Here is a 57,671-nt window from a genome sequence, read left to right on the forward strand (position 1 = left end):
TTCTGAGCAAGGTTTATTTGTGGCTGTTTCTTTTTCGAGGTCAATATATCTATAACATAGAATTAGATATTGAGATATTAAGACAGATAGATAAGATGAAAGAGATAAAGCGCTTCATCTATACCTCTAAAAATCTATATCTTTAATCATCTGGTAAGGTATTCAGGTGGCTATAGCGTAGGGGTTCCACCTCTTCCCATTCCGAACAGAGAAGTTAAGCCTTACAGCGCCGATGGTACTGCGTAACAGTGGGAGAGTAGGTCGCCGCCGATTTTTTAAGACAAAGGAGTAGTTGAGCAATCAGCTACTCCTTTTTGTGTTTAAGCCCGTTGGTGCGTATGCAGTGAAACTGCAATTAACCACAAAGGCGCGAAGGGCGCAAAGGGGTTTCGATAATTAACCACAAAGACTCAAAGGGCGCAAAGGGGTTTTAATACTTTCCATTCTGATTTTGGTTTATGGTACTCGCGTTAATTTTGCTTTTTACGGGTCATATTAAAATCTGGGTCTACGCATAAATTTCAGCTAATCTGTAAAGGAAAAATTTCACATCCGTTACACCTCTGAATTGTCTTCTGAAATCCTTTATTTTTGCATTGATTGACTCTGCTGCTGCATTTGTTATGGATTAACCACAATGGCGCTGAGGGCGCAAAGGGGTTTGTGTTTGTATGGTTTTTGGCTGATTGGATAATGAATTTCTTATAAATGTAATACTTTAGCATGACCTTATATGTATTGATGTTCTAACGCAAAATTATTATTGTGAAAGATTTATACCAAGAACGCATTTTTCAAATCGAAACTAAACAGGGTAGATTACGCAAGTTGTTTAATCTCATTTATGCAATTCGCCTTTTTTCTTTTATTGGCTTTGTGGCTTTTTTAGTCTGGTTTTCTGTAAGTCAGGATAATTTTTATTTGGCTTGTGTCTCCTGTTTCTTCCTTTTATTTTTTTTGGTGGCAATCAAAGTGGATACTGTTTTGATTCTGAAGCAAAAGGACTTGAATAGTCGACTTAAGGTTAACTTAAGTGAAGTGCAGTTTTCCACTTTTAGCTTTCAAAGTTTTGGCGAAGGAAGGGAGTTTATTAATCTAAATTCGGCATTGGCAAATGATTTTGATTTGTTTGGAGAATCTTCGCTGTATCAATATTTGAATAGGTCAATTACAAAGTCGGGAAGAGAGAAATTTGCACATAGGCTCTTAACGCAAGGCAATGATATCTCACAGATTGTTCGTTACCAATCGGCAATAGCAGAATTGGCAGAACGGCCTGAACAGCTTGAGGAGTATCAGAGCCTTGGAATAGATATATGCGAAGAGGGAGATGAACAGGAACGTTTATTAAATTGGTTGTCTGAATCGGGTAGTTGTGGCAGATGGACGCACAATTTACTTTATATCTACCCCGTAACATTATTGTTGTTTATTGTAGCCTCAGCGCTTGGTATATTTTCGTCTGCAGTGCTTTTATTTCCTGTTTTTTATTCCTTTTGGGTTACAAGTCGTAAGGTTCGCATCGTCAACAGGGTGCATGATGAATTGGGTAGAAACGCAAAGCTATTTGGTCAATTTGAAAAGATTATCGCTGTTGTTGAGAATGGTGAATTTGAAAGTGAGTTTCTACAGCAAATTACAGAGAAATTTAAAAAGGGGGATAAAGGAGCCGTAAGTTCATTAAATCAATTGTATCGCATTCTGGAGTGGTTCGATTACCGATACAATATGGTTGTGTCAGTATTGCTGAATACTTTGGTATTGTATGACCTTTGGTTGTTAGTGCGATTGGATCGATGGAGAAATGAGAACCGTGAATTTGTTGCCGGCTATTTTAAAGCTCTTTCTGAGTTTGATGCTCTGATAGGATTTTCCCGGTTTGCTATGAACAATAGGGATAATGTTGTGTATCCCGAGGTTGTGGATGAAGATTTTATATTTGAAACCTCACAAATGGGTCATCCACTTATTATACCTGAAAGCAGGGTAAATAACGATATTGTATTCGGAGGAAAACCATGTGTATTGGTGATTACTGGTGCTAATATGGCAGGTAAAAGCACTTTTTTACGCACCATGGTTGTGAATCTGATACTTGCCATGAATGGAGCTCCCGTATGTGCCCGATATTTTCGATTTTCACCATGTGCAATTCTTTCAAGCATCAATATCCGTGATTCGCTTTCTCAAAGAGCGTCCTATTTTTATGCTGAGTTGTTGCGTATACGTGAGATTATTGATTCTGTGGAAAGAATGCCCAGAACATTTGTGGTATTGGATGAGATATTGCGAGGAACCAACACCAAAGACAAACAGACCGGGTCGCTTGGACTACTGGAGAAGTTTATTGGGTTGAATGCTGTTGTGGTTATAGCTACGCACGATTTGGTTATTGGCGAGTTGGAGAATAAGTATCCTGATATTGTATTAAACCGATGTTTTGAGGTTGAATTGGAAGATGACGAACTTGTGTTTGACTACAAATTGAAGCACGGTATCAGCAAAAAAATTAACGCTTCGGTATTGATGCGGAAAATTGGAATAATAGATTAAATCCCGATCTCGACACCTATCTTAAATGACCAATTGTCTATCTCACGCTGATGTTGATATGGCCCGTATCGGTAATGAACGGCTAACCCATATTTCAAAAACATCTGTTTGAGAATGTTACCGATGTAGATTCCCGACTCATAAAAACCTTTATTAAAAGTCTGAACTATTGGTTTGTATTGATTGGATATATCGGCCCAACCTGCTGACGACGAGAGCGTGATTACGGGTTTGAATTTTCCGGCATGATTGATTCGGGTTGGAATCGATGTGCGGATGAATAGCAGTGAAAACGAGCTGGCAGCAAATTCATTGGGGCGCATGGTGGCGAAACTGTATCGCGATTCAAGGCTTAACCCTCTTCTGCTTGTGCCGAAAGTGCTGTAAAGTTGAGTAAGAGTGGGTTCTCCCCATATATTTCCGGACGTAATACGCACACTTGCCGCGATTAAAGGGTTCACTCTAAAGTTATTTTCAAATTGAAACTCTGTAGCAGTATAATTGAATTTTTCTGTTTCGTTACCAATTCCGCTTCGAATGTTTAACCAGAAGGCAGGAAATTCATTCCCAAGGGGAGTCAGCCCAAATCCGGAATGGGCGACTCTTAACAGAGGTTGCCATTTCACGCGCATAGCTGCTTCATGAGTTTGGAAAGGCGTAACCGTTTCGGTTAAAGCATCTGTGAAAAAAGGATAAAGGATTACCGGTGTCACATCATTATAGGCGTAGCTGAATTCGGTTTTCAGTTTTGTGCCCACTCTGCTAGTGAAGTTTCCTCCATACTTTGTAGCCCGATCTACGGTTTGAGTGGCAAAACGCTTAAATCTTTCGTCTGACAATGGTGGAAAACCATCCAGAAATGAAAATCCGCCCGTTTCATAAAGGTCTTTTTCGGCAAAAAACTTTAGAGATTGTTCCATTAATGGCGCCATATTTATTCTGAGGCTACCGCCATAGTTGTCATCTCCCGATTTGGTGCTTCTGCTGTAAAAACCCTCAAGACTTATTTTTTTTGATATTCTATCGCCGGTTTGCAAGCCTATTCCGGGTTTTATACCTTCATAGTGGTTGTAGTCCAGTAGTTTATTGACGTTTAAGTTGAGACTGCCCAATGGGAGATAGCCATTCAGCAGATTTTTTTGAAGGGTGATGAAACGGTCGAATCGGTGTGCTCTACCAAGACTGTCAATCATTCTGTATGTTGCAGAATCACGCGCCGTAAGTGGTTGATAACGCCATTTTTCGATAGAAGGTGTTTCTCTAAAGGCGGTTTCATCAATTAGCTCAATGGCCGAAAAGTCTTTTTCTGATAGTGGTGGATTAAGCTGTACTGCGGTAACCATACTTTTCCCTTCACCGATTATTGGAAATGGAAACGATTGTCCTGTAACGGTTCTGCTCATGCGGAGTCTTGTTTCCAGTTGCTCCGGAAACCAGTGAAGTCCATCGTGTATTGCGTAGTTTTGGCGTATGGAAAGCGATATGGGAGATTGATGGTCGATGGTAGTGGCTGACACAGATTGTATGGCGAAGCTGGGCGTGTGAATGTGCAAAGAGCCTTTCAAGCCTCGCATTGGGGCATTTTTCCTGGGTTCGAATGATATGTAGTAGATTTTTTCTCCATGATTATTGATGATGGAGTCTTCGAGAATAAAAAGATATGTGCGAAGGCCATCGGGAGAAACCGGATTTAGGAACTCACTATCGAGTAAGCGGATGTAATTGTTGTAGAAAGTAAATGGTTGAAGCTGCGTTGGTAGCATAGCAAGCGCAGGTTGCTGAAAGCCGCTCACCCGTCCAGAGATGATGCGTTCGTTGGTTTTATTGGGAGGCAGATGCTTTTTCTCTGACACCGACTCGATGAGCAGAAAATCATTATCCCTGTTAAAATTCCAGAGTTTCTCAAGCGATTTGTCCAAGGTGGTGAGTGTGTCTGGCGTTTCCATCCCAAATGACATCTTATGATAGATGATGCATTTATATGCCGTGTTCTGGTCGGGGTTGTTTTTATACCGGTTGGCAACAGCATTTTGCATTATTGGGATGGCCGGATTTTTACCTGGCAGAATTGTTATCTGTGACAACTCCACCGAAATTGAAACGAGAAACAGTTCTTGATTGTTTTTAAGCGTGTTGGTGGCGAGTGTTTCAGATTTGTAACCAAGACAACTGATACGAATGAACTCTACACCTGCAACGTCTGGTATTAAAAACTGGCCTTGAATATCGCTTATGGTACCTTCTTGTTTCTCACTGAACAGAATGTTTGCAAAAGCCACCGGTTCTCCACTTGTTTTATCTCTCAGCGACAGTGAAAGTGGAAGTGAACCCAGCCAAAAAGGAGAGAGGATGAATATGCCACACAGAGATATCATTTTTTTTACCGACCCTGAATATCGGCACATAAGGTTAATGATAAGGCGATGGATACATGGTATCTCTGTGTGGCGTAATGGAGTCATCTATTTTAATAGGCCGGCTTTAAGAAATTTAATCTCATCTCGCGAGAGGAAACGCCATTTTCCGCGAGGCAGGTTCTTTTTGGTGAGACCTGCAAAATAGACCCTGTCAAGTTTTACCACTTTGTATCCCAGATGTTCAAAGATGCGCCGCACAATGCGGTTGCGACCTGAGTGGAGTTCAATGCCAACCTGACATCGATCTTCAGCATCGGCATAGCTTACATGGTCTGCTTTTATTTGTCCGTCATCAAGCTTTATTCCCTTTTTTATATCTTCCAGATGTGCCTTGGTTACTGCTTTATCGGTATACACATGGTATATTTTTTTGCATTCGGATGATGGGTGTGTTAGTTTCTTTGATAAATCACCATCATTGGTGAGTAATAGCAGTCCTGTGGTATTTCGGTCGAGGCGACCAACAGGATATACCCTTTCATCACATGCATCCTGGATGATATCCATCACTGTGCGTCTTCCTTCCGGATCTGAAGCTGTAGTTACCACATCTTTTGGCTTGTTGATAAGAATGTACACTTTGGCTTCAGGATTCAGGCGTTTGCCTTCGTATCTCACATCATCTCCATGGTTCACACGGGTGCCTAACTCTTTTACAACAGCGCCATTTACTGTAACCAATCCTTTGGCAATTAATTCGTCGGCTTCGCGCCGGCTGCATACGCCACTGTTTGCCACATACCGGTTCAACCGAAGTCCGTCTTCAGCCTTAGGCTCTTCATTTATCACAGGTTTTGGGGCTGGTTTTTTAAATCTTGGAGCTGATTTGCCTTTTTCATTGTCAAAGCGCCTTTTGCTATCTTCTTTTACAACCTGGGGTTTTGAATTGCCTTCTGTGTAATGGTTTCGTTGTTTTTTATTGCGATTTTTTTCCATGTCGTCTATATGTGTAAATGATTATCCCTTACCGACTGCCTCATTTTTTTAGGTAAATGGGATGTGACTGTTCTTTTGCGATTTTTTTTTGAAATCTATCCTGTTTGTTTCCGGTTGCTTTGGTAGAATTAATCAAAACTTCCAGGTCACAAATTTAAGCACTCTCTGCATTAAAAATGACTTTTAAACAAGCTTTAAACGTAGAATAATACTAAATAATTACATTTTTTGTTGGCGTGTTGATAATAATATTTCCATACTATCAGTGTTTTAGCTTGTGTTTGTATGATCTGGATTTAAAATCTTTCGTCAATTTGGATAAAAGGGGCTTTGGTACGCCCGTTCAGCAGATTTTCTTCAGCAAGATTATATAATGGTTCTAAAATGGCTTCGTTCAATTGGTGATACGATGTTTGGCCTGGGTGTGTTGGCTTTGGCATGGTTTATTTTTGGATTGAAGGGTGGCTGGAGCATCGAAAAGTAAACAGACGTCTTTAAATATATTGCAACGCCAATAAAGGAGCATGATGCACTTTGTTGGCGTTGTTTGTTTTTGTTATTGTAAAGAGTTTTAGGCTTGACATTGGTGGTTTTCTCTGGTTTAAATATGGAAGTGCAAAATTTATGGGTTGCCAAAGCTTTTTGATTTATCTTTGTGTGGCTTGTAGAAAAAGTGCCAATCTGCCTTATTGAAAATATTGAAAACACTTATAAATTATCTGTAATGACTTTAATAAAATCTATTTCGGGAATTCGGGGAACCATTGGCGGAAAGCCAGGAGACGGTTTAAGCCCCATTGATGTGGTGCGCTTTTCATCTGCTTATGGGATGTGGTTAAAGCAGCGCTGCGGCAAGCAACAACCAAAGGTGGTGGTAGGTCGCGACGCGCGTATCTCCGGTGAAATGGTGAAAAATCTGGTGATAGGCTCGCTTCAGGGACTTGGTATTGATGTGATGCATCTTGGACTTGCAACCACACCCACCACAGAGCTTGCTGTGGTTCATCATCAGGCAGATGGCGGCATTATTCTCACGGCCAGTCACAATCCCAAACAGTGGAACGCGTTGAAATTACTTAACGAAAAGGGTGAGTTCCTTAGTGCTGCCGATGGTGAGATGATTTTGTCCATTGCCGAAAACGAGTTATTTGAGTTTGCCGAAGTAGATAATTTGGGCAAAATTACTGAGGATTCAAATTTTCTTCAGAAACATGTGGATGACGTGTTGGCATTGGAGTTGGTGGATGTGGAAGCGATTCGCAAGGCGGGTTTTAAAGTAGCTGTTGATTGTGTGAATTCTGTGGGTGGATTGGCAATTCCGGCTATGCTCAGAGCTTTGGGAGTGTCAGACATACTTGAGTTGTATTGTGAACCAAACGGCCAGTTTCCTCACAATCCGGAGCCATTGCCCGAACATCTGAAAGATATTTCTGAGTTGATAAAAAAAGAGAAAGCCGACGTGGGTTTTGTGGTCGACCCCGATGTGGATCGTTTGGCCATCATCAGCGAAGATGGAGCAATGTTTGGCGAAGAGTACACATTGGTAGCGGTGGCCGATTATGTGTTGTCAAAAACTTCCGGTAACACAGTTTCAAATTTAAGCTCTTCAAGGGCTTTGCGCGATGTGACCGCCAAACACGGTGGAACCTACTACGCCGCAGCGGTAGGGGAGGTTAATGTGGTTGAGAAAATGCGCGAGGTAAATGCCGTAATAGGGGGCGAAGGCAACGGAGGTGTGATTTACCCCGCAAGCCATAACGGACGCGATGCGCTTGTGGGTGTTGCTCTGTTTTTAACACATCTTGCCAAATCCGGATTAAAGTGCTCAGAGATGCGGAAGCAATATCCTGCCTACTTTATGTCAAAAAACAAAATTGAACTAACCCCGGATATTGATGTAGATGGCATACTTGTTAAAATTAAAGAACTCTATACTTCGGAAAAGGTGACCGATATTGATGGGGTCAAAATTGATTTCTCTGATAGTTGGGTACATCTTCGCAAATCGAACACTGAGCCAATCATCCGAATATACTCCGAAGCTCCTACAGAGAAAGAAGCGGCTGATTTGGCGGAAGATATGATTCGGGTTATCCGCACGCTTTTCTGATAAAACTGTTTTTATCGATAGGCATTTCTAAAAGAGGGGATTTGATGGTCTTCACCATTTTTCCCTCTTTTTTGCTTTAAAAACACGATAATAGTGGTTGTGGATTAAACTTTCGCTGGTATGTTTTGTCTCAAAGAAAAATCATCATAGAAAAATGCAGAGAATAAAGAATCTGAATCGACTTATTGCAATTGGAGTTGCAGTAGTTGTGGTACTGGGTTTGGGAATTTGGATAATTACCAGCCGCACAATGCTCGGCGAGACCCTTATAAGGATGGAAGTTCAGCGTGGTTCCTTTGTGGCCGAAGTGCATTCAACCGGGCAGTTGCAGGCTGAAAATGCAACATTTATTGAGGTGCCATCAGAGCTTTCGAGCCGACGCATCAATATTTTTGAGATAAAAATTACCGATTTGGTTGAAGAGGGAACCGTGGTGAATGAGGGCGATTTTGTGGCATCGTTGGACTACAGTGCCATTGAGGAGCTGTTAACACAGGGAAAGGAAGAGCTGGAGAAGTCGTTACAGGCACTCGAAGATGCCCGTATCGACACCAATATCAATATGAGTAACTTACGCGATGGATTGCTCAATGCCCGTGTTGCCGTTGAGGAACGAAAGCTTGTACTTGAGCAGTCGATATATGAGTCGCCGGCAGTTAAGCGTCAGGCAGCTCTTGAACTTGAGCGTGCTGAGCAAAATCTGTTGCAATTGTCGCGCAACTATGATTTGCGTGAGCGTCAGGCTGTGCATAGTGTAGAGCGTGCACTGGAAGAGGTTCGCCGAAACAGGGAGCGGGTGTCTGACATTGAGAAGTTATTTCAGGCGTTGGATGTAAAGGCACCAAAACCAGGCATGGTTATTTATAGTTACGACCGTTTTGGAAGTAAAATCAGGGTTGGTAGCAGCGTGAGCCGATGGGCACCCCGAATTGCTGAACTTCCCGATTTGTCATCGATGATTTCCCGTACGTTTATCAATGAGATTGATATCTCACGGATACGAGTGGGACAGAAAGTTAAGATTGGTGTGGACGCATTTCCTGACAAACAGTTTGATGGCGAGGTGATTTCAGTAGCCAATATAGGTCAGACTTTGCCAAATGGCGATACCAAAGTTTTTGAAGTAAACATCAAACTCTTCGGCTCTGATCCTGAGTTGCGGCCAGCAATGACTACAAGCAATGTGATTACCATCGATCGCTTGGATGATGCGTTGTATATCCCACTCGAAACAGTATTTAGAACAGACTCTTCAAGATATGTATTCACATACACAAACCAGTTGGTAAAACAAATTATAGAAACAGATGTTGAAAATGCCAATCATGTGGTTGTCAGTCAGGGTTTAAAAGAAGGCCAGGTGGTTCTGATGAACGCGCCATCCAATGCGGATGAGCTACCACTGCTTGGAGAGGAGATTTATCTGGATATGATTCAAAAGGCTGAAAAAGCGAAAGCAGAACAGGCGAATCAATCTGAACAGGAAGAACGTCCGCGTGTACGACCCGGAGAAGGGCGTCGTCGTCCGGCTGCTGATGGTGAAGGTGGCGAAGGCGGTGGTGAGAATATGCCACGACGAAGACCCCAGCAACAGGGTAACTAAAGGGTAATCCTAGGTGAGAAACTAAGGTGCCTTTGGCACTCTAAAAAATCAATTTCATGAGACGAATTACTGCATTGTTTACACGATATTTTCACGATGTCATTATTGCTGTTGAAGCCATTCTGGCCAATAAAATGAAATCGATGCTCACGGCATTGGGTATCATGTTTGGCGTGGCTGCTGTTATCTCGATGCTTGCAATAGGACGGGGTGCGCAACAGGAAGTGTTGGAGCAGATAAAGCTCGTTGGCGTCAATAACATAATTGTTACGCCAACGGAACTGTCTTTGGGTTCCCCTGATGTGGGTGCATCCGGCTCAAATGTAAGGCGCTTTTCACCCGGACTTACGCTGCTCGATGCCGAGGCCATCGAATCCTCCATCCCCACAGTGTCAAAGGTTAGTCCGGTAATCTCCCTGAATTATCATGCTGTTTTGCAGGGTAGGAGCTATCCCGTTGTACTCGAAGGGGTGTCATCAAACTATTTTGAGTTACTTAATATCAATCTGGTTGGAGGAGAGATTTTTAACCAGCTGCAAAGCGAAGGTGGATTGCCGGTTTGTGTGATTGGTGATAACATTCGCAACCGGTTCTTTAGTACGCAGGATCCCATCGGGCAGTATATAAAGGCCGGAAATACCTGGCTTCAGGTAATAGGTGTGATTGAACGCCGTGACTTTACAGCTTCTGCCTCAGATGAAATGGGTATTAGCAGTACCGACAATAAGATTTTTGTGCCAGTTAAAACCATGTTGCTGCGCTTTAAGGACAAGGCTCGTATCGATCCCGAAGTGTTGGAGAGCATCGCACGCGGAGGTGGCAATGCAACTACTACCAGTGATGAAGCTGTTACTTCGGCTACACATCAGTTGGATAAAATAATTATTCAAGTAGAAGAGACTGAACACTTAAGTGCCACAGCAGATATTATTAAACGCATGTTGCTGCGCCGACATTCCGATATTTACGATTTTGAAGTGACAGTTCCCGAATTGTTGCTCAAGCAGCAACAAAAGACCAACGATATTTTCAACATCGTATTGGGAGCCATTGCCAGCATCTCTCTGATTGTGGGGGGCATAGGGATAATGAATATCATGCTTGCCTCTGTTTGGGAGCGTATTCGCGAAATAGGTACACGTCAGGCCATTGGCGCATCCCGCAAAGATATCATTGTGCAGTTTTTGGCTGAATCTACACTTATCAGTGTTACCGGCGGGATGATAGGCATTGTTTTAGGCGTGATAATGGCACGACTGATAAATGTGATGGCTGATATTCAGACCATTGTTAGTCTGTTTTCTGTGTTGGTTGCATTTGGCGTATCAGCCACAGTGGGCATTGTTTTCGGATACATACCTGCAAAGCGGGCAGCCAATCAGGATCCGGTTGAATCATTGCGACATTGATGTGCCGCGTAAAATGAAGTTTAGATTTTTGGAATCAGAAATTGAATATTAAAGATATATGAGTAGAATAATCCTGTTAACATTTGTGTTGACAATTTTCATTCCTAGAGTAAGTGAGGCTCAGAGAGAACAAGTTGTGGTGGATTTGACGCTTGATCAAGTCATCGACTTGGCCCATCAGCAATCCTTGTATGGTTTCAGAACCAAGAATATGTACTTGTCTAGGTATTGGGAATTCAGAAGTTTTAAGGCCGATAGGTTGCCAAGTTTGGTGTTAAGTGCCACCCCGATAAACTATGACCGCTCGGTGCGTAGCCAGTTTATCTCTGAAGAAGAAGGAGACAGGTTTATTTCCCGCTCTTATTTTACTTCGGATGCGGCTCTCTCTGTACGCCAGAATGTGACAATGACAGGTGGTGTGTTTGATGTCACTACATCTTTAAGCCGGATTCAGAATATGGATACTGAAGCTGTTAATTATGCCTCATATCCTGTGAGCATTGGTTTTACACAGTCGCTCAACGGCTACAACCGTTTCAGATGGGAAGCACGCATTCAGCCATTGAAATTTGAGCAAGCCAAGCTTGAGTATCTGCAATCGTTGGAAACATTATCAATTCAAGCTACGAACCATTTTTTTAACGTAGCAACTGCTGAAATAAACATGACCATTGCCCGAACCAACTATGCCAATGCTGACACATTATACCGTATTGGTAGTGGTCGTTTTGAGATTGGAACGGTCACTCAGGATGAGTTGCTCGATTTGGAATTGGGGCTTTTGAATGCACGATTGGCCGTAAGCCGTGCCGAAATTGACCTGAAGCAGGCTCACGCTTCCTTAAACTCTTTTCTTGTGTTAGGTGATGATGTTCGTATAAATTGTGTCGTGCCAACAGAAATACCAAAAATCTCAATCGATGTGGAGAAGGCTTTGACCATGGCCATCGAAAACAATCCTCAAATACTGGGTTATCAAAGGCAATTGCTTGAGGCTGAGCAGAATGTGGCGCGAACCCGATCCGAGAGCGGATTAAATGCCAACATAAGAGCCAATTTGGGTCTTAATAGAACAGCCGACGATTTGGCGCTTGCCTATCAATCACCTTTTCTTGAGCAGCAACAGATACGAGTAGGAGTAAGTATTCCTATTGTAGATTGGGGACAACGTCGTGGTCGGATTCAAATGGCTCGCTCCAACCAGGATGTAGCCGAGGCAACTGTGAAGCAATCGGTACTTGATTTTGAACAGGATGCTATCATCTCATTCCTCGATTTTAATTTGCAGGAAGACCAGGTAGCCATTGCTGCCAAAGCTGACACAATTGCTCAAATGGGTTACAGAGTTACCATGCAGCGGTTTATGATTGATAAAGTGGATGTGATACGACTTAACTCGGCGCGTAACTCGCTCGATGCAGCCCGCCGAAACTATATCAGTGCATTGCGCCGCTATTGGGTGAGTTATTATGGAATACGACAAATTACATTGTACGATTTTTTATCTGACAGACCGTTGATGGAGAATCTGGACGAGTTACTTCAACGTTAAGGAGAAGGATTATGAAGAAGAATTTATGGCAATTAATAGTACCTCTGGTTCTTGTGGTGGTTACGCTAATCGTTTATGCGATTTCCACCAGAGAAACGGATAAGGAACCAGACATTGTTCGGGTAGAGCGCGGCACTTTCGAGATTGTAGTGTCAGGGATGGGTGAGCTGGAAGCGTTGGAATCCACGCAGATAATGATTCCGGATGTCCTTTCAAATCGTTCTATCAGAATACGTTCCCTGGCAATAACTGACATTGTGCGTGAAGGTACCGTAGTAAAACGTGGTGATTATGTGGCAACCCTTGATCCCGGCGATGTGGAGGAGCAGTTGCGTACAGCTCAGGATAGACTTGAAATGTATCTTAACAACCTGGAACGCGCAAAAATTGATAGTTCACTGGCACTAAGCGATGCCCGTGATCAGATACGGCAAGCGTTAGATTTGATTGAAGATCGCAAAATAAGGGTGGAGCAGTCGGTCTATGAATCGGGCGCAGTGCAGCGTCAAGCTCAGATAAATCTGGAGACAGCACAACGTTCCCATGGGCAAAGAGTGCGTAACTATACCCAAATCAAACGCAGACACGAACTAAGCATTCAGAGAGCGCTCGATAATCTTGAAAACCAAGAGGAAGAGATAGCCATGCTGGAGCAGCTCAGACGCGATTTACGCGTAACAGCTCCCGGACCCGGGTTGGTGGTGTATGCCAGAGGTAACGACGGTCAAAAAATACGAATTGGCTCTCATGTAAGTCGTTGGGCACCATTAATAGCTACATTACCCGATTTATCAACACTGCAATCTGTGGTATATGTTAAAGAAATTGATATTTCTAAGATTAGTGAAGGTTTACCGGTGAGAATCCGTATCGATGCCTTTCCCGAGGAGCAGTTTAGAGGAGTCATTAAGCGGGTAGCCAATGTAGGACAAGAGATGCCGGGTGAGTTTTTTAATGCCTTTAAGGTTGAAATTGAAGTGGATCCGCAAGGTAAAACCCTCCTGCCGGGTATGAGCTCCACTAATCACATTGTGGTTGAGTCGCTGCGGGAGTCCGTAATCATACCACGTTTGGCTGTTTTTAAAAGCGATGAATATGGCATGTATGTATATAAACGCGAAGGATTGTCTGTTGTACGCCAGCAGATTGAAACATCCGGCGAAAATGATTTGAATTACCGTGTGACAGCTGGATTGAAGCCAGGGGATCGGGTTTTTATTCAACCTCCCTCTAAAGCTGACGGCCTGCGCATGGTAAGTCTCTAAGTTTCTGTTTTGTTTTAAGTTGAGAATACCCTGGAGAATAACGTTTCTTCAGGGTATTTTTCTGATTTATGTCAGCTATATTTTCTTTTTGTTGATAGGTGAACCATATTGTCGTTCAGGTGTTTAAAATTTTACTGTTAATTCTTTGTAAAATATGAAGAAATTTTTCTGCAATTCAAGTTACTTATATATATTTGTCGACCTTTAAATTGGTTTGGGATGTCAGTATTTATCCCTATTTTGAAGCAGAATGTATTTATCATGAAAATATAATATATATTAGTTATTTAAAAAATTTGCTGATATGAAAGTAACAGTTGTAGGAGCGGGTAATGTCGGAGCCACATGTGCAGATATTCTTGCTTACCGTGAGATTGCCAATGAGGTAGTGCTTATTGATATTAAAGAGGGTGTAGCTGAAGGCAAGGCTCTTGATATCTGGCAAAAAGCTCCAATCGATTTATATGACACCCGCACGGTTGGTGTTACCAGCGACTATTCCAGAACAGCTGGTTCCGATGTGGTTGTTATCACATCCGGATTGCCACGTAAACCCGGTATGACCCGTGATGACTTAATTGAAACCAACGCTGGAATTGTTAAATCTGTTACTGAGCAAATCGTTGCACAATCTCCCGATGCAATTATTATCGTGGTATCTAACCCGCTCGACGTGATGACTTATCAGGCGCATATTTCCAGCAAATTGCCCAGAACCAAAGTTATGGGTATGGCCGGAATTCTAGATACCGCTCGCTACCGTGCATTTTTGGCTCAGGAACTGAATGTATCTCCAAAGGATATTCAAGCAGTGCTGTTGGGCGGACATGGCGATACAATGGTGCCACTGCCCAGATACACTACCGTTGGTGGCATACCTGTGACCGAGTTGATTGATGCAGACAAGCTTGATGCAATCATCGAACGAACCAAATTTGGAGGTGGAGAGCTCGTGAAACTGATGGGTACCTCAGCCTGGTATGCACCTGGTTCAGCAGCCGCTCAGATGGTTGAAGCCATCGTACGCGACCAACGCAGAGTATTCCCCGTATGTATTCGTTTGGATGGTGAATATGGTATCGAGAATTGCTACCTTGGCGTACCGGTTATCCTTGGTAAAAATGGTGTTGAGAAAGTAATTGAGCTTGCTCTTAACGATGACGAAATGGAACTTTTGCGTACCAGTCGTGATCATGTGATTGATGTTATGAACGTTTTAGATCGTTTGGGTAAATAAATTTTTGCGTTATATTTTCTATTCTCTTAAAGCCCGTTTATTCGGGCTTTTTTGTGTTCGAAAGTGAACAGTTTATTGTTGATAACGGTCATAAATTTGCTTTGGCATCTCTATGTGCCTCGACTTAACTAACTGTAATTAAGCGTAATGAAACGTTTGGCATTATTCCTGTTAAAGTCAGATTGTATTCATCAATCAATAGGAGGAGCAGAAATGAAAACTAACGTAAAACACACAAGCAGAATGATAGCTACCCCATCGTTATTAATGTTGGGTTTGCTACTCATAACTGGATTCACAATTCTTTTTGTATCCGAAAGAGGCCTGCTTTTTAACAACTTGGATTTTGCGCAAAGTAGCAATCATGAGTTAACACTTTCTTCTTGGGCGATTGAGAAGCATTTGGCCGAGACCAACGCCAATATTATAAATGCTACCGCACCTGCAGTAATTGATATTCCTGTTGTCTCAAACGATGTATGGAGTTTTCTTGCAATTGAATCATGGATGTATGAACTTACACCAATATATGTGTTGAACACACCTACAGAATACATCAGCATTGAAGATTGGATGTTCACCACTCAAAGTTGGGCGGCTGATTTAAATTGCTATGCTGGTGATTGTTTTCTGGCTTTGGAAGCCTGGATGTTTCACTCAAGCTGGAATGAATCAGGTCTGGCCGGAAATGTGTATCCAGGTGAAGAGGTGTTACCTTTGGCTGGATGGATGCTTTCAACCGAAACATGGGTAGAAGTTGCTGCTGCTACCGAATTGGCTTATGCCGGTGACGAAGTAATTACTCTTTCAGACTGGATGTTTGCTGATGATAGCAGCAACTTGTATGCAGGAGAAGAAGTGATGCCAATCGAAAACTGGATGCTTTATGCAGATGTCTTGAATCCGGACTTTGCCCAATCTCAACTTGAGTTGTTGCCCGTAGAAGATTGGATGTTGTCTTCCGAAGAATGGCTCGACACCACTGCCTATGCCGCAACCCTTGTTTACCCCGGCGAAGATCTAATAGAACTCGAGGAGTGGATGATTTCAACTGCTAATGCTAACCATGAAATTGCTGTAGTTGCAAGCGGTTCAATAACCTTCGATGCCGACAATGGCATGCTGCCATATTTGCTTTAATTCTCTAAACAATACCACTATGTTACGCGGGATATTATATTTTCTGATTTCATCACTTTTCCTATTCACAGCGTGTCGTCTGGAAACAGGAGCCAACCGTTTTCAGACGCCTGTGGATGGGTCTGGTAAAATGATTGCCGGTTTCTTTAATCAGGTGGAACTAGATGGAAACTTTATTGTTTACATTCAGAATGGTGACAGCGAGCATGTTGTTCTAAATGGTGACCAACAAAGGTTGAATATGATTATTGTAGATATGGATAATCAGGTGCTAAAAATCACCGATTTGGAACAAGAGGTCAGATCAAGTCGTCGTCGATCCCCCATTGTAATAAATATTACAGCCCGGGAAATAAGTAGAATCACTGGCAGGCACGCAATTAAAATGATAACGTCTGATGTATTTCGTTTTGATACGCTCACTTTAAATTTTTCAGGCGCTGCAGACTTAAACCTTAATCTTGATGGCAATTACCTTAAGGGTTTGTTTGAGGGTGCTTCATCGGTCAAAGCTCAGGGGGTTGTTAACTCTTTTTTGGTTGAAATGCCAGGTGCCGGCAAACTGTTGGCTTACGATTTGATTGCACAAAAGGTTGATTTGAACCTGGCAGGTGCCGGCAAAGCTCAGGTTTATGCATCTCAGGAACTGCGGGTAAACATTGCAGGCGCCTGTAGTGTTACTTATAAAGGGAGTCCGGAAAACCTGTTTTCTAATATTTCGGGTATCGGGCGAGTAAAACAAGTTGAACCTTAATTGGGTCATGATTGTTTGTTATATGTTGAAGTGTTTTTCAGGCATTACAATGGTTTCATAACATCCTTTTATAATTTATGAGAGGATATTTTTTTCATAATCTCCATTTGCAGTTAATTTTTGTAAAAAATAGTTTACCATTCGTAAAAATTAACTTGGGAGATTCACTATGTTTTAATAAATTGCACAAAAATAGGTGAGATAGATTGTATGAATAAGTACGTGGATGAGAGGCGTTTTTAAAATATTAGTGCCAATTTTGGCAGTGTGGCTAGTCTGGGGGTGTGAACGTGACTATATGTTTCGCGGTGGTAACGACGGGGTTCGTTTCTCTGTTGACACCGTAATGTTTGATACCATCTTTACATCATTCGGTTCTACTACAAAGCATTTCCGGGTTTATAACCACTATGGAAGTGATATGCTTATTGATGGCATCAGACTGGCAGGTGGTGAAAACTCAAAGTTTCGCATCAATATTAACGGTATTTCTGAGCATACAGTAAATGATGTGCCGCTGCGTTCGGGCGATAGTCTGTTTGTTTTTGTAGAGGTTACCATCGATCCTTCTGAAGTGGATGCACCTTTTGTGGTGACCGACTCTGTGATTTTCTACACCCGAGAACGCATTCAGAGTGTTCAACTGGTGGCCTATGGCCAAAATGTGGTTGTTTTACGTAAACGTAACCTAAAAACCCAGCGCTTCACGGCTGATAGGCCTTACTTAATTTATGACTGGGTTGTTGTTGATTCCCTTGAAACGCTTACGGTTGACCCGGGAGCACGATTGCATTTTTATAAAAATGCCAGTCTCTTTGTTTTTGGTACGCTCAATGTAAAAGGAACCCGCGACGAACCGGTTCTTTTTGCTGGTTCGCGTCTCGAAGAGTGGTATGCCGATAAACCTGGCCAGTGGGGATATATCTATCTCATGCCCGGAAGCACAAATCATGTCATCGATTATGCTATCATCCGAAATGGTACGATGGGACTTGTCGTCGATTCCGTTGGGGTTGATGGCGATCCACCTCTCTACATCTCCAATACAAGAATTGAACACAAGGCACGTCAGGGATTGGTGGCACAAGCCTCTTCAATTGTTGCCAGTAATTCACTGTTTGCCGATTGTGGAAGTGCAGCAGTGGCGCTCACCGTGGGTGGGCATTATGAATTTTACCACAGTACAATTGCCAATTATTATCGCTGGGCCTTTCGTGGCGTGCCGGCTCTTGTTTTGTCAAATTATTATCTGGATAAGGATGGAGCCATCCGTACCAATAATTTAGAGGAGGCTCTGTTTAGCAATTGCATCATCTATGGACTGTCAGACAATGAAATTGGTCTGGATTTTAAATCCAATAGCGATGATTTTGAAAATGAAGTTGTAAGTTATCGTTTCGACCACTCTCTTATTCGTACTACACTCAAAAATGAGCGTTTGAGTGATCCAAAGCATTTCAGGGATGTGATCATAAACCGCGATCCTTCATTTATCTCTCCAGTTAATTCAAATTATCAGCTCGACACACTCTCAGTTGCCAAAGATGCCGGGGATATTAACGCAGCACGCCGTTTTCCTAAGGATTTTAATGGTAACAGCCGTTTGAACGATAAAGGTCCCGACCTAGGATTTATTGAGCGTATTGAACGTCAGTAAGATATTGGTTTTATGTGCAAACGCGCCAATCATTCACACCGGGTTTGTGCCTTCTACCAACTAGCTGTTTTTGGATGCCTGCTTTTTTTCACCTCCATACATCTTCACACATCAGCTCAGACAGGTGCTGCAAAGCGTGATTCAACTGCCGGAATCATGTTTTATAATGTCGAGAATCTTTTTGATGTGGTTGATGATCCTAAAACCAATGACGATGAGTTCACGCCTGACGGAAACCGCAGATGGACCTATAACAGGATGCGCCAGAAGTTTTCAAATCTGAACCGTGTTATCTTAAATGCCGGAGGATGGAACCTCCCGGTAGTTATCGGACTGTGTGAAGTTGAGAATAGCTGGGTTTTGTCAGCATGGCTTCGCGAAACCGGACTCTATAACCTCGGTTACAGGTATGTTCATTTTGACTCGCCCGATTCACGCGGCATCGATGTGGCTATGCTATACCGGCGTGAGCGCTTTAAAGTTTATGCCTCACGACCAGTGGAAGTGAATTTTGGCCCGGGTGAACGTCCCACCCGCGACATCCTATATGTGAAAGGTGTTTTGGATGATGCCGATACGCTCCACGTTTTGGTGAACCATTGGCCATCGCGTCTTGGCGGTGCTGCTGCATCTCAACCTAAACGCCGACATGCCGCTACGGTGGTAAAAAACCTTGCTGATTCCATTCGTAATGTGAATCCTGATGCTTTGTTGATTGTAATGGGTGATTTCAATGAGCCGCCTCGTTCGCCAATATTTTTGAATGATTTAAAAGCAGGTAAGCTGGAGGATGATGTTTGGCTCATAAGTCCGGCGCTCTATTTACCACCGGGCAAAGGCACGCTAAAGCATGGACATGCCTGGGAGGTTTTTGATCAGATTTTGATATCGCGACCTTTTTTTGAGAAGAAGTCACCTGTTCAAATGAACAAACCATCCATGCGGATTGTGGAAATTCCCTTTTTATTTCAGCCCGATGATGTACATGGCGGCACGAAACTATTCAGAAGTTACGAGGGATTTAAGTACACTGGCGGCTACAGCGATCACCTTCCGGTGTGGATTGATTTGATTGTTTGTGAAGTCGAAGAGTAGTTATTCCAAATCTTGTGCGTTTATGAGTTGTCTGCGAACCCATTCAAACAGACATACGCCGGTTGCCTGTGCCACATTTAATGATTTTACAGTCCCTGGAACAGGAATATGAACGCACATGTTGGCAGCATCCAGAAGCGGTTTGGATATACCAACGATCTCATTGCCCACCATCAATGCCATTTTTTGAGGGAGTTTTGATTCGAAAATGTTTTGCGACCCATGCATCGTTTCAAGCGCCACAAGGGTATAGTCTTGTGGAATAAGTTTCAACAGTTCGTGCGTAGAACAAAATTGCCAATCAACCACGTATCCGCTCACCTGTGCCACGCTGTTAATCTTTGATTTACGTGGCAATTCGCCATCGTTTACTGCAAATACTTGTCTACACCCGATGTTTCCAGCCAATCTGAGAATGTGCCCTATGTTTTCAGGCGTTTTTAAGTTGTCGGTAATGATGATTGGTCTCTTATCCAAAGCAATTTTCGGATAATCAAGAGATTGAAAAAAACTTATGGCACCAGTACTTGTCATGCTGATTATTTCTTGGATGCTTCAGTTAATCCCAACTCACGACCTTTTTCCAGCATAAACTGATAAGCTTCGGCATAATCGTTATGGATGATGCCATCGAGAATGGCGTCCTTAATGGCCGTTTTTATGATGCCAACCTGCTGGCAGGGAGCTAAACCAAAGGTTTCCATAATCATCTCACCGGTAACCGGCGGCTGAAAGTTTCTTACCTTATCCTTTTCTTCAATTTCACGCAGTTTGCGACGAACGATTTTAAAATTCCTCAAATGCCTGTCGGCACGCTCCCTGTTTTTAGATGTGATGTCGGCTTCACACAGCGTCATGAGGTTGTCAATGTCATCTCCCGCTTCAAACAAAAGGCGGCGCACGGCCGAATCAGATACTTCGTCCTCAATGAGCGCAATTGGGCGCATGTGCAGATAAACCATTTTCTGCACAAACTTCATTTTCTCGTTGAGGGGTAATTTCAGGCGTTTGAAAATGCGTGGCACCATCTTTTCACCCACATGGTTGTGCGCATGGAAAGTCCACCCATGAACAGGGTCAAATCGTTTGGTCACAGGTTTGGCAATGTCATGCAACAGGGCAGCCCATCTCAGCCAGAGATCATCGGTGTTGGGCGTAATCTGGTCTAGCACTTCCAGCGTATGATAGAAATTGTCCTTGTGCGATTTGCCATTTACAGTATCTATACCCTTCATAGCCTGTAGTTCCGGAAGAATGTCGGTAAGCAGACCTGTTTTGTCCAGCAGTTTGAAGCCTATGGATGGTCTGGCCGACATCATGATTTTGTTCAGCTCCTCGGCCACGCGCTCTCCGGAAACTATCGAAAGGCGCTCCCTGTTTTGTATGATGGCTTTTAGGGTTTCCTCTTCGATATGAAAGTTCAGCTGCGAGGCAAAACGGATGGCACGCAACATACGCAGCGGATCATCTGAAAATGTGATGAGCGGATCAAGCGGTGTGCGTATAATTTGGTTTTCAATATCTAGTAGTCCGTTGAAAGGGTCGATGATACTGCCATAGTTGTGTTTGTTTAGGCTGATGGCAAGGGCATTAATGGTAAAGTCGCGGCGGTTTTGGTCATCTTCGAGTGTGCCATCTTCTACTATGGGTTTTCGGCTGTCTCTGTTGTACGACTCTTTACGCGCCCCTACAAATTCTATTTCTGTATCACGATAGCGAAACATGGCGGTTCCAAACGATTTAAAAACAGAGACTTTTAGATTGCCAAGCCGGGCAGCTACTTTGGTGGCCAGGCCAATACCACTGCCTATTACAACGATGTCGATATCGGTGGTTTTTCGTTTCAGAAAAATATCACGTACAAATCCGCCTATGACATAGGTTTCCAATCCTTCACGGTCAGCTATTTCTGATATGGTTTTGAATACAGGATGTTTCAGATGTTCTTGCATCGTTTCGCTTTTAGCCATTATGTCACTTTAAATTTGATATAACAGCGGCTGATTGAATTATTAGCTGACAAAATTACAATATTTACCCGAATCTGGCATCTGTCAGTACTCTTTCTGTCATAAGGAGGCCTTACTTGCTGTATGGGACATCATTCTATGAATGGGCAGTGGAAAGGTGTCATGCCCTGTCTGTTAATGGTTTGTGTAATGTGTTACTACAGGCTGTTTTTTGGCACAATCATTGTATTTATGTATTTACAAATTTAGATATTTGTATTTTTGAGTTGTATTTTTTATATTTGTACCAGAAATAAATCATTTAAACATTACTATTATGGTTGAGCATTTGACAGCTGAAACTTTCAAGGCAAAAGTTTTTGACTACGTAAACAATAAAGATTGGAAATATAGCGGAGACAGACCCTGTTTAATCGACTTCTATGCCGATTGGTGTGGTCCCTGCAAAATGGTGGCGCCTGTATTGGACGAGCTATCAAAAGAGTATGGAGATAAATTGGATATCTTCAAAGTAGATACTGAGGCTGAGCGCGAATTATCAGCGGTTTTTGGTATCCAGAGTATCCCGTCGTTCCTGTTCGTGCCTATGAATGGGCAGCCACAAATGGCAATGGGGGCATTGCCAAAGGATACTTTCGAGAAAGCTATTAAAGATGTGTTGAGCGTTGAGAAATAAGTTGGCGGTTTAATCAATATTGCTAATTTTGACAGAACTAAAATTAAGCAAACATTTTGGGAAAACTCACGTTTTATATCTAAACAGACATTTTCAAGCAACGATTGAATGTCAAATTTGATGGAATTATGAAGCATTTACTATTTGGACTTCTGGCCCTGTTTTTTTTGGTCCAGTCCACAGCATGCACTGCAGGTAACAAGGAGGGTGAGAGCCGCAATAATCAGCTTTTGGCCAGTGCACAAAATGTACAAGGTGGAAGCAGTGTGATTGAGCTTAACGAGGCGCAGTTTATTGATAGAGTTTTTGATTTCAAAAACAATGAAACCTGGTCTTTTAAAGGCGATCGTCCCGCTATTGTTGATTTTTATGCCGAGTGGTGTGGCCCTTGTAAGCGACTGGCGCCAATCCTCGTGGAACTACAGAAAGAATACGGAGATAAGATTCAGATTTACAAGGTAGATGCTGAGAAGAACCGTGAATTGGCTGCTGCTTTTGGCGTGTCTGCATATCCTACAATGGTATTTATACCGATGGATGCTGATCCTGCTGGTGCGCGTGGTTTACTGCCAAAAGAGGAGCTGGAGAGAATAATTGAGACTTTTCTGAAAGTGAAAAAGTAGTAAAAAGATAGTTTAGTTTAGAGAGGCCGTTCCAATCAGGAGCGGCTTTTCGCGTTTTTAAAGGATAAATTTATTTAAGTAGCATGATGCTTATTTAGATTTTGTCTATATTTGTCGCGACAATTGGGGGTGCCTTTAAGCTGGCTGAGATTAAACCCTTTGAACCTGAGCAGGTAATGCTGTGCAGGAAAATTGAATTTCTCTCCGTTTTTAATCTCCCATTGTCATAATTCGGTTTTTGTATAGTTGTCCGGAGTCTGTTTTGATTCTGAAAGCCTGGTCGTTTTTATGGCTTTGAGTATGGCAACTGTTTGAAACGCAATTTTATTATTATCTACAATGGGGTGCCCTAAATTACGGGCTGAGATCAGACCCTCTGAACCTGGTCGGGTAATGCCGGCAAGGGAAAGTGTAAATCTCCTGTTTTATCCTCATTGCAGTTTTTGTTTAATTCTTAAATTTTAACTGCTTAAAAAATGAAGAAGTTTTTGTTGTTGATGGGTTTTGTTGTTATGGCAAGCTCTTTTTTGATGGCGCAGTACACCGTTCAAGGTTCTGTGACCGATAGCAATGGAGCGGTGTTACCGGGCGCCGTGGTTCGTGTGGCCGATAAGGTGGCTATTGCCAATGCCGATGGCCGGTACGCTGTGGAGGCGTTAGGAAGAGGTAATTATTTGCTAAGGGTTTCTTTCATTGGCTATGAGTTGTTCTCAAAGGAGATTGCTGTGAGTGGTAATCTTGTGGTGGATGTCGTTTTAAATGAGATGTCTATATTGAAGGGGGAGGTTACAGTGGCTGCCATCCGGGCCCGTAAAACCGATCCAGTGGCCTACACTGAAATAACGGCCGAAGAGATTCAGAAAAATAACTTCGGCCAGGATTTGCCATACCTGTTGAGCCTCACGCCCGGAATGGTTGTGAGTTCTGATGCCGGAACAGGTATTGGCTATACCGGTATGCGGCTGCGAGGTACCGATATCACTCGAATCAATGTTACGGTAAACGGTATTCCTTTGAACGATGCCGAGTCGCAGGGTGTTTTTTGGGTGAACATGCCCGACTTTGCCACTTCGGTGAGTCAAGTGCAGATTCAGCGGGGCGTGGGAACATCAACCAACGGGGCGGCATCGTTTGGGGGGTCGGTTAACTTTAGCACGCTCGATGGCCCCGGAACGCAGCAGGTGGTTATTGATAATGGATACGGCTCGTTCAATACCAGGCGCAATTCGGTGCAGGTGCAGTCCGGACTGCTTCACAACAAGTATGCTTTTGATGTGCGTTTGTCAAACATCACCTCCGATGGGTTTGTGGACAGAGCCTTCTCTGACCTTAAATCTTTCTATTTCTCTGCCGGATATTTTGGCGATGCATCCACCTTGCGGTTTGTGACTTTTTCAGGTAAGGAGCGTACCTACCAAGCTTGGAATGGTGTGCCCAAAGTAAAGCTGGATAATGATGTAGCAGGAATGGAGAAACTTGTGGCAATGGATGGATGGTCGGCTCCCGAAGCGGAGAATCTCTACAATTCAAGCCCACGTACGTTTAACCGATATCTTTACGATAACCAGACCGATAACTATCAGCAGGATCACTACCAGCTGCATTTTTCGCATAAGCCCATCTCATTCCTGCTTTTAAATACATCTTTACATTATACGAGAGGAGAGGGGTATTATGAATCCTATAAATACAGGGAGCGTTTCACCAAATACAATTTTCCAATTGATCCTGTTGAAATTGATGGCGTTACTTATAATCGCACAGATGTAATCGCCCGTAAATGGCTCGATAACCATTTCTATGGCGTTACTGCATCGGTGGTTTTACAACAAGGCATCTTGCATCTGGTAGCCGGTGGCGCATGGAACCGTTATGACGGCGACCATTTTGGCAATGTGATTTGGTCGGCCATAAATGCCGGTGTACCTGCCAACTACCGATGGTATCAGAACGATGGAACCAAGGAAGATTTGAATTATTATGGTAAGGCATCTGTTGAACTGGCTCCCGGCTTTACTACCTATGCCGATTTGCAGTTGCGCCATGTCTCTTATGACATCCGTGGCGTACACGATAACCAAAGGGATTTAACACGCTCAACCAGCTATGGATTTTTCAATCCCAAATTTGGACTTAATTATGAAATAGGTCAGGGTAAAAGAGTTTATGCCTCTGTTGCTGTGGCCAACAGGGAGCCCTCGCGCAGCGATTTTCGCGATGCTGATGATGAGGTGGTTCCACAACCCGAAAGACTTATTAATTATGAAGCCGGCATTGATTGGTTTGGTGAAAAGTGGGGAGTGCAGTTAAATGGTTTTTATATGGATTATAAAGATCAGTTGGTACTCACCGGGCGCATCAACAATGTGGGGGCTTATATCATGAACAATGTACCCAAAAGTTACCGTTCAGGGATAGAATTGGCTGGTCAGGCGGCAATTTTGCCACGGTTGATGTGGAGTGGTAACGTGGTTTTGTCAACCAATAAAATCAAGAATTTCTTTGAGTTTGTTGATGATTGGAGTACAGGCGAACAGGTGGTTAATGCACTTGGCACTACTGATATTGCTTTCTCCCCCAACGTGACTGCTGCCAGCCGTTTTGAGCTTCTGCCGATGGATAATTTCACCATTGCGCTTAACAGCCGTTATGTTGGAAAGCAGTATATCGACAATACATCGAGTTCAGACAGGCAACTGAAAAGTTATTTGGTAAACGACCTTGTGTTGCGTTATAAGATTAACAGCAAGCGTATGCCGGTGATTGAGCTCGGAGCCCAGATTAATAACCTGCTCGATGAGAAATACATCTCTAATGCATGGGTTTATAGCTATATTTATGATGGCGACAGGGATGTTCTGGATGGCTATTTCCCCCAGGCCGGACGCCATTTTATGGGGCAGGTAATTCTACGTTTCTAAAATCCTACACTAATAATCAGAAAAAGAGCCGGGTACTAAATGGTATCCGGCTCTTTACAATTTATGATTGTGTGTGTTATTTGCCTTGGGTAACGTTGGCAAATTCCTTCCATAATTTATCTTCCTTTGGATATGGTGCAACAATTTCGACACGTTCCTGTTTTACGGGGTGGATGAAACTGATGCGCCTTGCATGCAATGAAATGCCGCCATCGGGATTTGAGCGGGGAAAGCCGTATTTCAGGTCGCCACGTATGGGGCAGCCTATTTTTGCCAGCTGGGCTCTTATTTGGTGATGACGCCCTGTCTGCAAATCTACTTCCAACATGTGATATCGGGCCGAACTCGATATCAATTTATAAGTAAGAATGGCTTCTTTGGCGCCTGAACGCATCTTTGGGAAGGCATAAGATTTATTTTTTTTGCTATCCTTAAGGATGAAGTGTTTCAGTGTGGCTTCATCTTGCTCAGGTAATTCCTGCACAATGGCCCAATAGGTCTTTTTAACCTCTTTATCCTGAAACATCTTGTTCATACGACTTAAGGCTTTGCTGGTTCGGGCAAACAGAACCACACCTGTCACAGGACGATCCAACCGGTGTACCACACCTAAATAGACGTCACCGGGTTTCTCGTATTTGTTCTTTATATATTCTTTTACCTTGTCAGATAATGGTTCGTCTCCGGTATCATCACCTTGAACCAGGTCTGAACCGGTTTTGTTAACAGCAATCAGATGATTGTCTTCGTATAAAATCTCTATCTTCATTTCTTATTTACTCTTATTGTTTATTCAAACATGCTTTAGCATGCGTGCTAAAGGTTTGTTAGTATTGTTCGCGTGAGTTGGGGAAGTCGCGTGATTTTACATCTTCGATGTAATTACTAACTGCACCCGTGATTTCAGCGTATAAGTTGTGATATCTGCGTAAAAATCGTGGCGAAAACTCCTGGTTAATACCCAGCATATCATGAATTACCAGAACCTGGCCGTCAACACCACCGCCAGCTCCAATGCCTATTACGGGGATTGTGAGTGACTTGGCTACCTTCTCGGCCAATGTGGCCGGTATTTTTTCAAGAACAATGGCAAAAACACCTGATTCCTGCAAAAGATGTGCGTCTTCAATAAGTTTGTTGGCTTCTTCTTCTTGTTTGGCACGTACTGTATAGGTTCCGAATTTGTGGATAGATTGTGGGGTAAGTCCCAGATGCCCCATTACGGGTATTCCTGCTGACAAGATTCGGTTTACCGATTCAATGATTTCACTGCCGCCTTCGAGCTTGATGGCATCTGCTGCAGTCTCTTTCATGATGCGGATGGCGGAAACAATGGCCTCTCTGCTGTTCCCCTGATAAGAGCCAAACGGCATATCAACTACCACCATGGCAGTGTTCACAGCTCTAACTACTGAGGCGCCATGATATATCATCTGATCCAGGGTGATGGGAAGTGTTGTCTCCCATCCGGCCATTACATTGGCAGCCGAGTCTCCTACAAGGATGACATCAATTCCGGCTCTGTCAACGATTTTAGCCATGGAATAATCGTATGCGGTGAGCATGGATATTTTCTCACCTTTCATTTTCATTTCACTCAATACGTGAGTGGTTATCTTTTTGGGGCGTTGTTCCTTTGCTACTGACATGGTAGTTTGATTTTAAAGAGCAAAGGTAGTAATAAAAAGCAGGATTTGTAGAAATTGGCACCATTGCCTTATAAAGCAACTCATCCGATGGTTTTGTGCCATCGGATGAGTTTATAGAATTAAGCATTTTTTGTTTCAAGAACACTTTTGCGTGTCCCCACTTCATTCAGAATTTGCTCATGACGTTGCTTGCAGTCGTTGAGTTTTTTAATGGAGCGGGCTTTTGTAGTATCATCAAACCCCTGTTCCAGGGTAAAAATTGAGTCGTAGTAGTTCATGCCGTTTTGCAGGTTTTTTAGATACTCGTCCCATGATTTTAACTGTTTGGCATCGGGTGAAGTCAGTCCCGTCATCTCTTCTTCAATGTAATCCAGATACATGGAGAGTTCTTTGATGAACAAATTTGGGCGGTCGGGATGTGTGATGAGGTTGGCACGCCCGCAAATGTGGTCAATCATCTCCTTAAGTGAAGCCTCACGCGAAAAATAAGCAAGGTTGGGGCCTGGGCACACAGATACGCCTTCACCTTCTTTGGATGTATCCATTCCATGCGATTTTAGCGTGGCTACATCAAGTCCGTTGCAAATGCATGATTTATCTATGATGCGCTGATAAGCCTTGTTGTATGCATCACCCGAAAGCCCTTTGTTGTTGAGTTCTTCAATCTTGAGTTTCTGGTATCTTGACGAAGCCGTACAGATTGGGCGCTCGGTAAATTCGGTGTTGAGAAGCACAAATTGTTTTGTACAGGGTGCTCCTGGCTTACCGGCCTTGGCTCGTTGTTGCTGCTCCAAATCGGCTGATGCGCCTTTAATGTTATTAAAGCGCACTCCAACCGGGGATACGTGACTCAGGAAATAATCTTCCTCACCGCCATTTGCCAAAAGGTCAATGGTGGCCTTATCGATGGATACTGCTTCGGGAACCAGCATGAAAGGCGAACCCCAGCCCACACTGTCGAGTTTGTATTTGTTCATCAGAAAATTATGCTCCTCAGCAGTGCCTACGCCACCCTGTGCAGTCAACCGAATGGCAGGTGCCGACTTAGGCACATGCTTGTTCTTTGCTGTAAGAGCTTTGGAATAGAGGTCAAAAAGTTCATGAACCAGCATTTCACGGTTGTTGCTAAACTCTTCGAGGATGGGACCCATGAGATAGCCTTGGGTTGCAAATGCGTGACCACCACAGTTCAGACCTGATTCTACGCGAAATTCAGATATCCAGAGTCCTTTTTTTGCAAATATTTTTCCTTGCACAATGGCCGATCGGTAATCAGACACTTTCAGGATGATCTTTTTATTGAAGCCTCCCTCTGCGTTGGGATAGAAATCTTCGAACTGTTCAAGATAGGTGTAGAGACGGGCATTCATGCCGGCAGAAAGAACCACTGAAGATTTTAGCGTGCTATTGGCAAACCCCCTTAAAGCGGCATGTGCATCGTTAAACTCAGATGGAAGTTTTTCCCCATCGCGGTAGTTCTCTTTGTCCAATTTGGTCATGATGTTTACATCAATACTGCCAGGATGAAGGTATTTGTCGATAATCTCCTTAACCTGAACAGTTGATGCGCTCTCTATAATCTGGTTGAGTTTCAGTTTTAGTTCCGAAGTGTCTGGCAAAAGACTCAAAAACCGATTCAGTTCATTTCGCTTTTCTGTTAAAGCCAATTTGAAATCCTGATACTTCTGGTTAACAATGATGTTTACTGTATCGAGATAGGCCGTGATGCGTTTGGCTCTGAAATCTTCAATTTTATTATTGATGGCTGAAAATGGCAAATCGTGTTTGGTACTGTAAAATTCGCGCATGCGTTCTACAAGAATATCATCTACCAACGAAATGGCCGAAGCGATACCTAAATGTGCTACTTTAATCGGTGTGTCAATGGTGTAGCCAATTCCCATTACAGGAATGTGAAATGAGTGTAATTGCATATTAATTCAAAAAATTGATATTGTGGTGTTTGATTTGAAGTAGGTCTCAAAGTTTGTTAAGGCTGCATGTGTCAGATCTATTCTGCTAAGCTGGCGCAATGCAATTGCTCAGAATAGTGGCCTTGCAGTTACATTTACTTGCTTCTGCATGCTTTATGATGCACATCTGGTTCTACTTGGTCAAAGTTAATTCTTTACATTAGGGTAGAGTGTTTAAATCTGTTAATTATTCGTGATTTGGGGCGAAAATTGAGAGATTGGGGTGATTGTAACCGGTTTTTTGCCGATGTTTTGAATGTGCTGTTAAAATGGTTCGGAGAGTGGTGATGAACAATCAACGCTTTTTATAAAAACGACCAGTCTTTGTATAAATATTCGTTTTTCGTTGGCGTTATTTTTAATTCTATTCTATATAATTGGAAAAAAAAGGAACCTGCTATTTGCGATGGAGAGTGGTAACCACAATTTGTTTATTTTTGTATGATTTTTCAGTACTTACGGTTATTCTTTCGGATTGAATAGTATGATAAATAATTATTTCGGACGTGATATATCCTGATACATTTGAGCAAAAGTTGAATTTCGCAAAAATTCGCGAGCTATTGGCTGAGCATTGTTTGAGCAGTCTGGGACGCGAGTGGATTGAGCGGATGGAGTTTTCAGCCCGTTTTGAGCAGGTGCAAACCTGGTTGGGGCAAACTCATGAAATGCTAAAAGCTGAGCTTGATGGGAGCGAAATGCCTGTTTCTTACTTTATTGACGTGCGTCAGCCATTGAAAAAAATCAGGGTCGAAGGTTTGTTCATGGAGGAGGGCGAACTGTTTGACCTGAGGCGTTCTTTAGGCACCATTCGCGATATTATCCGTTTCATAAAATCTAAAAATCCAGAGGAGTATCCCCATTTACATGATTTGGCAGCCAATGTGATGGTTTATCCGGCGGTTATCGATCGCATAGATGGGATATTGAACCGACAAGGTAAAATTAAAGACAACGCATCGCCCGAATTGGGTCGGCTTCGCAAAGAGATAATCTCACAACAACAGAGTGTATCGCGCCGCATGGTGAGCATTCTGAAACAAGCACAACAGGCCGGACTGGTTGAGCCGGATGTAAGCATCAGCATTCGCGACGGGAGAGCTGTAATTCCGGTTCTTTCAGCCAACAAACGTAAATTGCCGGGAATTGTGCACGACGAATCGGCTACGGGTAAAACTACCTACATTGAGCCGGCCGAAATTGTGGAAATTAACAATGAAATCAGGGAGTTAACCTATGCCGAGCGGCGGGAAGTCATTCGCATACTGACTGAGGTTTCTGCTTTTATTCGCCCCTATCTTGAGGAGTTGCTTTATGCGTATGATTTTCTTGGCATCATCGATTTTATAAGAGCCAAAATGAGGTTTGCACAACGCATCAATGGGGTGCTTCCCGAGGTGCGTAACGAGCCGGGCTTTAAATGGCTCGATGCGTATCATCCACTGCTCTATCTGCAAAATAAACCATTAAACAAGCCAGTGGTGCCGCTGAATCTGGAGCTGTCAGAGGATGATCGTATCGTGTTGATTTCAGGACCAAATGCCGGCGGAAAATCTGTATGCTTGCAAACGGTTGGTCTTTTGCAATATATGCTTCAATGTGGTTTGCCCGTTCCGCTTAAGGAGGGTTCCCGCATGGGCTTTTACGACCATATATTTCTTGATTTGGGTGATGAACAGTCCATCGAAAACGATTTAAGTACCTATAGCTCACATCTTTTGAATATGAAAAATTTTGTGCGGCATAGTAATGACCGCACCATGGTACTTATTGATGAATTTGGCACCGGAACCGAGCCCATGCTTGGTGGAGCTATTGCCGAGGCGGTTCTTGAACAACTCAACCGGCAGGGAGTGTATGGGGTGATAACCACCCACTACACCAACCTTAAGCATTACGCTTCGCAAACTTCGGGCATTGTCAATGGCGCCATGCAATTTGACACACATCAACTTCAACCGTTGTTTAAGCTGGAAGTTGGTTCTCCCGGCAGTTCGTTCGCTTTTGAAATAGCACGAAAAATCGGATTGCCCGAATCAATCCTTAACGCAGCAAAGGAGCGATTGGGAGAGGATCACATCAATTTTGACAAGCACTTGCGTGAAATCATTCGCGATAAAAGGTATTGGGAGCAAAAACGACGCGCCGTAAGAGAGCAGGAGCGTAAACTCGATTCTGTATCGGTACGTTATGAGAAGGAGCTGGAGCAGCTCACAAAAGAGCGAAAAGAGATTTTACAAAAGGCACGTGATGAGGCCGCTGCACTTTTAGCGGGTGCCAATAAGCAAATTGAGAATACCATACGCGAAATTCGGGAGTCGCAGGCTGAGAAGGAGCGCACCAGACTGGTACGTAAAGAGCTGGATGATTTTAAAGATGGAATGGATGCCGCGGGTGACGTGGCCACCCAGGAGAAATTGGCGCGCGAAATGGAAAAGTTGCGCAATAGAAAGCAGAGAAAAGAACCTAAATCAGCCGAATCAAACAGCGAGAATCCTTTACCTGTAGCCGGTAATTCAGAGCAACCTTTGTTGCCGGATGTGATTGCAGAAGGTGACCTTGTGAAGCTTGCCGGGCAGCCTGTGCCGGGCGAAGTCATGGAGGTGAAGGGAAAGGATGCTTTGGTTGCATTTGGTCAGTTGGTTACTAAGGTAAAAATCAGCAGACTCGAGAAAATTAGTCGAAGCACCTATAAAAAAGAGATGAGGCGTGAGAGTAGCGTGACTGCCGGCCTTGCTGAACGTATACGTGAGAAAAAACTCAACTTTACACCCGATATTGATCTGCGAGGGATGCGTGCCGAAGAGGCCATCGATCGCGTGTTAGTGCACCTTGATGAAGCCGTGATGTGCGGCGTGAATCAGGTGAAGATACTTCATGGAAAAGGTAACGGTATTCTGAGGCAGATGATTCGGGAGCAGCTGAGAGCAATATCTTTCGTGAAGAAGTTTACCGATGAGCATGTACAGTTTGGGGGTTCAGGTATCACTGTTGTTGATTTGGAGTAGTCATTTTTAATGATTTTCACGGGGGATCACTGCTATAATTTATCGCACGCGGTTCCCTGTTTATTTGCGATGTTATTGTAGCATCATCAATTGCAACAGTTAAAATAACCAGTGCAATCAACAACCTAATTAATCAAATTGCGTTTAAGTAGAAATATAGTGATATTGGGCGGTTGTTGAATATTGATATGATGCACAGAATGAGTTCTTTCCTTAAAATTAGTTTTATATTCCTGTCGGTAATATTTTTGCATGTTGATGTTTCTGCTGTAGGAGCTTATCCATTTCTCCAGAAAATCACGCAACCCGATGGCTCTTTTCTAAATATCCGGATGAATGGCGATGAGTGGTTCAACTGGGTTTCCACGTCTGATGGCTACCGCATTGTTCGAAATGAGGCCGGCGTTTTTGAATATGTTTCCATCTTGAAATCAGGTGAGATACGACCTTCTGGAGTGAGAGCATCTGATCCGGAACGTAGAACCGCCGAGGAGATGGAATTTATAGATAGGATAGAGCCCGGACCCGGTGTGAGCCCCGAAGTAATTAATGAAGCACGCAGCTTGTTTGTGTCGCCCCTTCTTAAAAATACCAACAATCTCTTTCCGTCATCCGGACAACGAAAGCTTCTGGTGATACTTGCCAATTTTAGTGATACTCAACCTACATACACTCAGGCCGATTTTGATCGTTACATGAATGAGGAAAACTACAATGGCACAGGTAGTTTTCGTGATTATTATCTGGAGAATAGCGGTGGTAAATTGGATGTAACCTCTGTGGTTACGCAGTGGGTTACTTTACCAAATCCACGGGCATATTATGGCCCGCGCGAAAAGTGGGGTGAGTTTGCCTACCACGCCGTGCAAGCTGCTGCTGCGGCAGGAGTTGATTTTTCCCAGTTCGACAATACCGGAAATGGTGTTGTTGAGGGCGTTGCAATTATACATCACGGCCCTGGCCAGGAAGTTACAAGTGACGAAACGGATATCTGGTCGCATGCATGGGCTTTGTCGGCTGCAGGTTATTCGCAGACGCAGCGAAGATTTAACGGCGTATTGGTTGACAGATACACAGCCCAGCCGGAAACACGCACACGCAACGGTGTAATGAATACCATCGGTGTAATAGCTCATGAGTTCGGGCATAATCTGGGTGCGCCCGATTATTATGATACCAATGGAGATGAGGATGGACGGCATGATGGTACCGGACGTTGGGATATCATGGCCTCCGGTAATTACAATGGTAGTCCGTCGGGATCAGCTCCCGCTCACCACAATGCGTTTACAAAAAATGAGCTTGGATGGGTTGAGCAGCTCGAAATTTCCACACCCGCGCTGCAAACACTTGAACCGGTTATCGCTTCTGCAAAAGTATTGAAGATTAAAAGTCCGGTGGATCATGAATATTATCTGCTCGAAAATCGTCGTAGGGTAGGGTTCGACAGGGCTTTGCCCGGACAGGGAATGATTGTTTATCACGTAGATGCCAACCGAATCGCCTCTCGACGAGCGGCAAACAACATAAATACACAGGCACATCAGGGGCTTATGGTTAAGCCATCCTCAGGTTTAGTAAACTCTGCCTCTGCGCCATTTCCCGGCACGATGGTGGTGACGCAGTTTACCGATGAGACAACGCCTGACATGCGAACCTGGACGGGTGAGCCTTTTAATCGTAGTATAACCGGCATAAATTTGGTTGAGGAGAATGTGGTGTTTGATTTCATGGCTGTTCAAAATGGCAGTCCAATTGCCTTTACGGCGCTACCAGCCGGGGCTTCTGAAATAGAGCTGGCGTGGACGCCTTCTCTGCAAAATTACCCTGTTTTAATAGCCTGGTCTTATGATGGCGTGTTTGGAAATCCCGCTGCAGGACAATTATATACATCTGGAAGCCCAATATCCGGCGGTGGCACAGTGCTCTATTATGGTGATGATCTTCTTGCTTTTGCTCATAGTGAGTTGGAGCCGGCTACCAGATACTATTACAAAATCTGGAGCGATGTAGGCGGCGAATGGTCAGGTGCTTTAAGTGCCAATGCCAAAACAGACTTGGGTGAAGTGCTTTCATTCCCCTGGTCAGATGGCTTTGAAGACGGGCTTTCAAATTGGGTTCAAACCTATCTGCTTTCTGTTGTAGATTGGGAGGCTAAAGAATTTGGAACCGCCAACAAACCTGAACAAGCATATAGCGGGTCGGCTTTTGCCGGTTTTTTTGCAGAATCTTTTTCCGGGGCTGTCACAAGACTTGAGTCTCCTTTGTTAATGCTCTCCCAAGAGAGTAGTTATGTGTTGGATTTCAGGCATATTCAGCCCGCATGGAATGGCGATCAGGATGAGTTATCCGTACTTGTTAAACGAGAATCGGCCACCGAATGGGAGGTTTTAGCTCTTTATACTGACGATGAAACGGAGTGGATGGCGCGGCGTATTGCCATACCATATTCAGAGCCGGTGCGGTTGGCGTTTCAAGGAAGGAGCAGATACGGCTATGGAATAGGCATTGATGATGTAATGGTGTATGAGGCAAACCACTGTTTTGCTCAAACGCCTCAGGTCACATCATTTGAAGTGGTTGAGAAGGGTTTCGATTTTATGCGAATAAGGTGGAGCGTGGCTGATGAACTTCCGGTTCTTGTTGCCGTGCGTCAGGGTAAAAAAGTTACAGAACTGCCAACGCCAAGTCAAAGCTATTCTGCCAACTCCATATTCCCACAGGGTCAACAGCTCGGTAATGATGCGTTTGTGGTTTTCTCAGGTCCTGGCGATGAGCTGCTCCTGACAGGTCTTTCGCATTCTACCGAATATCATGTGGCTGTTTTTCCCTATTCAGAGACTTACTGTTATGCCTTTGAGCCGCAGATGTTTGTTTCTTCAACTAACTTTAGAATACACGATATCACTTTCGTTGTTACTTCGGATGGTTTGCCTGTTTCTGGTGCATCTATTTCTGTGGATGGAGAGATCTTTACAACCGATGCCGACGGACGTATTGTTTGGCAACGCTTACATGATGAAAATTATTTGTCCTTTTCGGCAGTATCAACCGGATACAGACATTTTTGGGGACGATTGATACCTGATGGAAACAAGTCTGTCTCAATCAATCTGGAACTGCTTCAACCAAAGCATGTAACCGGTATGTCGCACTCTGCTAATTATTCAGAGGTTTCACTTTCATGGAATCCTGTTATCGATGAGGATTTTGATGGGTATAAAGCATTTTCGCTTTCGCTGCCAGGATGGACTATGCTCGATAAGGATAAAGGAAGAACATGGGCAATTAACAACCACACATTTCCGGAACAAGGTTATACAGGGGCGTTTATACTGTTTGATCCGCTCCATGAGAGTATGCTTCAGGCAAATTTTGACATCACAGCCTATTCAGGACGTCACTTGTTGGCTGGCTTTGCATCACGAAATGCACCCAACGACGACTGGCTTATATCACCGCAATTTGAGGTGATGGAGGGAGATGGTTTTTCGTTTATGGCGCGATCGTTATCTTCCAATTATGGATTGGAAACCTTTCAGGTTTTAGTGTCTGAGCAAAGCGGAGCTTCCGACAATTTTGAGTTGTTGTCCGCTTCAAGCGTTTCAGTGCCGGTTCAATGGACTCGGTATGCCTATTCGCTTGCCAATTACGTTGGCAAAAAAGTGAAAGTGGCCATTCGTCATACATCGGATGATGTGTTTGTATTATTGCTCGACAGAATCAATGTGGGCTCATTAGATGAGAATCCTTCAGGTGTATCAACCCCAAACCTTACTTTGCCTTTGAACAGTGATTTGTTGCGCAAAGTAGAGGCATTACAGTTGGATAAAAAGAGCACGCAAACATTTACATCCGGAAGTGATGCTACTCCCAAAGGTGGCATCGGTTACGAGTTGGAACAAATTGGTGGCAATACATTAACGTTTAATGGTTTTGCCAATAATGTGTATGGTTTTATTCCGGAAGATTGTGAAACATATTCTTACAGGACAAGGATTGTTTATAATAATTTTGGAATCACCTCTGATTGGTCGCCCGTATATAGTCTTAATGCGTGTTACGAAGTCTCCTTTTTGGTGGTTTCGGGTGACAATAAGCCAATTGGTGGCGCTTTGGTTGAGTTTAATCAGGATGCGCAATATACCGATGTGGATGGTGTAGCTGTTTTTAATTCTGTAAGGGGCGCAGAAGGGCTTATATACAATGTGTTACTTCATGGTTACGAAATATTTACGGGAGCTGTGGATGTGAGCGGCAGCAAGCAGGTGCTGATTAGTTTGCTTACAGTAAAAAAAGATTCAGTGAGTCAACATACCATTGAAATCTATCCTATGCCATTTGTTGATAGGTTAAGCATTTCAGGGGTTGATACCGATGAGGAGGTTGTTGTAACTGTTTTTGATGTGGGAGGCCGTATGGTGTTTCAAAAGCGTCAGGCTGCATCATCTGAGATTACTATAAACACCAGTGGTTTTGCTCCGGGTATATATGTGATTGAGGTTAGAACAGCAAAAATGGTGAAGCGCCTAAAGGGGATGAAACGATAAAACTATTTAAGTGGATATAACAATAAAAGGTGGTTGGATTTTATCTGGCTGCCTTTTTTTGTGGAATGGCTAATGCTGGATAGAATAGAAGAGAGCCAATGATGGGAATTGAACCCATGACCTCTTCCTTACCAAGGAAGCGCTCTACCCCTGAGCTACATCGGCTTTTAAACTCATTGTGTGCTTTGAGCGAAAGACGGGACTCGAACCCGCGACCCCGACCTTGGCAAGGTCGTGCTCTACCAACTGAGCTACTTTCGCATTTTTTAATGACGGATAAAGAATCGTTAGTTCTTATCGTTAATTGAGCGTCCAATCTGTTTGTTAAAACTAAACGCTGCTATCCCGGTTAACCCATTTTGCAACTGGAAGCGCTTGTTTCAGGCGGTGCAAAAATATAAAAAAATCAGCCTGTCCAAAATTTTTCGCATCAAAAAATATAAGTTTTTCAGGAGTGGTGTGGCTTGTGGTTCAGAATCAGATTGTTTTGCGGTGTGGTTTTTGGATTATTGCCCAAGTGAAGGGCGGCTCGGGATAGAATTTGCACAAATGCTTTCTGCACTACCTCTTCATTTTTATCCTTTGAAATGGGGAATGGCTTTTCGTGTGAGTATTCAAAAGGGAAATCTTCAACAAATGCTGTTCCGGGTGAGAGCGATTTTACGATGGCGTCGGCCGGAATTACTTTATCCTTTTTCAGACCTACTGCAATCAATCGTCCTTCCAAATTATCGAAAGCCTCCCTGCGATATTCCTTATCGTTTTCATACCGTATCATCGACCTGAAAACCTGCCAGGCGTTAGGCAAAAGATGTGCCACATGGTGCGGAATCGCAATTTGTGAGTCTACTGTGGTAAGATTGCTAAAGTAGGTCTTTAGTCTTTCACAGGCTTTACTATCCATAATAGCTTTTGAGTTGCCATTGGTTTCATCAAAAGTTGCGCCCCCGCAGAAGAGAAATGCCCTTTCACCGGAGAACAGACTGGCGGGGTTGGCTATGAGCAAAACTTCTGCGAGGAGAGCACCAATTGAATAAGCAAAAATGTTAACACTGCTAACATTGCTTAAAAGCGGATGGTTGTCCGATTTTATCGAAGCAACCAGTTTTATCACATCAAAATAACTTTGTATGCCTGATATTGGAAACATTTCGGGTGTGTATTCCATTCTCAGACTTAAGGCGGCATTGGCAAAACAGCAGTTTTCCAACTGTTCTGATTTAGCCTTTCGAATAGATGCCACTTTTGACATCGTGCGCGGAGAACTCCACTGTTCGGGCGAACGGTTCATGTGAAATGCCAATGGGAAAAGTATAACTGCTTTGCCCGTGGCGCAAACAAGATGGTGTGCCCATGTCAGATACTTGTCCCAATGTCGTTCATTCAGTCCGTGAAACAGTATAATAACCTGTGGAGCCGGCCTTTTTTTTGGCATTAAAACGGCATATCGGAATGTGTTGTTATCTTTTTCACCACCTTCAGCCAAAATAAGCTTCTCTTCTGGTGTCACGTTTGCACCAATTGAGCGGTGACTAAACCTAAAGTCAGAGTTGAATTCGAACGTATAACATCCTACCTCCTCGGTTAAGTGAACAAAGTGTCTGTTCAAATCGAATCCGGCAGACATTTGTTTGTGCAGTTCGCTTAGATTCATAACGTCTGGATTTAGGCGTTTCGTTGGCATTGCAAAGAAAAATATTTGTTTGATAAGTTGCTGAAAAATGCCGTGTTTGCTATTTCTCTGGGGTGAATGAAATATTCTCTGGGGTGATTTGGAGATTTATGGGGTGAATTTCGTTTACGCCGAATTAATGTTATTTTTGTGGTCGAGAGGCCAAGGTTTCAACACATTAATCACAGATATGTAATGTTATGGTCAGAAGGATAAAGCTTGTACCAGAGTACTTTGTAAGTCGTCGCAATACGATGAGACAGGTGCTTTTCACCACATTGTTTGCTTATCTGTTTATCAATGTTTACAAGCCTTTTGGCGCACGTGAATGGTACGATGTAAGTTGGTGGCTCTTTTTTGTTGCATCCGGTTTGCTGGTGCTTGCTGGTATGCTTGTCGTTATTCTCAGCCGTCTGGTAATGTTTGCTGTTAAGCAGCGAAAGCCGGTTACATTCTTCTATTATGTAGTAATGGTGGCTGGTGAGGTATTTTTCATGGGCGTTTTATATGCTGTTCTCGAGCGCATGGTATTGGGTGATATACGTCCCTTTGGAGTCTTGTTTTATCTGGCCATTCAAAACACTTCACTCATTTTGTTAATACCTTACTCCATGAGTCTTCTCTATTTTGCCTGGAGGGAAAAGAAGGTAACACTGGAGATGCTTATCAGACAAATAAGGAGCAAACCGCAATTTATCTCTTTTAAAGATGAGAACAATGTGTTGCGATATACCATCAAAGCGGTTGACTTAATTTATCTTGAAGCCAGTGATAATTACGTTGTCATTCATTTTCAGGCAGGAGAGAAGAATAAGTCCTTGTTGCTCCGCAATACGCTAAAGAATCTTGAAACCAGTCTTGAAGGCTTTCCATTGTTGCGATGCCATCGCTCCTTTATGGTAAACATTGACCGAGTAAAGATTTTGAAGCGCGAAAAAGGACGATTCACACTCTGTATGGACGATTTGGGTGCCATCAACATACCAGTCTCCAAAAGTTATTCCGATTCTGTTGCTGAAAAGTTTGACTTAAATCAGATCTAAGTTGGGTCGATGTTACAAAAATGTTCTGTTTTTTATGGTTATTAATATTAATTAGGATTGGCTGTTGAATAGCAGATGTTATTCTGTTTTTAGTGCTAAATGTGTTGAAATAGTTTGATTTACACATTTTTTACTGCTTTCAATTTCTGAATAACTTCTCATTGTATATACTTTTTTCTGGTCAAAGTCCATATCAAAGTGTCGATATAATGTTAATTAGCTTTAACAAATAAATTGTTTAAGTTAAACATATTAGATTTGTACTTTGTACACTAATTCTAATGTTATGAAATCAATTGCCCTATCCGTTTTATTTCTTATCATGCTTGGAATGCCCGCTCAGGCACAAATAGAAACACATCAGGCTACATTTATTTTCAATTTTTCGCGCTTAATACAGTGGCCAAACATACATAGCAGTCCAGTTTTTACAATTGCCGTGCTTGGCCGAAACCATCCACTTACAGCCGAACTTAAGACAGCTGCTCAAGGACGAAATGTTGGAGGAAGAGAAATCGCAATTGTAGAGCACAATAGTGTGGAAGATTTGCAATATTGCCACATGCTGTTTGTACCCAATAATCGTCTCAACCAAATTAAAAGTGCTTCTGATGCGCTCACGGGTCAGCCAACCTTAATTATTACTGAATCACAGGGTCGCATACCGGATGAGACCATTATTAATATGTATCTCGAAAACTCCCGTCTGGGCTTTCGTTTAAACGAGGAGAATGCCCGCAAAAGAAACCTTCAGGTCAGTACCCAGTTACTCAACTTTTCGCGTTAAGAATAGGGTTCTTTAATGCTTTGCCTTAAAATGATAACTGCTTGATATCGTGTTTTATATTTCAGGGTTTTAACACGTGATTCAAAAGGTTACATATTTATATTATTTTAATTTTAGTCAGATGATTGTTTGTTTTCATTAACAATTGTCTGACTATTTTTTTTAGTATAGATTTTAACAATGCTTGCCAAAACGTATGATTTATTCGTCAATAAAATAAGGGGTTTCGTCAATTTGGTGTGTTATGTATTGGCGATACATGTTTTAAATGGGTGCCTGTTTTGAATTTTTTATAAGTTTTAGCGAGTTAATAATTATTAATCTCATAAAATCAACAATTTAGCGTTGTATTTTTGTCGTCGAAATAATAATCTTTCAAACATGAAGAAATCGTTTTTTGTACTGACGGCGATTATTACAATTTTGTTCGCTAACCAGGCAAATGCTCAAGTTGAGCGTCATCAAGCTACTTTTGTTTACAACTTTACAAGACTGGTGCAGTGGCCAAATTTGCACGAGCGACCAACATTTGTGATTGGTATTCTTGGCCGTAATGCAGCCTTATTAAATGAATTAAATGCCAGTGCGGCAGATCGTAACGTGGGTAGCAGAAGCATTGAAGTAAAAGAATTTGCTTCAATCGAAGAGTTGGAGTACTGCCACATTCTATTTGTTTCCAATAGCAGATTAAGGGATTTGGCTCGTGCTAACGAGAAACTTGCTAACATGCCTGTATTGGTAGTGACTGAGAACCAGGGTCGTCAACCGGCTGGTTCAATCATCAATCTCTCCATCGAGAATGAGCGTCTTGGACTTCGTTTGGATGAGGAGCTTGCTGAGCAACGTAAACTTATCATCAGCCGTCAATTGGCTAACTTTTCCCGATAAACCTTTACCGGGTTTTTAATTCTTACCAAAAAAAAAGCTACCTGAATTATTCTGGTAGCTTTTTTTTATCCTTAAAAATCCGGTCGAATGTTGTTTTAAAGCCCGGTTCATAACTTGAAAGATAGGATTTATTTATAACATAAGATTTAAATTGTTGGTTTAGTACAGTGAAATTTAATCGTTGGGTTGTTGCTTATTGAAGATTCTTTTTTGTATTATTGTTTCTGATAGTTGTTTATGATGATTCAGTGTTTTGTAGGGACATTGTCATAAAAATGATTTAGATAAATAAAAACAAAAAACCAACAACCGGATTATGAAAGTATTTTCTTCTTCTACTGTATCTCTCGAGTTTGATGAGATTAAAAAAGTTTTAAGACAGGTTTGGACTGGATTTTCTACCTCTGCCCAGTTCAGGGAAGGCATCGATGAAACAGTGAAGTTCGTAAAAGCCAACGATGTTAAGTATCTAATATCTGATACAAGCGGACAGAAGCCTGTAGGCCCGGAGGATACCAAATATGCAGCATCTGTGATGCCTAGTCTTTTCGGCAGCGGCATAAAAGCTATGGCCTTCATCATGCCAAAGAATGTAATAACCAAACTGGCATTAAGCTCTTTTGCCAAAGAACAGGGACTGCCAGCCAATGTGATGTATTTTGACAACATCCCTGAAGCAGAAAAGTGGTTATTTACTTTCTAACAACATTTCTTTAGCATCAACAAAATCAGGGACGTGTCATGCAATAGTTACGTGATACGTCCCAATGACTTAACCCACATGAAATCATTTCCTCTACCTACTGTATTCGAGGCATTGGATCTTGTTATGAGAAATTATCCTGATAATTTCTCTGATGAGGTTCGGCTCGAAATTGAAGCTCTTCTGGATTACTGCCTCGAAGGCCTCGATGAGTGTTCAGAGCGGTTTCTCGCTACACTTTTTATCAAAGCCATCCGCAAACACATTGATCCGCATAATCCCCCGGAGCACATCTATCTCAAAAAGTTCGAGGTTTCGCAAATTGAACTATTCAATCTCCTTGTTAAGCAGTTTCCTTTTGTTCGTTACAGCCATGAGATTATCAATAAATCGATAGTTAATACGGTTGGAACCAATGAGAAGCTTACTTTTTTAGATGTAGGCATCGGGCAAGGGGTTCAAACTGTGGCTCTTCTTAATGAACTCTCTGAATGTTACACTTTAAAGGAGGTCACAATAATTGGTATTGAGCCTTTTCAGGAAGCATTAGTGGCTGCTGAGGCCAATATTTTGGCTCAAACTTATCACTTCAATGTAAAGTTTATTCCGGTTTTGGACTTTATCGAGGCCTGTGATTTTGCCGCGCTTAGCAATGTCGTGAAACGTGAAGGCGGCATATTTATAGTCAACGAATCTTTGGCACTACATCATATCCAGGATTTGGCCAACCGCCATCGCGTTATTTCAGCCATACGTGCACTAAACCCGGCATCTTTCTTCCTTACCGAGCCCAATGTGGATCATTTTGAGCCCGATTTTTACCGAAGATTCCAGAATTGTTATGATCATTTTTACCACATATTTCAGGTTGTGGATTTGCTGCCTGTTACGTCCAAGGAGAAGAATGGATTAAAGATGTTTTTTGGTCGTGAAATTGAAGATATAATTGGCGGAAACGATATTGAACGGTTCGAAAAGCATGAGCCTTCATTTAGATGGGCCGAGAAGCTGACTGTGAATGGCTTTAAAACCATAGATAATTTCACCGGACTCCCTCTCGATGTTGGTTACGGTATCAACTTAGGTTTTGATAAGCGCAATGGATGTCTTGGTTTCAAGTTTAAGACCGAAACAGTCATCAGTTTGATACATGCTGTTTGTGACAACTAAATTTTATAATGCATCATTATATCGCTATGGAAATATTTAGAAACGAGTTTGTATCCCTTTGTTACGAACCAAATGATCGTGTTCTTTTGCAAAAGTGGCAGGGCTATGTGCCTTCGGATCTGTTTCGAAGGGTAATTGATATGAGTGTTCAGTTTATTCGTGAACACGAGGTGGATATGCTTATTTCGGACACCCTTATGCAGAAGGTGGTGCGCAAAAACGATGCGCTTTATGCCGCCTCAAAGCTTACCGAAATGTTTGCAGATGGATTGAAGGCGATGGCATTTGTGATACCCAGCGACGCATTCACCCGCATATCGCTAAAGAAATTTGCTGATGAGGGTATTAACAGCGATTCTGTTGGCTATTTTCAAAGTATGGAAGAGGCATTGAACTGGGCTGGGATATATTCCCGAAGTGTGAGTGAGATTTCTCAATACGGATGCTAATTCAGCCGAGTCTGCTGAGTGTCTTGACTATCTCGAGACTGTTGATACAAACATGCCTGTCGGCAATATCAATGATTTTGTCGTTGCGGAACTCAGCCAGCGTTCGGATAAAACTCTCTTTGGTGGTGCCGGCAAACTGAGCCAGTTCGCTTCTGCTCAAAGGCAATTCAAACCTCAGGCTTTGCTGGTTCAGCGTATAAAAATAGAGTATTACATCGGCTACGCGTCCGGGTAATTGTTTGTTGTTGATGGTAACCAAACGGTGAATGGTTGATGTGTTTTGCCGGCAAAGGGCCGCCATAATTTTATTGGCAAATTGATGGTTTTCCTGCATCAGTCCTCTGAAAGTGCTTGCCTGTGTAAGCAACGCTCTGGTATTGGTGAGCGCGATGGTGGTAAACATATTAGCTTCATTGGAAAGCAGTTGCATTAATCCCACAAAATGCCCTTTCCCGTGTATCTCCAGTATATTTGATCGTCCGTTTGCCGAATCCAGAGTTGTTTTAACCAGTCCATCTTCTATCAAAACGGTATGACTTGCGGGTGTGTGAGGTTTTGTTATCCAATCACCTGCTTTAAACAATACCGAATGGCTCTGTTTTCTCAAAAGGTCTAACTCGCTTGAATGTAATTCGGTTGCAGCTGGGTAATTTTGGTTGATATTGGGGTCTGGGTTAATCTGGTACAGCATATTCTTTTTGTTAATGGGTTATGGCTTGTGAATGAAAGTTAAGTAAAAAAGAGTTTTTCGCAAAATATCTTGTTAAATTATGCGGGGCAGTTGAATAATCAAAAAAATATATGCAATTTGAAAATCGATGTTGTTGTGCTCTTTGACTTTGTAATTCAATGGATTAAAGATTGTCTATATCTGCAATGAGCTGAATCTGAGAACTGATTTTGTGAAAATGATGAGACTGCTTTAATTTAAACACAATGATAAATTATGTATCAGGTAGCATGATTTTTGCGTATAGCGTATTGCACATTAAGTGATAATCTTTTCTCTGTTCGCTACCAGTGCATAGAATTTAATTCGAATAGCGGTTTAAATCTCACTGTTAATTGAATAGTGATACTGGATTTAGCCAGTTTATCGCTATTTTAGTATGACAAACAAGATTTTGAAATGGGTGTGCCATTGGAGGCAGAAGAGAGAGATAACTGTGGTGCGTTATTTGTATTTATCGATTCAAAACAGCCGGTTATGAGCGAGAATAATTACGAATGGTTGTTGACTGATGATTTGCCATACACCGTTATTGTGTGCGGAAAATCTGAAGCCGAAACATTTCAAGTGTTGCATTGGAATAGTGCTCTGTTATCACTGATAGACAATTGTTCTCCCAATTCTGATATGGTAACAGATTTTCTCAATGATCTGTCTGTCCGCGATATTACGTGGCAACAGGTAGCATTGAAGGTTTATGAATCTGGCAACCCTACTTCGTTCGATTGTTTTTTTCTTTCTGCAAACAGGTGGTTTCGTGTGACTTGTTTCATGTCGAGAAACAATTTGATAACTGGCATTGCTGACATAACCAGCGAGAAGCAGCAGGCACGTGAGATGCTCAAGGCAAAAGTGAATGCAGATGCTGCGAGTCGGGCTAAAGGAGATTTTCTGGCTAATATGAGTCACGAAATCCGAACGCCCCTCAATGGGGTTATAGGCTTTTCGGAGTTGCTGCTTAACTCAAAACTCTCTGAAGTGCAGCGCCAGTATATGGAAAATGTCAATCTGTCGGCAAAATCGCTTATGGAGCTCATAAACAACATTCTGGATTTCTCCAAAATTGAGGCCGGCAAGCTCGAAATATTCCCTGATAAAACAAACCTGCTGTCATTGGTAGAGACCGTTGCCGAAATTGTTCGTTTCAATGCCCATCAAAAGGGTATTGAGCTGTTGGTAAGGGTTGCCCCTGATATGCCGGTAAATGTGATGGTCGATGAATTGCGCTTACGCCAGGTGCTGATAAACCTAATTAGCAATGCCATCAAGTTTACCGATCGCGGCGAAGTGGAACTTTCGGTAAAGCTTATGCTGATAAAAGAGAAAGACAACGTGGCCCGGTTTTTATTCTCCATCCGGGATACGGGCATCGGAATTTCTGATGCCGACCGCAAAAAGCTCTTCACGGCATTTTCTCAGGCAGATTCCGTTTCGGCAGGTAAATACGGTGGCACAGGTCTTGGGCTCGTAATTTCCAATATGTTGCTGGGAAAAATGAAAAGCCGTATAGAACTCATAAGCACTCCCGGTGCAGGAAGTAATTTCTTCTTTGAGATAAATCTGCCATTGGTAACTAAGAATGGTCAGATACAGCAAAAATCAGAGCATATAAAGAACGTGCTTGTAGTGGACGATAATAAGGAGTGCCGTAAGATTTTTGTTGACATGCTCAACTACATGGGTATAGCTGCAAAAGAGGCCGAAGACGGCATTGAGGCGCTTAAGATTATTGAAGACAGATCTGATTTTGACCTTATTGTGTTGGATTACAAGATGCCATATATCAACGGGTTGGACGTGGTTCGGAAAATGCGGGCTATGACCCCTGGCGGAAAAATGCAGCAGCCGGAGGTTATTTTATACACTTCATCTGAAGAGTCTCAGGTTTTTGATGAGTGCGAACAGTTGAATATCCGTTACAGATACATCAAGCCGGTGAAGATGTCTGAGTTTTTCCAAACGCTCACAGTAATAAATGAAAGCCTGAATCCACAAGCCATCGTTGCTGATGGAGTGCTTGAGTCTGATGCCGGCAATTCCTTTTATTCCGAAGAGATTATTAAAGTGCTTGTTGCCGAAGATGATGATGTGAACATGTTGCTCATTGGTGAACTGATCTACCGGGTTATGCCAAATGCTCGGCTGTTCAAAGCTCATAATGGCAGCCGCGCAGTAGCACTTTTTAAGGAGAAAGAGCCCAATCTGGTGCTTATGGATGTGAATATGCCCATCATGAATGGTTTGGAGGCAACGGCGGAGATACGAAAACTGGAGACAGCCACACGCGTCCCTATCATTGCATTAACTGCCAAGGTAATGGATGGCAGTGCAGACGAATGTGTGGTGGCCGGTATGGATGATTATGTGCCAAAACCGATACTCTTCGATAATTTTGTAAGGGTGTTGGCCAGGTTTTTTGATTCCACCAAGCAGCCCCGCAAAGTGTTGTCTGCCATCGAGTCGGATAAGCTGAAGGGGCACTTCGACAAGGAGTGTCTGCTTCAAAAAACGGGCCTGAAAATGGCTACAGTAAACCGCATGCTCGATGTGGCGAAAGCTTCGATACCACAATACATAGCCAGATTAGAGGAGAGTCTTTTACAGAATGATGGTCAAGCTTTCTCTGATGTGGCACATACTCTAAAAGGCACAAGTGGCACTCTATGCTTTTATAAGCTCGAATTGATTTCCAGTCAAATGGAAGAGCTCGATTTTGATAAGCAAAAGATGGAACTGTTGCTCAGTGCCCTCAAAGATGAATGGCGCTACATTGAATCTCTTATCTAGTTATCTCCGTTTTTGGTTGCGCCACCTCTTTTTTTATTATTTTATCGATACTGGTGATATATATCACCGCATTTGATAACAATCGTCACCCAAAATATTATAACCACCTTTTATCTTTGGCGTAATAAGTATGTATTTCGTTAGCCGGCGAAAAAGAAAAATTGTTACGTATCAATCTTTTCTTATTTTTACCCTAAATCCCGATTGTATGACTGAAAAAGGTGATTACATTCTAATTGTAGATGATTCTCAGACCAACAATGTGCTACTCGAAGCCGTATTGTCTGAGGAGGATTATCCAACGCAAACAGCCATGTCTGCATCTGAGGCATGGAGCATAATATACAAGCGTAAACCTGCACTTATTCTTCTGGATTTGCTTATGCCAAAAATCTCCGGTTTTCATTTGCTGGAGCGCATGAAGTCGAAAGAAGAATACGCAAAAATTCCTGTGATTGTTGTTTCTGCACTTAATGAACCGGATACCATTCGAATCCTTAAAGAAATGGGAGCCGATGACTTCTTCTCGAAACCTCTTAATATTCAGGGGCTGCTAAGCAGGGTAGCCCAGATTTATCCCCGACCGGAATCCGTATAACCATAACAACCGGTTGGTGATTAAATGAATGGAGGAGCTGTTTTTATAGAAAAAACAGTTTGAATACAGTTTTTTAATTGATTGCTAATTAGTGACTTGGGTTTTATGCCTGGGTGCGCATGGGATTTCTATGCCTTTGTTACAATATAAAATTCTTTTACCCACCTACGATGCTTACTTCATTTGAAAATTTTCAATCAAAATTTATCGAGGAAGCACTCGATAACATCAATGACCTTGAGCAGGCTCTGCTTGAGCTGGAATTGTCACCATGCAATAAAGATTTGCTGGAGAGGGTTTTTCGCGTAATGCACTCATTAAAAGGCGGTGGAGCAATGTTTGGTTTTGACCAGTTAAGTGAGTTTACGCATCGTCTGGAGAGTATTTATGATCTCATTCGATCAGGTAAGTTGTGTGTTTCGTCAAGCTTACTCTCTGTAACGCTTAAGTCGGTTGATTTACTTAGAGATTTGCTAAATCTTGATGCTGTGGATTCAACTGAAATACGGAGCCGCTATAAAGAGCTGTCTCTGGCCATCGAAGAAGCGATGCAGCATGAAGCCCATAAGGTGATAGCATCTGTCTCTTCTTTTCATCAGAAAAAATCAGAGAAGCCGGATGAGCATACAGTTGGAATGGCTACGTATTACATCCATTTTTATCCGGGAACGCATATCCTGCAGAACGGAACCAATCTGTTGTATCTCATAGATGAACTTAGAGCGCTGGGTCAGATGTATTCTATTGCCGGTGTACGCAACCTGCCTGCTTTAGAAGAGTTTTCTCCATTAGATTCTTTTTTCTTTTGGGATTTTTTTCTTGCTACCGATCAGGGGGCAGATGCCATTAAGGATGTTTTCATTTTTGTTGAGGACGACTCTGTGGTTGAGATGCATAAAATGAGCAACTCCAGTTTGTTTGAAAACAGCCACTTCATGGAGCGTCTCAATGGATTGGCTGATAAGCAGAATGATATTGGTTTCTCCGATTTTGCCGATTTTATGGGAAGTGAGGAGGTGCCATCAGAAGCTGCGGACTCCACGCCAGAGATTGTGTCAAAACAAGATAATGCCAACGGGCGATCAAGCTCATCAATCCGGGTCTCTTCAGAAAAGATTGACGGGCTGATGAATCTGGTAAGTGAGCTTGTGATTACGCAGGAGCGGCTCAATCTTATTGCTTCACGCTACCAGATTCCGGAGTTAAAAATGGTTACTGAGAGAGTGCAGAAACTCACAGGTATGTTGCGCGACAGTGCTTTCAGCATCAGTCTCATCCCGGTTGAGAATATGCTAACACGGTTTCAGCGTTTGGTGCGCGACCTAAGTGGCGATTTGGGAAAACAGATTGTATTTACAGCAACCGGTACAGAGACGGAGATGGACAAAACCATGATCGACAGTCTTACGGATCCAATTCTGCACATCATACGCAACAGCATTGATCATGGTATCGAAATGCCGGATGAGCGCCTTCGCAAGGGAAAGCCTGCTAAAGGCACTATTCATTTGAAAGCCGGCTATTCGGGTGCCAATGTGGTAATAACCATTTCTGACGATGGGGCTGGCATTGATGTGAGAAAGGTTCGTCAAAAAGCCATCGAAAAAGAGATTATTAAAGAGAGTGATTTGCTCACTGAACAGGAGATTTTAAACCTGGTCTTTTTACCCGGATTCTCTACTTTGGGTTCTGTTACCGAATTGTCGGGGCGCGGTGTGGGTATGGATGTAGTCAAGCGCAACATTGGCGCTATTCGCGGCGAAGTAGGTATCACCTCAGAAGTTAATAAAGGTACTGTAATCACCATTACTTTGCCTCTCGTTCTCTCTATTATCGATGGTCTGTTGGTTCGTATCGGACAGAATAAATATGTTATTCCGTTGTCACTTACCGACAGGATTTACCCTGTGGAGTCCCATCTGCTGGAAAATAACTTCATCCAGGTAATGACGCTTGATAATGAGCAGGTTCCATTCTTCAACCTGCGTCGTGAAATGGGAATAGGAGGTGAGGCTCCTGCTCGGTGCCAAATGGTGGTGGTGAACCATACAAACATCCGAATGGCGCTTTCGGTCGATCAGGTCATCGGAAAAATACAGGCGGTACTTAAGCCTTTGGGCAGACTCTATCATGATCAGAAAATGGTATCAGCAGCCACCATCATGGGCGATGGAACTATTGCTCTGGTGCTGGATGTGAACACGTTTGTTAAGCAACTTTTAAACTAATCCATAAAAATGAAAATATGAGCCAGGATAGTGAATTGAAAATTAACTCATACCTCTCTTTTCGTCTGGGAGAGGAGATTTTTGCACTGCATGTTGGCCGGGTGCATAAAATATTGGAGATGACAGGTATCACAGAGGTTCCGTGCGCCCCTGATTACATGAAAGGGGTTATCAATTTGCGGGGAAATGTGCTGCCAGTGGTGGATACACGTGTAAAATTCGGTATGTCGGCCGTGGAGAAGAGCAAAACCACCAGCATATTGGTAACGGAAGTAAATATTTCCGGCGAAAATGTTTTGGTTGGATTGATGGTTGATGCGGTGCATTCAGTCCTGAAACTGGAACAGGACGATCTGCTACCGCCACCCCGTATTGGTGATAAGTACCGCTCGGAGTTTATCAGCAACATGGCCAGAGTGAAGGATAGGTTTTACATCGTGCTCAACATGGATGCTCTTTTTTCGTCGGATGAGCAGATTGACCTCTCTGAACTGACTCAAATTAAAAGTCAGGTGTCTCAGATAAGTGAAGTTAATTCAGAAATTAAGTGATAATACTCAACCCATTCTGCCATAGTGTTTCAGCCTAATAAGGTGGATCGTTATTGTGGTAGATAAAATTCAAATGAATATGAAATACAGAGATTTAAAAATAGGACAAAAGCTTATAGCTAGTTTTGCCTTAATAGCATCTATCGCTTTGATAGTAGGAGTCGTTGGATTGGTAGGTCTTCGGAGTGTGGGACGTTCGTTCCATCAGGTTTCGGACGTAAATATGCCAAGCGTACAGCATTTGATGGAGATAGAAACAAGTCTGGAGGGTTTAATGGTTGCAATGCGTACCATTTTAAATCCGAATTTAACCAGTAATGACAGGATGACCCAATTGCGGATAGTTGGAGAGATGAGGGAGCGATATACCAATGCCATCGAAGCGTATGAGAAGTTGCCAATGTCGGCCGAAGCGACTGTTCTTTGGGGGCGCTTTAGGGATGCGATTAGCCAGTGGCGGCAGATGAACGAGGGTTTCCAAGGCGACATTGAGCGGCTCAACCGTTTGGATATACACTATCCGATGGCGTTTTTACGCGATATTGAGGGCTTTCATCGCTCTCAGTCCGAGATGCAGTTGAGTGCTTTAACAGCCATTCAAACGGGGCGTCCGTTTACCGGACAGAATGATCATGCGCAAAGTGACTTTGGCAGATGGCTTTTGATTCATGCCACAACCAACCCAACAATCAATGCAACCATAAGTGGCATGCGCGAATACCATGTGCGATTGTATCGTGCCATCTCAGATATAAACAATGCAGTTCAAAGAGGCGATCGTGCTGCAGCAAATGGTATTTACCAGCAGGAGTTGATGACATCTGTAGAGGCATTAAACAGGTATTTTGTGGTGTTGAATGAACAGGGAAATCAGGCTGCTGAGATTCTTACACGCATGGAACGCGTTCAGATGGTTGATGTGATGCCATATTTGAATGAGGTAATTGCAGGCATCAATCAAATTATTGATTACAATTTAAATGCCGCCAATAATGAAGTAAGGGGGGGAGACAGAGCCATTGCGGCAAGTTACATTATGATGATTCTTGCGATTTTAATAGGTCTGGTGGTAGCAAGTGTATTGGCGCTGTTGATTAGCCGTGCAATAACCGGAGGTTTAAAGAAGGGAGTGGCCATGGCTGAACAAGTGGCGGCTGGTAATCTTGCCATAGAGGCTGATATTGAGCTGCTTGCTCAAAAAGATGAGGTTGGGCAATTGGCGCGTTCGTTGCAGCAGATGACTGAACAACTCAGAGAAATTATAGGTGATATTCTGTCTGGCGCAGACAATATAGCAGCTGCCAGTCAGGAGATGAGCGGCACTTCACAGCAAATGTCGCAGGGTGCCAGTGAACAGGCCTCATCGGCCGAGGAAGTCTCGTCATCAATGGAGGAGATGGTGGCCAACATTCAACAGAATACCGACAATGCTCTTGAAACGGAGAAAATTGCCATACAGGCCGTGCAAGGCATTCGCAGAGGTACCGAAAGCACCGATATTGCGGTGAGATCCATGCGGGAGATTGCTTCCAAGGTGTCAATAATCGGAGATATTGCTTTTCAAACCAATATGTTGGCGCTTAATGCGGCTGTTGAGGCTGCTCGTGCCGGAGAGCAAGGTAAAGGTTTTGCCGTGGTGGCTGAGGAGGTAAGGAAACTTGCCGAGCGCAGTCAGATTGCTGCCGAGGAGATTGATGTATTGTCAGAAAATGGCGTGAGAGTATCAGAAGATGCCAGCCAGCAGTTGGCTGCTATAGTGCCCGAGATAGAGAAAACGGCCCGCTTGGTGCAGGAGATTGCTGCTGCCAGCATGGAGCAAAATTCGGGTGCCGAACAGGTGAATAATGCCATACAGCAACTAAACCAAGTGATACAGCAGAATGCGGCGGCATCGGAGGAGATGGCATCCAGCTCTGAAGAGTTGTCGGGTCAGGCTGAGCAGATGAAGGATGTGGTCTCTTTCTTCATCATCGAGAATAAGGAGAAGAAATCGCGCAACGGCAAAATGCGACATCACATAAAAAATGGCAATCGCAATCGGTCTGAGAGCGTGGTTGTTGCAAATGCCAAAGAGGTGCAGGCGGCAAAAGGTGTGAATCTTAAAATGAGTGTGGGCGAAATTAATGACGATGATTATCAGCGGTTTTAATCGTTTTTGATGGTGTTTTATTTTTACCTTTAGGAGCCGGGGCAGGATTTGTCAATTTTCATGCCCCGGCTCTTTATTATTTGCCTGCCTGGGTAACCCAGACACATAGCTTCCGTATAGGTATAATTAACTGTTCTTTTATGTCGTTCGAACATCTACGTGATATTTACAAAGCTGAGCTTTCAGATGCCCAGTTTGACAGGCTTGGGACGCTGATTATGCGTGAAACCGGGATAAAAATGCCGCCTATTAAAAAGGTTATGGTGCAAGCCAGGTTGAAAAAGCGTCTTCGTGTTTTGGATATGTCTTCTTTCGATGATTATGTGAATTTTGTGTTTAGCCCTGAAGGTCAGGTCTCGGAAGTGATCCATATTTTTGATGCTGTGAGTACCAATAAGACAGATTTTTTCAGGGAGCCGGTTCATTTTGATTTTTTAAAAGGACAAGTTTTGCCGGAGTTTCTGGAGAAGAGTAACGGTGGTTTACTTAAGGTATGGAGTGCAGCTTGCTCCAGCGGTGAGGAGCCCTACACGCTTGGCATTACCATAAATGAGTTTGTGAGACAACATGGCGGATTTGATTTCATGGTTCATGGCACCGATATCTCAACCCTCATACTTAAAATGGCCAACAATGGTATCTTTACCCATGAACGTGTGTCGCCTGCGGTGCCCGACGAGCTTTTAAGGCGGTATTTTATGCGAAGTAAGGATGACACAAAAAAAACCTACCGTATTGTACCCGAGTTGAGGCAAAAAATGAGATTCAGCAGGCTCAATTTTATGGACGACAGTTATAATCTGCCTGAGAAGTATGATGTGGTATTTTGCCGAAATGTGCTGATTTATTTTGACCGCCCAACTCAGGAGGCTGTGGTAAGTAAAATTTGTAATTATCTTAAGCCGGGAGGCTATTTTTTTCATGGGCATTCGGAGTCCCTTATTGGCATGAATTTACCTCTTAAAAATGTGAGACCTACCGTTTTCCGGCGAATTTAGGCATGATGAGTTGCACTTTACACGAAATGATTGTTGACATCAAAAAGTAATGAATGGAAACCAGGCATAAAATACGGGTTTTAGTTGTTGACGATTCTGCAGTGGTGCGCCAAACACTGGCATCTATTATCTCCACCGATGCAGCGCTGGAGTTGATGGGTACTGCCTCTGATCCTTATGTAGCTGCCAAAAAGATGCTTGATGAGGTGCCTGATGTAATCACCCTCGACGTGGAGATGCCCAGAATGGATGGGTTAACATTTCTGAGGCGTATCATGACCCAGCATCCCATTCCGGTTGTAATCATCTCCAGCCTCACCGAAAAAGGAACGGAAACCGGTCTGAAAGCGCTGGAGTATGGGGCTGTAGAGATTATTACCAAACCCCGCATGGATACCAAACAGTTTATTGAAGAGTCGCGCATTCGTATTTGTGATGCCATTAAAGCAGCATCAAGAGCACGTTTGAAAAGAAAGGGAATTGGTGCTACGTCAATTAAGGTTGAGCCAAAATATTCTGCCGATGCGGTTATTCCTGCTCTCAAGGGTGGAAGCAGCATGATAAAAACCACGGAGAAGATAGTTGCTTTGGGAGCTTCAACCGGTGGAACGGAGGCTCTTTCTTTATTTCTCCAGGCAATGCCGCCTGACAGTCCCGGCATTGTAATTGTTCAGCACATGCCCGAAGAGTTTACCCGTTCATTTGCAAATCGTCTGAACGATATTTGCGCCATCACGGTAAAGGAAGCCGAAAATAATGACACAGTAATTCGCGGACGCGCATTGATAGCACCCGGAAACCGACACATGCTTTTGAAACGTAGTGGTGCCCGCTATTATGTGGAAGTAACCGACGGGCCTCTCGTGAACCGCCATCGTCCCAGTGTGGATGTGTTGTTTCGTTCGGTGGCCATAAATGCCGGAGCCAATGCGGTTGGTGTTATAATGACCGGGATGGGAGCCGATGGCGCCAAGGGATTGCTCGAAATGAAGAACGCCGGCGCATATACCATTGCCCAGGATGAAAAATCATGTGTGGTTTTTGGTATGCCCCATGAAGCCATCAAACTCAACGCCCATACCATCATTCTCCCACTCGAACAAATTGCCAGCGGGGTGCTGAAAAGAGTTGTCCAATCTCTTTAGGGCACATTTAATGTAGCTTTTTTCGTGAATCAGAGTCTCCACCCAACAAATAAATGCATTAGGCACCAAATTCTTTTGTTTCATAGTCTAAATTGGTGCATTTGTCTAATTGTCTGATTTGAAAGCATGTTGATTGTGATTTTTTTGTAATTTGAATGGCGATTGATCGTTTTCTATATTTTTCTAAACCCATTCATTTTGCTCAAAATTATGTATTCAGAGACTCTCTTAAATGATGTCACCATTGAGCGATATAAAGGCTCTGTTCCCAATCCTGATTGGGATAATTTTGTATCACAACTTCCGGATGTCAGTTATCTCCAAACTTCTGCCTGGTCCATGGTAAATGACAATGATCCTCATCAGCAAAGTTATACGAGGGTTGTTATTAAAGAAGGAGGAGGAGTTGTAGCTGGTTTTCAACTTACAATAAGACGGTATCCAAAGGTGGGCAATATAGGATTTATAATTCAAGGCCCTTGTTTGCGTCATCCCGAGCCAAAATATTATGACTTGATTGCAGCAAGTTTGAAGAAACTGCTTAAGTCAGAGAATCTGTTGTATTTGGCCATTTGCTTAAACTATGCGTACACCGGACTGGCAGAGCACCTTGAATCCAGGAAGTTTTTTAAAGCATTTACGGGTATGCCACCTATTATAAATACCAAGGCAACTGTTTTATTGGATTTAACACTTTCTGAAAATGAACTTTTTGAGCAACTTGATGCAGGACGCCGACGCAACGTGCGTAAAGGTGAGAAGTTTAAGTTTGATACCCGGTTGGGAACGCGCGAGGATATTTCCACATTTTACAGTCTCATGCTTCATACCTGCAACCAGCGTGGTGTTGAGCCCTTAATTGAGAACGTCGATTATTTCTATTCGGTTTGGGATCTTTTTCATGCCAAAGGATGGGTTACCCTGCACATGGCTGAGGTAGAAAATAGATGCATCTGTTCAACTTTTTGCTATCATTTGGGAGATACCTATCGCTCTCAACATTGGGGTTGGACCAGAGAGTTCTCAAAAGAAAGAATAGCTGAATCGTTTATCTGGAAGGATATTCTGCTGGCGAAAAATATGGGCTATAAGAAATATGACTGCGTGCAGGTAAATCCGGTGATAGCAGAGAAAATACTCTCAGGTGCCGAACTCTCAGACCAGCTCAAATCGTTACAGGATTATGGCGTGACCGATTTTAAGGTTAAATGGGGCGGCAAGCTTGTTAAGTATCCCGGAAAATATGTCATCTTTAGGAATAAATTCGTGAAATGCGGCTGCTACTTTCTTTTCAAGACAAATTTTTGTATGAAATTGGTTAAGCGAATCAAAATGATGACTGCAATGGGTTAAATTGTTGGCAGGCATCTTTTGCATCGATGAGCGCACAATTTGTTTTTGTATTTGATGGGTGATGTGATAAGCATTACCCACTGGAAACAATAGATTTAAGCCTGTGAGTTTTGATGTTGTCAAGCCTTAATTCGATGGTTTTATTTTTTATTCCATCGTTCTTATTTCTATCTTACATCCAAAATGTTGCGATACTCTATAAATGGTTTGCTCCGGTGAAATATAAAGAAATACATACGTCTGGGATGTTAAGTGCTTTTGTTAAGTATTTTTGGACGTATGAGCATGAGCAAGATGATGTTGAATATACAATTTTGCCTGATGCGTGTTTTGATTTGGTTGTGGATTATGAGTACAATATATTGCAAAACATTTATCTTACGGGGCTTTGGACTGAACCCATAAAACTAACAGTCACAAAGGGAACCACGCTCATGGCCGTCCGTTTTAAAGTGTTGGCATCAGAATATTTGCTTAAGCGGGAAATAAAGACATTGCTAAATGGCATGACCATTCTCCCTCGGGCGTATTGGGACATTCATTTGGTCAGGAGCTTTGAGTTTGAGAAGTTTGTGGCTGAATTATCTATATTATTTACAGACACCATAAATCAACTCTCCAATCTTGATAACCGAAAAATCAAACTTACCAACCTGGTTTATAGTGAGAACGTGATTAGCGTTAAGGAGTTATCGCAGCAGGTTGGCTGGAGCAGCAGACAGATAAACCGATATTTTAATCAGCAATTTGGATTGTCACTAAAAACACTCCTGAATGTGGTTCGTTGCAATGCAACATACCCAGACATTGTTGCCGGAAGGCTTTATCCTGATAAAGCGTACACAGATCAGGCCCATTACATCAAGGAGATTAAAAAATATACTGCCAATGCTCCCAGTCAGCTTCAGAAAAACGAGAACGACCGATTTTTACAATTATCTGCCATAAAATCAAAATAGTTTTGTTCATTATTTTTTAATCTATTTCTGATGAGGAAACTATTTTTATCGTCGTCATTTAAGGATGTTGCGGCGCTATTGGCAGATTTTGCAAACGAGGATTTGAATGGAAAAACCGTAACGTTTATTCCCACAGCAAGTAATATGGAAGCTGTTACATTTTATGTTGGTTCGGCCAGAAAAGCATTTATAAAACTCGGCATGGTAGTAGATGAGTTGGATGTGTCGAAGGCCGATTTTCATCTTATCACCGAAAAGCTGAATCGCAACAACTACATCTACGTTTCGGGCGGCAATACATTTTATCTGCTTCAGGAGTTAAAACGAACGGGTGCTGATAAAGAAATCATCAATCAGATAGAG

Annotated in this window: 42 protein-coding genes, 2 tRNA genes, 1 rRNA gene and 1 riboswitch (1 of these 46 cut by a window edge); of the genes, 33 read left to right on the forward strand and 12 right to left on the reverse strand. The window is 42.9% G+C overall.

The window, feature by feature from the left end; genetic code table 11:
• The first annotated feature begins 162 nt into the window (after nt 1–162).
• A 5S ribosomal RNA gene (gene rrf, locus ALKIM_RS0111925) occupies nt 163–273 on the forward strand.
• A 235-nt stretch (nt 274–508) separates the two neighbouring features.
• Here rrf and ALKIM_RS19920 read toward each other — a convergent pair.
• On the reverse strand, nt 509–625 hold the full coding sequence (locus ALKIM_RS19920; RefSeq protein WP_449353783.1) for a transposase: 117 nt from the start codon (nt 623–625) through the stop codon (nt 509–511).
• A 140-nt stretch (nt 626–765) separates the two neighbouring features.
• Here ALKIM_RS19920 and ALKIM_RS0111930 point away from each other — a divergent pair, with 140 nt between their 5' ends.
• Nucleotides 766–2,553: a MutS-related protein gene (locus tag ALKIM_RS0111930; RefSeq protein WP_026474857.1), complete on the forward strand. Its 1,788-nt coding sequence runs from the start codon at nt 766–768 to the stop codon at nt 2,551–2,553.
• Here the strand turns inward: ALKIM_RS0111930 and ALKIM_RS18395 are convergent.
• Together ALKIM_RS18395 and ALKIM_RS0111940 are read right to left on the reverse strand one after the other, a co-directional pair.
• Nucleotides 2,550–4,928 carry a DUF5686 family protein gene (locus ALKIM_RS18395; RefSeq protein WP_044118288.1) on the reverse strand — a complete coding sequence of 793 codons (2,379 nt, stop codon included), beginning with the start codon at nt 4,926–4,928 and terminating at the stop codon, nt 2,550–2,552. The genes ALKIM_RS0111930 and ALKIM_RS18395 overlap by 4 nt on opposite strands.
• A gap of 87 nt (nt 4,929–5,015) precedes the next feature.
• Complete coding sequence (locus ALKIM_RS0111940; RefSeq protein WP_084555873.1) at nt 5,016–5,906, reverse strand: pseudouridine synthase; 891 nt, start codon at nt 5,904–5,906, stop codon at nt 5,016–5,018.
• 724 nt (nt 5,907–6,630) lie between these two features.
• Here ALKIM_RS0111940 and glmM point away from each other — a divergent pair.
• From glmM to ALKIM_RS18415, 10 genes are all read left to right on the forward strand, one after another.
• Nucleotides 6,631–8,016, forward strand: a complete 1,386-nt coding sequence (gene glmM / locus ALKIM_RS0111950) for a phosphoglucosamine mutase (protein ID WP_026474859.1) — start codon at nt 6,631–6,633, stop codon at nt 8,014–8,016.
• A 154-nt stretch (nt 8,017–8,170) separates the two neighbouring features.
• Nucleotides 8,171–9,619 carry an efflux RND transporter periplasmic adaptor subunit gene (locus ALKIM_RS18400; RefSeq protein WP_044117919.1) on the forward strand — a complete coding sequence of 483 codons (1,449 nt, stop codon included), beginning with the start codon at nt 8,171–8,173 and terminating at the stop codon, nt 9,617–9,619.
• A 56-nt stretch (nt 9,620–9,675) separates the two neighbouring features.
• The gene (locus ALKIM_RS0111960) at nt 9,676–11,028 is read left to right on the forward strand and encodes an ABC transporter permease (RefSeq protein WP_026474860.1); all 1,353 of its coding nucleotides are present in this window, start codon (nt 9,676–9,678) and stop codon (nt 11,026–11,028) included.
• A 58-nt stretch (nt 11,029–11,086) separates the two neighbouring features.
• Entirely contained in the window at nt 11,087–12,580 is a 1,494-nt protein-coding gene (locus ALKIM_RS18405; protein WP_084555874.1) for a TolC family protein, read from the forward strand.
• Nucleotides 12,581–12,591: 11 nt separating this feature from the next.
• Nucleotides 12,592–13,845, forward strand: a complete 1,254-nt coding sequence (locus tag ALKIM_RS18410; RefSeq protein ID WP_044117920.1) for an efflux RND transporter periplasmic adaptor subunit — start codon at nt 12,592–12,594, stop codon at nt 13,843–13,845.
• Nucleotides 13,846–14,149: 304 nt separating this feature from the next.
• Nucleotides 14,150–15,082: a malate dehydrogenase gene (gene mdh, locus ALKIM_RS0111975; RefSeq protein WP_026474861.1), complete on the forward strand. Its 933-nt coding sequence runs from the start codon at nt 14,150–14,152 to the stop codon at nt 15,080–15,082.
• Nucleotides 15,083–15,295: 213 nt separating this feature from the next.
• Nucleotides 15,296–16,222 (forward strand): hypothetical protein, encoded by a 927-nt coding sequence (locus ALKIM_RS0111980; RefSeq protein WP_026474862.1) that lies wholly within the window; start codon nt 15,296–15,298, stop codon nt 16,220–16,222.
• Between the two features lie 19 nt (nt 16,223–16,241).
• Nucleotides 16,242–16,976 carry a head GIN domain-containing protein gene (locus ALKIM_RS0111985; protein WP_026474863.1) on the forward strand — a complete coding sequence of 245 codons (735 nt, stop codon included), beginning with the start codon at nt 16,242–16,244 and terminating at the stop codon, nt 16,974–16,976.
• Nucleotides 16,977–17,241: 265 nt separating this feature from the next.
• On the forward strand, nt 17,242–18,633 hold the full coding sequence (locus ALKIM_RS0111990) for a hypothetical protein (RefSeq protein ID WP_235714453.1): 1,392 nt from the start codon (nt 17,242–17,244) through the stop codon (nt 18,631–18,633).
• Nucleotides 18,634–18,645: 12 nt separating this feature from the next.
• Nucleotides 18,646–19,728, forward strand: coding sequence for an endonuclease/exonuclease/phosphatase family protein (locus tag ALKIM_RS18415; RefSeq protein WP_052345535.1), 1,083 nt, complete (start codon nt 18,646–18,648; stop codon nt 19,726–19,728).
• On the opposite strand, the gene ALKIM_RS18420 is transcribed toward ALKIM_RS18415, so the two are convergent.
• Complete coding sequence (locus ALKIM_RS18420; RefSeq protein WP_052345536.1) at nt 19,729–20,262, reverse strand: TrmH family RNA methyltransferase; 534 nt, start codon at nt 20,260–20,262, stop codon at nt 19,729–19,731.
• 5 nt (nt 20,263–20,267) lie between these two features.
• Entirely contained in the window at nt 20,268–21,698 is a 1,431-nt protein-coding gene (locus tag ALKIM_RS0112005) for a CCA tRNA nucleotidyltransferase (RefSeq protein WP_044117921.1), read from the reverse strand.
• A 316-nt stretch (nt 21,699–22,014) separates the two neighbouring features.
• Between ALKIM_RS0112005 and trxA (ALKIM_RS0112010) the strand changes: the two genes are divergently transcribed.
• The 3 genes from trxA (ALKIM_RS0112010) (at nt 22,015) to ALKIM_RS0112020 (ending at nt 25,918) form a co-directional block, all read left to right on the forward strand.
• Nucleotides 22,015–22,374 carry a thioredoxin gene (gene trxA, locus ALKIM_RS0112010; RefSeq protein ID WP_026474866.1) on the forward strand — a complete coding sequence of 120 codons (360 nt, stop codon included), beginning with the start codon at nt 22,015–22,017 and terminating at the stop codon, nt 22,372–22,374.
• A gap of 128 nt (nt 22,375–22,502) precedes the next feature.
• Nucleotides 22,503–22,997 (forward strand): thioredoxin, encoded by a 495-nt coding sequence (gene trxA / locus ALKIM_RS0112015; protein ID WP_026474867.1) that lies wholly within the window; start codon nt 22,503–22,505, stop codon nt 22,995–22,997.
• Nucleotides 22,998–23,112: 115 nt separating this feature from the next.
• Nucleotides 23,113–23,204: riboswitch (TPP riboswitch) on the forward strand.
• Nucleotides 23,205–23,473: 269 nt separating this feature from the next.
• Entirely contained in the window at nt 23,474–25,918 is a 2,445-nt protein-coding gene (locus tag ALKIM_RS0112020) for a TonB-dependent receptor (protein WP_026474868.1), read from the forward strand.
• A 76-nt stretch (nt 25,919–25,994) separates the two neighbouring features.
• Here the strand turns inward: ALKIM_RS0112020 and ALKIM_RS0112025 are convergent, their stop codons facing one another.
• The 3 genes from ALKIM_RS0112025 to ALKIM_RS0112035 all read right to left on the reverse strand — a co-directional run bounded on the left by ALKIM_RS0112025 (nt 25,995) and on the right by ALKIM_RS0112035 (nt 29,501).
• A complete protein-coding gene (locus tag ALKIM_RS0112025) occupies nt 25,995–26,687 on the reverse strand; it encodes an RluA family pseudouridine synthase (RefSeq protein WP_173400722.1) in 693 nt (230 codons plus the stop codon).
• 58 nt (nt 26,688–26,745) lie between these two features.
• Nucleotides 26,746–27,567: a 3-methyl-2-oxobutanoate hydroxymethyltransferase gene (gene panB, locus ALKIM_RS0112030; RefSeq protein ID WP_026474870.1), complete on the reverse strand. Its 822-nt coding sequence runs from the start codon at nt 27,565–27,567 to the stop codon at nt 26,746–26,748.
• A 119-nt stretch (nt 27,568–27,686) separates the two neighbouring features.
• Nucleotides 27,687–29,501 (reverse strand): hypothetical protein, encoded by a 1,815-nt coding sequence (locus ALKIM_RS0112035; RefSeq protein WP_026474871.1) that lies wholly within the window; start codon nt 29,499–29,501, stop codon nt 27,687–27,689.
• Nucleotides 29,502–30,046: 545 nt separating this feature from the next.
• Between ALKIM_RS0112035 and ALKIM_RS0112040 the strand changes: the two genes are divergently transcribed.
• Nucleotides 30,047–32,548 carry an endonuclease MutS2 gene (locus ALKIM_RS0112040; RefSeq protein WP_026474872.1) on the forward strand — a complete coding sequence of 834 codons (2,502 nt, stop codon included), beginning with the start codon at nt 30,047–30,049 and terminating at the stop codon, nt 32,546–32,548.
• Between the two features lie 200 nt (nt 32,549–32,748).
• The gene (locus ALKIM_RS0112045; protein ID WP_162148814.1) at nt 32,749–37,098 is read left to right on the forward strand and encodes a M6 family metalloprotease domain-containing protein; all 4,350 of its coding nucleotides are present in this window, start codon (nt 32,749–32,751) and stop codon (nt 37,096–37,098) included.
• Nucleotides 37,099–37,191: 93 nt separating this feature from the next.
• Here the strand turns inward: ALKIM_RS0112045 and ALKIM_RS0112050 are convergent.
• From ALKIM_RS0112050 to ALKIM_RS18425, 3 genes are all read right to left on the reverse strand, one after another.
• Nucleotides 37,192–37,263, reverse strand: a tRNA-Thr gene (locus tag ALKIM_RS0112050).
• Nucleotides 37,264–37,286: 23 nt separating this feature from the next.
• Nucleotides 37,287–37,359, reverse strand: a tRNA-Gly gene (locus tag ALKIM_RS0112055).
• A 187-nt stretch (nt 37,360–37,546) separates the two neighbouring features.
• Nucleotides 37,547–38,752, reverse strand: coding sequence for a DUF6051 family protein (locus ALKIM_RS18425; protein ID WP_044117923.1), 1,206 nt, complete (start codon nt 38,750–38,752; stop codon nt 37,547–37,549).
• Nucleotides 38,753–38,970: 218 nt separating this feature from the next.
• Here ALKIM_RS18425 and ALKIM_RS0112065 point away from each other — a divergent pair, with 218 nt between their 5' ends.
• From ALKIM_RS0112065 to ALKIM_RS0112090, 6 genes are all read left to right on the forward strand, one after another.
• Nucleotides 38,971–39,813 (forward strand): LytR/AlgR family response regulator transcription factor, encoded by an 843-nt coding sequence (locus ALKIM_RS0112065; RefSeq protein WP_026474874.1) that lies wholly within the window; start codon nt 38,971–38,973, stop codon nt 39,811–39,813.
• Between the two features lie 286 nt (nt 39,814–40,099).
• Nucleotides 40,100–40,600, forward strand: coding sequence for a YfiR family protein (locus tag ALKIM_RS0112070; protein ID WP_026474875.1), 501 nt, complete (start codon nt 40,100–40,102; stop codon nt 40,598–40,600).
• 381 nt (nt 40,601–40,981) lie between these two features.
• Entirely contained in the window at nt 40,982–41,488 is a 507-nt protein-coding gene (locus tag ALKIM_RS0112075) for a YfiR family protein (protein ID WP_026474876.1), read from the forward strand.
• A 316-nt stretch (nt 41,489–41,804) separates the two neighbouring features.
• On the forward strand, nt 41,805–42,191 hold the full coding sequence (locus ALKIM_RS0112080; protein ID WP_026474877.1) for a hypothetical protein: 387 nt from the start codon (nt 41,805–41,807) through the stop codon (nt 42,189–42,191).
• A 78-nt stretch (nt 42,192–42,269) separates the two neighbouring features.
• The gene (locus ALKIM_RS0112085) at nt 42,270–43,361 is read left to right on the forward strand and encodes a GRAS family protein (protein WP_026474878.1); all 1,092 of its coding nucleotides are present in this window, start codon (nt 42,270–42,272) and stop codon (nt 43,359–43,361) included.
• Between the two features lie 26 nt (nt 43,362–43,387).
• A complete protein-coding gene (locus ALKIM_RS0112090) occupies nt 43,388–43,810 on the forward strand; it encodes a hypothetical protein (RefSeq protein ID WP_026474879.1) in 423 nt (140 codons plus the stop codon).
• Nucleotide 43,811: 1 nt separating this feature from the next.
• Here the strand turns inward: ALKIM_RS0112090 and ALKIM_RS0112095 are convergent, their stop codons facing one another.
• Nucleotides 43,812–44,501 (reverse strand): Crp/Fnr family transcriptional regulator, encoded by a 690-nt coding sequence (locus tag ALKIM_RS0112095; protein ID WP_026474880.1) that lies wholly within the window; start codon nt 44,499–44,501, stop codon nt 43,812–43,814.
• Between the two features lie 516 nt (nt 44,502–45,017).
• Here ALKIM_RS0112095 and ALKIM_RS18430 point away from each other — a divergent pair.
• The 10 genes from ALKIM_RS18430 to ALKIM_RS0112145 form a co-directional block, all read left to right on the forward strand.
• On the forward strand, nt 45,018–47,327 hold the full coding sequence (locus tag ALKIM_RS18430; protein ID WP_162148815.1) for a response regulator: 2,310 nt from the start codon (nt 45,018–45,020) through the stop codon (nt 47,325–47,327).
• A gap of 208 nt (nt 47,328–47,535) precedes the next feature.
• Nucleotides 47,536–47,925, forward strand: coding sequence for a response regulator (locus ALKIM_RS0112105; protein ID WP_026474881.1), 390 nt, complete (start codon nt 47,536–47,538; stop codon nt 47,923–47,925).
• 170 nt (nt 47,926–48,095) lie between these two features.
• The gene (locus ALKIM_RS0112110; RefSeq protein ID WP_026474882.1) at nt 48,096–50,153 is read left to right on the forward strand and encodes a chemotaxis protein CheA; all 2,058 of its coding nucleotides are present in this window, start codon (nt 48,096–48,098) and stop codon (nt 50,151–50,153) included.
• A gap of 17 nt (nt 50,154–50,170) precedes the next feature.
• Nucleotides 50,171–50,704 carry a chemotaxis protein CheW gene (locus tag ALKIM_RS0112115; protein ID WP_026474883.1) on the forward strand — a complete coding sequence of 178 codons (534 nt, stop codon included), beginning with the start codon at nt 50,171–50,173 and terminating at the stop codon, nt 50,702–50,704.
• 79 nt (nt 50,705–50,783) lie between these two features.
• Nucleotides 50,784–52,853 (forward strand): HAMP domain-containing methyl-accepting chemotaxis protein, encoded by a 2,070-nt coding sequence (locus tag ALKIM_RS0112120; RefSeq protein ID WP_044117924.1) that lies wholly within the window; start codon nt 50,784–50,786, stop codon nt 52,851–52,853.
• A 140-nt stretch (nt 52,854–52,993) separates the two neighbouring features.
• The gene (locus ALKIM_RS0112125) at nt 52,994–53,851 is read left to right on the forward strand and encodes a CheR family methyltransferase (protein ID WP_026474885.1); all 858 of its coding nucleotides are present in this window, start codon (nt 52,994–52,996) and stop codon (nt 53,849–53,851) included.
• 53 nt (nt 53,852–53,904) lie between these two features.
• The gene (locus tag ALKIM_RS0112130) at nt 53,905–54,996 is read left to right on the forward strand and encodes a protein-glutamate methylesterase/protein-glutamine glutaminase (RefSeq protein WP_026474886.1); all 1,092 of its coding nucleotides are present in this window, start codon (nt 53,905–53,907) and stop codon (nt 54,994–54,996) included.
• Between the two features lie 210 nt (nt 54,997–55,206).
• Nucleotides 55,207–56,349 (forward strand): lipid II:glycine glycyltransferase FemX, encoded by a 1,143-nt coding sequence (locus tag ALKIM_RS0112135; protein ID WP_026474887.1) that lies wholly within the window; start codon nt 55,207–55,209, stop codon nt 56,347–56,349.
• A 215-nt stretch (nt 56,350–56,564) separates the two neighbouring features.
• Entirely contained in the window at nt 56,565–57,308 is a 744-nt protein-coding gene (locus tag ALKIM_RS0112140; RefSeq protein ID WP_026474888.1) for a DUF6597 domain-containing transcriptional factor, read from the forward strand.
• A gap of 30 nt (nt 57,309–57,338) precedes the next feature.
• Nucleotides 57,339–57,671, forward strand: partial view of a Type 1 glutamine amidotransferase-like domain-containing protein gene (locus tag ALKIM_RS0112145; protein WP_026474889.1) — the 5' portion only. 294 nt of this gene lie beyond the right edge of the window; only the first 333 of its 627 coding nucleotides appear in the window; it begins with the start codon at nt 57,339–57,341; its stop codon lies off the right edge, out of view.

Source organism: Alkaliflexus imshenetskii DSM 15055, assembly GCF_000517065.1.
In the GTDB taxonomy this organism is placed as follows: domain Bacteria; phylum Bacteroidota; class Bacteroidia; order Bacteroidales; family Marinilabiliaceae; genus Alkaliflexus; species Alkaliflexus imshenetskii.

Bases quoted from the DNA above. Each gene is read 5' to 3' on its own strand.
- ALKIM_RS18395 (WP_044118288.1), bottom strand. From the start codon at position 4,928: ATGATATCTCTGTGTGGCATATTCATCCTCTCTCCTTTTTGGCTGGGT.
- ALKIM_RS0111940 (WP_084555873.1), bottom strand. From the start codon at position 5,906: ATGGAAAAAAATCGCAATAAAAAACAACGAAACCATTACACAGAAGGC.
- glmM (WP_026474859.1), top strand. From the start codon at position 6,631: ATGACTTTAATAAAATCTATTTCGGGAATTCGGGGAACCATTGGCGGA.
- ALKIM_RS18400 (WP_044117919.1), top strand. From the start codon at position 8,171: ATGCAGAGAATAAAGAATCTGAATCGACTTATTGCAATTGGAGTTGCA.
- ALKIM_RS0111960 (WP_026474860.1), top strand. From the start codon at position 9,676: ATGAGACGAATTACTGCATTGTTTACACGATATTTTCACGATGTCATT.
- ALKIM_RS18405 (WP_084555874.1), top strand. From the start codon at position 11,087: ATGAGTAGAATAATCCTGTTAACATTTGTGTTGACAATTTTCATTCCT.
- ALKIM_RS18410 (WP_044117920.1), top strand. From the start codon at position 12,592: ATGAAGAAGAATTTATGGCAATTAATAGTACCTCTGGTTCTTGTGGTG.
- mdh (WP_026474861.1), top strand. From the start codon at position 14,150: ATGAAAGTAACAGTTGTAGGAGCGGGTAATGTCGGAGCCACATGTGCA.
- ALKIM_RS0111980 (WP_026474862.1), top strand. From the start codon at position 15,296: ATGAAAACTAACGTAAAACACACAAGCAGAATGATAGCTACCCCATCG.
- ALKIM_RS0111985 (WP_026474863.1), top strand. From the start codon at position 16,242: ATGTTACGCGGGATATTATATTTTCTGATTTCATCACTTTTCCTATTC.
- ALKIM_RS18415 (WP_052345535.1), top strand. From the start codon at position 18,646: ATGTGCAAACGCGCCAATCATTCACACCGGGTTTGTGCCTTCTACCAA.
- ALKIM_RS18420 (WP_052345536.1), bottom strand. From the start codon at position 20,262: ATGACAAGTACTGGTGCCATAAGTTTTTTTCAATCTCTTGATTATCCG.
- ALKIM_RS0112005 (WP_044117921.1), bottom strand. From the start codon at position 21,698: ATGGCTAAAAGCGAAACGATGCAAGAACATCTGAAACATCCTGTATTC.
- trxA (WP_026474866.1), top strand. From the start codon at position 22,015: ATGGTTGAGCATTTGACAGCTGAAACTTTCAAGGCAAAAGTTTTTGAC.
- trxA (WP_026474867.1), top strand. From the start codon at position 22,503: ATGAAGCATTTACTATTTGGACTTCTGGCCCTGTTTTTTTTGGTCCAG.
- ALKIM_RS0112020 (WP_026474868.1), top strand. From the start codon at position 23,474: ATGAAGAAGTTTTTGTTGTTGATGGGTTTTGTTGTTATGGCAAGCTCT.
- ALKIM_RS0112025 (WP_173400722.1), bottom strand. From the start codon at position 26,687: ATGAAGATAGAGATTTTATACGAAGACAATCATCTGATTGCTGTTAAC.
- panB (WP_026474870.1), bottom strand. From the start codon at position 27,567: ATGTCAGTAGCAAAGGAACAACGCCCCAAAAAGATAACCACTCACGTA.
- ALKIM_RS0112035 (WP_026474871.1), bottom strand. From the start codon at position 29,501: ATGCAATTACACTCATTTCACATTCCTGTAATGGGAATTGGCTACACC.
- ALKIM_RS0112045 (WP_162148814.1), top strand. From the start codon at position 32,749: ATGAGTTCTTTCCTTAAAATTAGTTTTATATTCCTGTCGGTAATATTT.
- ALKIM_RS18425 (WP_044117923.1), bottom strand. From the start codon at position 38,752: ATGAATCTAAGCGAACTGCACAAACAAATGTCTGCCGGATTCGATTTG.
- ALKIM_RS0112065 (WP_026474874.1), top strand. From the start codon at position 38,971: ATGGTCAGAAGGATAAAGCTTGTACCAGAGTACTTTGTAAGTCGTCGC.
- ALKIM_RS0112070 (WP_026474875.1), top strand. From the start codon at position 40,100: ATGAAATCAATTGCCCTATCCGTTTTATTTCTTATCATGCTTGGAATG.
- ALKIM_RS0112075 (WP_026474876.1), top strand. From the start codon at position 40,982: ATGAAGAAATCGTTTTTTGTACTGACGGCGATTATTACAATTTTGTTC.
- ALKIM_RS0112080 (WP_026474877.1), top strand. From the start codon at position 41,805: ATGAAAGTATTTTCTTCTTCTACTGTATCTCTCGAGTTTGATGAGATT.
- ALKIM_RS0112085 (WP_026474878.1), top strand. From the start codon at position 42,270: ATGAAATCATTTCCTCTACCTACTGTATTCGAGGCATTGGATCTTGTT.
- ALKIM_RS0112090 (WP_026474879.1), top strand. From the start codon at position 43,388: ATGGAAATATTTAGAAACGAGTTTGTATCCCTTTGTTACGAACCAAAT.
- ALKIM_RS0112095 (WP_026474880.1), bottom strand. From the start codon at position 44,501: ATGCTGTACCAGATTAACCCAGACCCCAATATCAACCAAAATTACCCA.
- ALKIM_RS18430 (WP_162148815.1), top strand. From the start codon at position 45,018: ATGAGCGAGAATAATTACGAATGGTTGTTGACTGATGATTTGCCATAC.
- ALKIM_RS0112105 (WP_026474881.1), top strand. From the start codon at position 47,536: ATGACTGAAAAAGGTGATTACATTCTAATTGTAGATGATTCTCAGACC.
- ALKIM_RS0112110 (WP_026474882.1), top strand. From the start codon at position 48,096: ATGCTTACTTCATTTGAAAATTTTCAATCAAAATTTATCGAGGAAGCA.
- ALKIM_RS0112115 (WP_026474883.1), top strand. From the start codon at position 50,171: ATGAGCCAGGATAGTGAATTGAAAATTAACTCATACCTCTCTTTTCGT.
- ALKIM_RS0112120 (WP_044117924.1), top strand. From the start codon at position 50,784: ATGAAATACAGAGATTTAAAAATAGGACAAAAGCTTATAGCTAGTTTT.
- ALKIM_RS0112125 (WP_026474885.1), top strand. From the start codon at position 52,994: ATGTCGTTCGAACATCTACGTGATATTTACAAAGCTGAGCTTTCAGAT.
- ALKIM_RS0112130 (WP_026474886.1), top strand. From the start codon at position 53,905: ATGGAAACCAGGCATAAAATACGGGTTTTAGTTGTTGACGATTCTGCA.
- ALKIM_RS0112135 (WP_026474887.1), top strand. From the start codon at position 55,207: ATGTATTCAGAGACTCTCTTAAATGATGTCACCATTGAGCGATATAAA.